This window comes from Streptomyces sp. NPDC015661 (assembly GCF_043077765.1).
In the GTDB taxonomy this organism is placed as follows: domain Bacteria; phylum Actinomycetota; class Actinomycetes; order Streptomycetales; family Streptomycetaceae; genus Streptomyces.
Genome location: NZ_JBIBST010000012.1, coordinates 200878 through 255480 on the forward strand (window position 1 = coordinate 200878; position 54603 = coordinate 255480).

Annotated in this window: 55 protein-coding genes, 1 pseudogene and 1 riboswitch (1 of these 57 only partly in view); of the genes and pseudogenes, 24 read left to right on the plus strand and 32 right to left on the minus strand. The window is 73.4% G+C overall.

Annotated features, from left to right (window positions below; all coding sequences use genetic code 11):
- A pseudogene (locus ACF07V_RS30380) lies at window positions 1-426 on the minus strand (Toxic cation resistance protein); the annotation flags it as partial.
- Window positions 427-683: 257 nt separating this feature from the next.
- On the opposite strand from ACF07V_RS30380, the gene ACF07V_RS30385 reads away from it, so the two are divergent.
- The gene (locus tag ACF07V_RS30385; RefSeq protein WP_392158880.1) at window positions 684-2747 is read left to right on the plus strand and encodes a PhoX family protein; all 2064 of its coding nucleotides are present in this window, start codon (window positions 684-686) and stop codon (window positions 2745-2747) included.
- A gap of 12 nt (window positions 2748-2759) precedes the next feature.
- Here the strand turns inward: ACF07V_RS30385 and ACF07V_RS30390 are convergent, their stop codons facing one another.
- The 7 genes from ACF07V_RS30390 to ACF07V_RS30420 form a co-directional block, all read right to left on the minus strand.
- Window positions 2760-3749: a hypothetical protein gene (locus tag ACF07V_RS30390; RefSeq protein ID WP_392158881.1), complete on the minus strand. Its 990-nt coding sequence runs from the start codon at window positions 3747-3749 to the stop codon at window positions 2760-2762.
- A gap of 55 nt (window positions 3750-3804) precedes the next feature.
- A complete protein-coding gene (locus ACF07V_RS30395) occupies window positions 3805-5280 on the minus strand; it encodes an APC family permease (protein WP_392158882.1) in 1476 nt (491 codons plus the stop codon).
- A gap of 218 nt (window positions 5281-5498) precedes the next feature.
- Window positions 5499-7451, minus strand: a complete 1953-nt coding sequence (locus ACF07V_RS30400; RefSeq protein WP_392158883.1) for an FUSC family protein — start codon at window positions 7449-7451, stop codon at window positions 5499-5501.
- A gap of 223 nt (window positions 7452-7674) precedes the next feature.
- On the minus strand, window positions 7675-7917 hold the full coding sequence (locus ACF07V_RS30405) for a DUF2630 family protein (protein WP_392158884.1): 243 nt from the start codon (window positions 7915-7917) through the stop codon (window positions 7675-7677).
- A gap of 147 nt (window positions 7918-8064) precedes the next feature.
- Window positions 8065-8493 carry a hypothetical protein gene (locus ACF07V_RS30410; RefSeq protein WP_392158885.1) on the minus strand — a complete coding sequence of 143 codons (429 nt, stop codon included), beginning with the start codon at window positions 8491-8493 and terminating at the stop codon, window positions 8065-8067.
- An 11-nt stretch (window positions 8494-8504) separates the two neighbouring features.
- Window positions 8505-8942, minus strand: a complete 438-nt coding sequence (locus tag ACF07V_RS30415; protein ID WP_392158886.1) for a hypothetical protein — start codon at window positions 8940-8942, stop codon at window positions 8505-8507.
- A gap of 37 nt (window positions 8943-8979) precedes the next feature.
- A complete protein-coding gene (locus ACF07V_RS30420; RefSeq protein ID WP_392158887.1) occupies window positions 8980-9753 on the minus strand; it encodes an alpha/beta fold hydrolase in 774 nt (257 codons plus the stop codon).
- Between the two features lie 77 nt (window positions 9754-9830).
- Here ACF07V_RS30420 and ACF07V_RS30425 point away from each other — a divergent pair, with 77 nt between their 5' ends.
- The gene (locus ACF07V_RS30425) at window positions 9831-11162 is read left to right on the plus strand and encodes a PLP-dependent aminotransferase family protein (protein WP_392158888.1); all 1332 of its coding nucleotides are present in this window, start codon (window positions 9831-9833) and stop codon (window positions 11160-11162) included.
- An 87-nt stretch (window positions 11163-11249) separates the two neighbouring features.
- Window positions 11250-11654 (plus strand): hypothetical protein, encoded by a 405-nt coding sequence (locus ACF07V_RS30430; RefSeq protein ID WP_392158889.1) that lies wholly within the window; start codon window positions 11250-11252, stop codon window positions 11652-11654.
- Window positions 11655-11699: 45 nt separating this feature from the next.
- Here ACF07V_RS30430 and ACF07V_RS30435 read toward each other — a convergent pair whose 3' ends face one another.
- From ACF07V_RS30435 to ACF07V_RS30450, 4 genes are read right to left on the minus strand one after another with little or no spacing between them, the layout of a single operon-like run.
- Entirely contained in the window at window positions 11700-12074 is a 375-nt protein-coding gene (locus tag ACF07V_RS30435) for a VOC family protein (protein ID WP_392158890.1), read from the minus strand.
- Between the two features lie 2 nt (window positions 12075-12076).
- Entirely contained in the window at window positions 12077-12514 is a 438-nt protein-coding gene (locus tag ACF07V_RS30440) for a universal stress protein (protein ID WP_392158891.1), read from the minus strand.
- A gap of 51 nt (window positions 12515-12565) precedes the next feature.
- The gene (locus ACF07V_RS30445; RefSeq protein ID WP_392158892.1) at window positions 12566-13189 is read right to left on the minus strand and encodes an FMN reductase; all 624 of its coding nucleotides are present in this window, start codon (window positions 13187-13189) and stop codon (window positions 12566-12568) included.
- Window positions 13190-13194: 5 nt separating this feature from the next.
- Window positions 13195-14277, minus strand: a complete 1083-nt coding sequence (locus ACF07V_RS30450) for an LLM class flavin-dependent oxidoreductase (protein WP_392158893.1) — start codon at window positions 14275-14277, stop codon at window positions 13195-13197.
- Window positions 14278-14458: 181 nt separating this feature from the next.
- Between ACF07V_RS30450 and ACF07V_RS30455 the strand changes: the two genes are divergently transcribed.
- From ACF07V_RS30455 to cobM, 3 genes are read left to right on the plus strand one after another with little or no spacing between them, the layout of a single operon-like run.
- Window positions 14459-14599, plus strand: a complete 141-nt coding sequence (locus tag ACF07V_RS30455; protein WP_392158894.1) for a DUF6126 family protein — start codon at window positions 14459-14461, stop codon at window positions 14597-14599.
- A 48-nt stretch (window positions 14600-14647) separates the two neighbouring features.
- The gene (gene cbiE / locus ACF07V_RS30460) at window positions 14648-15883 is read left to right on the plus strand and encodes a precorrin-6y C5,15-methyltransferase (decarboxylating) subunit CbiE (protein WP_392158895.1); all 1236 of its coding nucleotides are present in this window, start codon (window positions 14648-14650) and stop codon (window positions 15881-15883) included.
- Complete coding sequence (gene cobM / locus ACF07V_RS30465; protein ID WP_392158896.1) at window positions 15880-16629, plus strand: precorrin-4 C(11)-methyltransferase; 750 nt, start codon at window positions 15880-15882, stop codon at window positions 16627-16629. Before cbiE ends, cobM begins: the two co-directional genes overlap by 4 nt.
- A gap of 24 nt (window positions 16630-16653) precedes the next feature.
- Here the strand turns inward: cobM and ACF07V_RS30470 are convergent, their stop codons facing one another.
- A complete protein-coding gene (locus tag ACF07V_RS30470; protein ID WP_099895366.1) occupies window positions 16654-16728 on the minus strand; it encodes a 50S ribosomal protein bL37 in 75 nt (24 codons plus the stop codon).
- 66 nt (window positions 16729-16794) lie between these two features.
- Between ACF07V_RS30470 and ACF07V_RS30475 the strand changes: the two genes are divergently transcribed.
- On the plus strand, window positions 16795-17508 hold the full coding sequence (locus ACF07V_RS30475; protein WP_392158897.1) for a hypothetical protein: 714 nt from the start codon (window positions 16795-16797) through the stop codon (window positions 17506-17508).
- Here the strand turns inward: ACF07V_RS30475 and ACF07V_RS30480 are convergent.
- Together ACF07V_RS30480 and ACF07V_RS30485 are read right to left on the minus strand one after the other, a co-directional pair.
- Window positions 17493-18056 carry a GNAT family N-acetyltransferase gene (locus ACF07V_RS30480; RefSeq protein ID WP_392158898.1) on the minus strand — a complete coding sequence of 188 codons (564 nt, stop codon included), beginning with the start codon at window positions 18054-18056 and terminating at the stop codon, window positions 17493-17495. The two genes, ACF07V_RS30475 and ACF07V_RS30480, sit on opposite strands and share 16 nt — an antisense overlap.
- A 41-nt stretch (window positions 18057-18097) precedes the next feature.
- On the minus strand, window positions 18098-19216 hold the full coding sequence (locus ACF07V_RS30485; protein WP_392158899.1) for a cobalt-precorrin-5B (C(1))-methyltransferase: 1119 nt from the start codon (window positions 19214-19216) through the stop codon (window positions 18098-18100).
- Window positions 19217-19228: 12 nt separating this feature from the next.
- Here ACF07V_RS30485 and ACF07V_RS30490 point away from each other — a divergent pair, with 12 nt between their 5' ends.
- Entirely contained in the window at window positions 19229-19951 is a 723-nt protein-coding gene (locus ACF07V_RS30490) for a cobalt-precorrin-6A reductase (protein WP_392158900.1), read from the plus strand.
- A gap of 7 nt (window positions 19952-19958) precedes the next feature.
- On the opposite strand, the gene ACF07V_RS30495 is transcribed toward ACF07V_RS30490, so the two are convergent.
- From ACF07V_RS30495 to ACF07V_RS30510, 4 genes are all read right to left on the minus strand, one after another.
- Window positions 19959-22370, minus strand: coding sequence for a PA14 domain-containing protein (locus ACF07V_RS30495; protein ID WP_392158901.1), 2412 nt, complete (start codon window positions 22368-22370; stop codon window positions 19959-19961).
- A 120-nt stretch (window positions 22371-22490) separates the two neighbouring features.
- Window positions 22491-23984 carry a precorrin-2 C(20)-methyltransferase gene (locus ACF07V_RS30500; protein WP_392158902.1) on the minus strand — a complete coding sequence of 498 codons (1494 nt, stop codon included), beginning with the start codon at window positions 23982-23984 and terminating at the stop codon, window positions 22491-22493.
- Complete coding sequence (locus ACF07V_RS30505; protein WP_392158903.1) at window positions 23981-24634, minus strand: precorrin-8X methylmutase; 654 nt, start codon at window positions 24632-24634, stop codon at window positions 23981-23983. The genes ACF07V_RS30500 and ACF07V_RS30505 overlap by 4 nt, the downstream gene beginning before the upstream one ends.
- Entirely contained in the window at window positions 24631-25866 is a 1236-nt protein-coding gene (locus ACF07V_RS30510; protein WP_392158904.1) for a cobalamin biosynthesis protein CobG, read from the minus strand. The genes ACF07V_RS30505 and ACF07V_RS30510 overlap by 4 nt, the downstream gene beginning before the upstream one ends.
- 79 nt (window positions 25867-25945) lie before the next feature.
- Window positions 25946-26079: riboswitch (cobalamin riboswitch) on the plus strand.
- Window positions 26080-26119: 40 nt separating this feature from the next.
- On the opposite strand from ACF07V_RS30510, the gene cobN reads away from it, so the two are divergent.
- Window positions 26120-29737, plus strand: a complete 3618-nt coding sequence (gene cobN / locus ACF07V_RS30515; RefSeq protein WP_392158905.1) for a cobaltochelatase subunit CobN — start codon at window positions 26120-26122, stop codon at window positions 29735-29737.
- A gap of 163 nt (window positions 29738-29900) precedes the next feature.
- On the opposite strand, the gene abc-f is transcribed toward cobN, so the two are convergent.
- Window positions 29901-31550, minus strand: coding sequence for a ribosomal protection-like ABC-F family protein (gene abc-f, locus ACF07V_RS30520; RefSeq protein WP_392158906.1), 1650 nt, complete (start codon window positions 31548-31550; stop codon window positions 29901-29903).
- A gap of 149 nt (window positions 31551-31699) precedes the next feature.
- A complete protein-coding gene (locus ACF07V_RS30525; RefSeq protein ID WP_392158907.1) occupies window positions 31700-32047 on the minus strand; it encodes a DoxX family protein in 348 nt (115 codons plus the stop codon).
- A 91-nt stretch (window positions 32048-32138) separates the two neighbouring features.
- On the opposite strand from ACF07V_RS30525, the gene ACF07V_RS30530 reads away from it, so the two are divergent.
- Complete coding sequence (locus ACF07V_RS30530) at window positions 32139-32579, plus strand: MarR family winged helix-turn-helix transcriptional regulator (protein WP_392158908.1); 441 nt, start codon at window positions 32139-32141, stop codon at window positions 32577-32579.
- A 91-nt stretch (window positions 32580-32670) separates the two neighbouring features.
- Window positions 32671-33546, plus strand: a complete 876-nt coding sequence (locus ACF07V_RS30535; RefSeq protein ID WP_392158909.1) for an alpha/beta fold hydrolase — start codon at window positions 32671-32673, stop codon at window positions 33544-33546.
- A gap of 44 nt (window positions 33547-33590) precedes the next feature.
- Here the strand turns inward: ACF07V_RS30535 and ACF07V_RS30540 are convergent, their stop codons facing one another.
- The gene (locus ACF07V_RS30540) at window positions 33591-34580 is read right to left on the minus strand and encodes a S8 family peptidase (RefSeq protein WP_392158910.1); all 990 of its coding nucleotides are present in this window, start codon (window positions 34578-34580) and stop codon (window positions 33591-33593) included.
- A 122-nt stretch (window positions 34581-34702) separates the two neighbouring features.
- On the opposite strand from ACF07V_RS30540, the gene ACF07V_RS30545 reads away from it, so the two are divergent.
- Together ACF07V_RS30545 and ACF07V_RS30550 are read left to right on the plus strand one after the other, a co-directional pair.
- A complete protein-coding gene (locus tag ACF07V_RS30545) occupies window positions 34703-35644 on the plus strand; it encodes a DUF1648 domain-containing protein (protein WP_392158911.1) in 942 nt (313 codons plus the stop codon).
- 2 nt (window positions 35645-35646) lie between these two features.
- On the plus strand, window positions 35647-36003 hold the full coding sequence (locus ACF07V_RS30550) for a GntR family transcriptional regulator (protein WP_392158912.1): 357 nt from the start codon (window positions 35647-35649) through the stop codon (window positions 36001-36003).
- Window positions 36004-36053: 50 nt separating this feature from the next.
- Here ACF07V_RS30550 and ACF07V_RS30555 read toward each other — a convergent pair whose 3' ends face one another.
- Window positions 36054-37013: a D-2-hydroxyacid dehydrogenase family protein gene (locus tag ACF07V_RS30555; protein ID WP_392158913.1), complete on the minus strand. Its 960-nt coding sequence runs from the start codon at window positions 37011-37013 to the stop codon at window positions 36054-36056.
- Window positions 37014-37115: 102 nt separating this feature from the next.
- On the opposite strand from ACF07V_RS30555, the gene ACF07V_RS30560 reads away from it, so the two are divergent.
- Entirely contained in the window at window positions 37116-38429 is a 1314-nt protein-coding gene (locus ACF07V_RS30560) for a hypothetical protein (RefSeq protein WP_392158914.1), read from the plus strand.
- Window positions 38430-38571: 142 nt separating this feature from the next.
- Here ACF07V_RS30560 and ACF07V_RS30565 read toward each other — a convergent pair whose 3' ends face one another.
- The 4 genes from ACF07V_RS30565 to ACF07V_RS30580 all read right to left on the minus strand — a co-directional run bounded on the left by ACF07V_RS30565 (window position 38572) and on the right by ACF07V_RS30580 (window position 42891).
- On the minus strand, window positions 38572-39813 hold the full coding sequence (locus ACF07V_RS30565) for a threonine/serine exporter ThrE family protein (protein WP_392158915.1): 1242 nt from the start codon (window positions 39811-39813) through the stop codon (window positions 38572-38574).
- Entirely contained in the window at window positions 39810-40247 is a 438-nt protein-coding gene (locus tag ACF07V_RS30570; protein ID WP_392158916.1) for a hypothetical protein, read from the minus strand. The genes ACF07V_RS30565 and ACF07V_RS30570 overlap by 4 nt, the downstream gene beginning before the upstream one ends.
- Complete coding sequence (locus ACF07V_RS30575) at window positions 40244-41710, minus strand: APC family permease (RefSeq protein WP_392158917.1); 1467 nt, start codon at window positions 41708-41710, stop codon at window positions 40244-40246. The genes ACF07V_RS30570 and ACF07V_RS30575 overlap by 4 nt, the downstream gene beginning before the upstream one ends.
- 224 nt (window positions 41711-41934) lie before the next feature.
- On the minus strand, window positions 41935-42891 hold the full coding sequence (locus tag ACF07V_RS30580; protein WP_392158918.1) for a GlxA family transcriptional regulator: 957 nt from the start codon (window positions 42889-42891) through the stop codon (window positions 41935-41937).
- A gap of 93 nt (window positions 42892-42984) precedes the next feature.
- Between ACF07V_RS30580 and ACF07V_RS30585 the strand changes: the two genes are divergently transcribed.
- Both ACF07V_RS30585 and ACF07V_RS30590 read left to right on the plus strand, forming a co-directional pair.
- The gene (locus ACF07V_RS30585; protein WP_392158919.1) at window positions 42985-43599 is read left to right on the plus strand and encodes an MBL fold metallo-hydrolase; all 615 of its coding nucleotides are present in this window, start codon (window positions 42985-42987) and stop codon (window positions 43597-43599) included.
- Window positions 43600-43877: 278 nt separating this feature from the next.
- Window positions 43878-44246: a hypothetical protein gene (locus ACF07V_RS30590; RefSeq protein ID WP_392158920.1), complete on the plus strand. Its 369-nt coding sequence runs from the start codon at window positions 43878-43880 to the stop codon at window positions 44244-44246.
- Between the two features lie 12 nt (window positions 44247-44258).
- Here the strand turns inward: ACF07V_RS30590 and ACF07V_RS30595 are convergent, their stop codons facing one another.
- Window positions 44259-45119, minus strand: coding sequence for a class I SAM-dependent methyltransferase (locus ACF07V_RS30595; protein WP_392158921.1), 861 nt, complete (start codon window positions 45117-45119; stop codon window positions 44259-44261).
- A 187-nt stretch (window positions 45120-45306) separates the two neighbouring features.
- Here ACF07V_RS30595 and ACF07V_RS30600 point away from each other — a divergent pair, with 187 nt between their 5' ends.
- The 4 genes from ACF07V_RS30600 to ACF07V_RS30615 all read left to right on the plus strand — a co-directional run bounded on the left by ACF07V_RS30600 (window position 45307) and on the right by ACF07V_RS30615 (window position 47916).
- Complete coding sequence (locus ACF07V_RS30600) at window positions 45307-46701, plus strand: glutamate decarboxylase (protein WP_392158922.1); 1395 nt, start codon at window positions 45307-45309, stop codon at window positions 46699-46701.
- A gap of 72 nt (window positions 46702-46773) precedes the next feature.
- Window positions 46774-47184: a VOC family protein gene (locus tag ACF07V_RS30605; RefSeq protein ID WP_392158923.1), complete on the plus strand. Its 411-nt coding sequence runs from the start codon at window positions 46774-46776 to the stop codon at window positions 47182-47184.
- Window positions 47185-47448, plus strand: a complete 264-nt coding sequence (locus ACF07V_RS30610) for a hypothetical protein (protein ID WP_392158924.1) — start codon at window positions 47185-47187, stop codon at window positions 47446-47448.
- Window positions 47449-47478: 30 nt separating this feature from the next.
- Entirely contained in the window at window positions 47479-47916 is a 438-nt protein-coding gene (locus ACF07V_RS30615; RefSeq protein ID WP_392158925.1) for a hypothetical protein, read from the plus strand.
- A gap of 18 nt (window positions 47917-47934) precedes the next feature.
- Here ACF07V_RS30615 and ACF07V_RS30620 read toward each other — a convergent pair whose 3' ends face one another.
- Entirely contained in the window at window positions 47935-48726 is a 792-nt protein-coding gene (locus ACF07V_RS30620; RefSeq protein WP_392158941.1) for a PLAT/LH2 domain-containing protein, read from the minus strand.
- Window positions 48727-49097: 371 nt separating this feature from the next.
- Here ACF07V_RS30620 and ACF07V_RS30625 point away from each other — a divergent pair, with 371 nt between their 5' ends.
- The gene (locus tag ACF07V_RS30625; RefSeq protein WP_392158926.1) at window positions 49098-49898 is read left to right on the plus strand and encodes a maleylpyruvate isomerase family mycothiol-dependent enzyme; all 801 of its coding nucleotides are present in this window, start codon (window positions 49098-49100) and stop codon (window positions 49896-49898) included.
- Window positions 49899-49921: 23 nt separating this feature from the next.
- Here ACF07V_RS30625 and ACF07V_RS30630 read toward each other — a convergent pair whose 3' ends face one another.
- Complete coding sequence (locus ACF07V_RS30630) at window positions 49922-50329, minus strand: type II toxin-antitoxin system PemK/MazF family toxin (protein WP_392158927.1); 408 nt, start codon at window positions 50327-50329, stop codon at window positions 49922-49924.
- 150 nt (window positions 50330-50479) lie between these two features.
- Here ACF07V_RS30630 and ACF07V_RS30635 point away from each other — a divergent pair, with 150 nt between their 5' ends.
- From ACF07V_RS30635 to ACF07V_RS30645, 3 genes are all read left to right on the plus strand, one after another.
- The gene (locus tag ACF07V_RS30635; RefSeq protein WP_392158928.1) at window positions 50480-50911 is read left to right on the plus strand and encodes a PucR family transcriptional regulator; all 432 of its coding nucleotides are present in this window, start codon (window positions 50480-50482) and stop codon (window positions 50909-50911) included.
- A 317-nt stretch (window positions 50912-51228) separates the two neighbouring features.
- On the plus strand, window positions 51229-52527 hold the full coding sequence (locus ACF07V_RS30640) for an NAD(P)/FAD-dependent oxidoreductase (RefSeq protein ID WP_392158929.1): 1299 nt from the start codon (window positions 51229-51231) through the stop codon (window positions 52525-52527).
- A gap of 173 nt (window positions 52528-52700) precedes the next feature.
- Window positions 52701-53474 carry a GNAT family N-acetyltransferase gene (locus ACF07V_RS30645; protein WP_392158930.1) on the plus strand — a complete coding sequence of 258 codons (774 nt, stop codon included), beginning with the start codon at window positions 52701-52703 and terminating at the stop codon, window positions 53472-53474.
- Window positions 53475-53552: 78 nt separating this feature from the next.
- Here the strand turns inward: ACF07V_RS30645 and ACF07V_RS30650 are convergent, their stop codons facing one another.
- Together ACF07V_RS30650 and ACF07V_RS30655 are read right to left on the minus strand one after the other, a co-directional pair.
- Complete coding sequence (locus ACF07V_RS30650; protein WP_392158931.1) at window positions 53553-53834, minus strand: hypothetical protein; 282 nt, start codon at window positions 53832-53834, stop codon at window positions 53553-53555.
- A gap of 288 nt (window positions 53835-54122) precedes the next feature.
- On the minus strand, window positions 54123-54603 hold the 3' portion of the coding sequence (locus ACF07V_RS30655; protein WP_392158932.1) for a LysE/ArgO family amino acid transporter. It continues 143 nt past the right edge of the window; only the last 481 of its 624 coding nucleotides appear in the window; its start codon lies beyond the right edge, outside the window — the gene reads right to left on this strand; it ends in the stop codon at window positions 54123-54125.

The following is a 54603-nucleotide window of genomic DNA, read 5'->3' on the forward strand; positions in this document are numbered from 1 at the left end:
CGTGGCCTCGGCCTGCGGCTCGTCCGCGGCGTCCGCCTCCGGCTTCGCCGGCTCGGCGGCCGTTTCGGCGGTGGGCTCCGCCGTCTCCTGCTCCTCCGGAGCGGCTTCGGGCGCGTCCGTGTCCACCGCGACGGCGGCCTCCGCCGCAACCGGCTCCGGCTCCGCCGCGACGGCGGGCGGTTCGGTGGCCGGAGCCGCACCCTCCGCCGGCTCCCCCGCGCCCGCGTCCGCGTCCGCCGTCCTCGCCTTCGGGATCTGCGGGTTGTCGAACGCCGCCGCCACCAGGTCGTCCGCCGCGCGGCGCGCCGCCGCTTCCGGGGTCGCGGGGGCCTCCGGGGTCTCACGCGTCTGGGGCGGGACGGAGGTTGCCGGGGATTCCTCACGGTCCCGGCCGAAGACCTTGCGCAGCATGCTCCGAATACCCATGAGCGAACCCTTTCGCATGAGTGGGGTGCAGTGTGAATGTCCGTACTGGGCGTTTCGGGACGTTCATCCCTGGCCAGGGCGGACACGTAAGGTTAGCGGCCACCCCCTCCCCCTCCGGTGACCCGGTCGCCCCCGGATGCCGTGCATTCATTCGGCGTTCACTCCGCTGCCGTCCCCGTGCAGATCTACGCACATAGCGTCGCCGCCGAAGTGATCCGACACCATGTCGGCGCAGTCGTGCGCCGGAGGAGGACGAAGTGCGCAAACTGCTGCCGCTGCTGAGCACGAACCCCCACGGAGGCGGCCGTTCCGCTCTCACCTGCCGGTTCCGCTGTGGTGACGCCTGCTTCCACGAGGTGCCCAACACCAGCGACAACGAGTACGTCGGCGACGTCATAGCCGGCGCCCTCTCCCGCCGTTCCGCCCTCCGCGCCGCCGCCGTCGTGACCGTCGCCTCCGCCGTCGGCGGGGCCGTCACCCTCGGGAACGCCCCCGCGGCCGAGGCGAGCCCGCTGAGCCCGCAGGGCGCGCAGTCCACCGACGGCGCCCGCGGCCTGCGCTTCGCGCCCGTCGCGCCCAACACCGACGACCGGGTCACCGTCCCCGCCGGGTACGAGCAGAACGTGGTCATCCGCTGGGGCGAGCCCATCCTCCGCGGCGCGCCCGCCTTCGACTCCGAGAACCAGACCGCCGCCGCCCAGGCCGGTCAGTTCGGCTACAACAACGACTTCCTCTCCCTCCTGCCGCTGCGCCACGAGCCGCACCGCCAGGTCCTCGTCGCCAACCACGAGTACACCGACGAGGTGCTGATGTTCCGGGGGTACGACCCCGAGAACCCGACCCGCGAGCAGGTCGAGATCGCCTGGGCCGCGCACGGCCTCGGTGTCGTCGTGGTCCAGGAGGAGCACCGCACCGGCAAGCTGACGGCCGTCACCCGGCACCGGCTCAACCGCCGTCTGACCGCCACCAGCGAGTTCGAGCTCACCGGGCCGGTCGCCGGCAGCGACCTCGTCAGGACGTCCGCCGACCCGGACGGCCGCACCGTCCTCGGCACGCTCAACAACTGCTCCGGCGGCACCACCCCCTGGGGCACCACGCTCCACGGCGAGGAGAACTTCAACCAGTACTTCGCCAACGGCTCCTCCGCCACGGACAAGCGGTACGGCATCGGCACCGGCGCCACCGAGCGCAAGTGGGAGCGGTTCGACAAGCGCTTCGACCTCAAGCAGGAGCCGAACGAGTCGCACCGCTTCGGCTGGGTCGTCGAGCTCGACCCGTACGACCCCGAGTCCACCCCCCGCAAGCGCACCGCCCTCGGCCGCTTCAAGCACGAGGCCGCGCAGCCCCGGCTCACCGAGGACGGCCGTCCGGTCGTCTACATGGGTGACGACGAGCGGTTCGACTACCTCTACAAGTTCGTCTCCTCGAAGCGGATGAAGAAGGGCAGCTCCCGCGCCGCCCACGAGCACAACCTCACCCTCCTCGACGAGGGCACCCTCTACGTCGCCAGGTTCACCGGCGACTCGCCCGCCGCGGAGATCGACGGCACCGGCAAGCTCCCGAACGACGGCGAGTTCGACGGCTCCGGCGTCTGGATCCCGCTGGCCACGGCCGGTCCCGACGGTGCCGTCTCGCACGTGCCCGGCATGACCGCCGAGGAGGTGTACGTCTTCTCCCGCCTCGCCGGTGACAAGGTCGGCGCCACCAAGATGGACCGTCCCGAGGACGTCGAGCCCTCGCCGCGCAGCGGCCGCGTCTACGTCGCGCTCACCAACAACTCCAAGCGCGGCACCACGGGCAACGCCCCCGCCGACGAGGCCAACCCGCGCAACGTCAACAAGCACGGCCACGTCCTGGAGCTCTCCGAGCACTGGGACGACCCGTCCTCCGACGGCTTCGCCTGGCGGCTGTTCCTCGTCGCGGGCGACCCCACGGACCCGGCCACCTACTTCGCCGGCTTCCCCAAGGAGAAGGTCTCCCCGATCTCCTGCCCCGACAACGTCGCCTTCGACCCGCACGGCAACCTGTGGATCTCCACGGACGGCAACCAGCTCGGCTCGCACGACGGCCTGTTCGGCGTCGCGACGCGCGGCGAGCGGCGCGGCGAGCTCAAGCAGTTCCTGACCGTGCCGACCGGCGCCGAGACCTGCGGCCCGCTCGTCCAGGACCGCCGCGTCCTGGTCGCCGTGCAGCACCCGGGCGAGATCGACGGCGCCTCCGTCGAGAAGCCCGCCTCCGTCTGGCCCGACGGGCCCGGCAAGATCGTCCGCCCGGCCGTCGTCTCCGTGTGGCGCACGGACGGGCGCGACATCGGCGTCTGAGGCCTGAGCTGATCAGCTCACGTCGAGGCCGTCCCTGAAGCGGACGAACTGCTCCTCGGGATCCCCGGTGTACGCCCACGGCACCCATGCCGCGCGCGTCCCGAGCATCCCGAGGAGCTCTCGCGCTATCTCCACCTGTCCCGCGTAACAGGCCGCGTGTGCCAGGAAGTTGAGGTCGGCGACCTCCTCCGGTGCCACTGGTTGCCCCGGTTCGCGCCCGCCGATCCAGCGCGCGTGCGTGCGGCGCAGCTCCGTCACCGCCAGCTCGTGCTTCCAGTGCTGGTCGAAGCCGCGGACCGGGCCCCGGCCCAGCGCCCCGTCCGCGATGTACCGGTACTCCTCGACCCGGGCCACCTGGACCAGCACCGGCAGCGGGGAGCCGGGCGGTGCCACGCCCGCCGCGTCACGGGCGAAGTCGTACATGCTGCCGTGCGTGCCGTGCCACCGCGCCGACCAGTAGCGCAGCACCTGGATGTGGCCCTCGGTGTTGTACGGGTCCCGGCGCCGCAACTCGTCGAACCAGTGCCGCAGTTCGCGGCGCGGCACCCCGCCCTCGTAGAGGCGTGCCACCGACAGCAGGGACACCCACGGCATCGGGTCGGCCGGTGCGGCCTCGGCGGCGCCCCGGCAGGCGTCGACGGCGGCGTCGATCCGGCCCCGTTCCATGGTGGCGCCCCGCCCGGCGGCGATGGCCGCGTCGAAGACCCGTACCACCTCGGTCGCCGCCCGCAGCACGGCCGCGTCGGGGTTGCCCGGTTCGGCGGCCCGCCAGGTCTCGACGGTGGAGCTGCCGGCGGCGGCGTGCGACAGCAGCCGCAGCCGGTGCGTGCGGCGGGCCCAGTCCGTACCGGTCGCGGCGAGCAGGTCCCGTACGCCCTGCCAGCGGCCGATGACGATGTCGTGGCGCGCCTCGGTCAGCGCCCGGTCCCCGAAGTCCGGGTCGAAGTCGGGTACGAAGCGCTCCGGGCGCCCCGCGCGCGCGTTGCGGCGGCGTACGGCCATCGTGGGCCTCCTTCGGGTTCGGCTGCCGTCAGAATCGCTGCACCCGCGGGTGCGGTCAGAAGTCCGTCGCGTAGCTCTTGTCTCGGGTTCCGGTACGGGGGCGCGTGGCCGGGGCCGAGCCCTCCGCCGCCTCCAGGGCGCGGACGGCGTCCAGGCGGGCCGGGCTGTAGTAGTCGCTGCCCTTGCGCCAGTACACGAGCAGCGGGACGACGCCGAGGAACAGTCCGCCGAGGCCGATCGTGACGGCGGTCGTGGAGAGGACGCTGATCGACTCGACGAAGGCCCACAGCATGAACGCCGAGCCGAGCAGCGGCCACAGGCCGCCGAGGAGCAGGTTCCGTACGGAGCGGAACAGGACCGACTTGTACGCGACGACGGCGGCGATGCCCGCGAGGCCGTAGTAGAAGGCGATCTGGAGGCCGATCGCGGCGACGGCGTCGCTGAGGATGCGCTGGACGGATCCGGCGGCCGCGGCCGCGCAGAACATCAGGAGGGCGGCGCCGCCGACGGTGGCGATCGCGACCCACGGGGTGTTCCAGCGGCGGTGGACGAGGCCGAGGGAGGCGGGCAGGGTCCGGTCGCGGCCCATCGCGAAGAGGGAGCGGGTGACCTGGAGGAGGGTGGTCTCCAGGGTGGCGACGGTCGACAGGAGGACGGCGACGACGAGCAGTTTGCCGCCGACGCCGGGCCAGATCTCCTGGCCGAGGACGGCGAGCACGTTGGGTCCGGCGGCGCGGATCTCCTCGGCGCTCAGCAGGACGTTGACGGCGACGGTGAAGGCCTCGAAGAGGAGGAAGACGAAGCCGACGCCGACGAGCGCGGCGAGTCCGGCGGTGCGGCGGCTGTTCCGGGTCTCCTCGCTGAGGTTGCTGGTGACGTCCCAGCCCCAGTAGTAGAACGCGGCGATCAGCGCCCCGGCGGCGAAGGTGCCGGCCCCGTCGAAGTGGTCGAGGGCGAACCAGGACCAGTCGAAGGCGGTGGCCCGGCCCCGGTGCGCGACGGCGGCGAGCACGAAGACGAGCAGGATCAGCATCTCCAGGCCGGACATCACGAGCTGCGCCCGTACGGTGAGCCGGGCGCCGCCGAGGACGACGAGCAGCATCATCAGGAACCAGCCGGCGCCGACGGCCGCCGCGAGCGGGGTGTTCTCGGCGAGGTCCGGGTCGAACAGGGAGAGCGTGAGGGATCCGGCGGGCAGCGAACCCGCCACCATGAACACGGTGGCGGCGAAGACGAGCGCCCAGCCGGAGAGGAAGCCGAGGAAGGGGTGGAGGGTGCGGCCCACCCAGGAGTAGCCGGCGCCGGCGTTGACGTCGATGCGGCCGAGGCGGGCGTACGCGAGGACGATGCCGAGCATCGGTATCGCGCAGTACAGCAGGGAGGCGGGTCCGGCGAGGCCGACCGCGCCGAAGAGCACGGCGGTGGTCGCGGCCAGCGAATAGGCGGGGGCGCTGCCGGCGACCGCCATCACGATCGTGTCGAAGGTGCCGAGGACGTTGGGCTGGAGCCCTCTGTTCGTGGTGGTGCGCATGGGCGGGTCCTCGGGGGCGCGGGAGCTGAGGCAGGACGTGGCAGGGCGGTGGCAGGGCGAAGTGGCCGGTCCGCCGGGCCGGTTGCCGACGGCGGCGGGCGCGGATCACGGTGAATCGAGCGCATCGTAGTCGCCCGAGTGGCTTCCGGTAACGGCGGTGGGGAGGGTTCCGTTCCGTGACCGCCGGTAAGTCCTGCCGTACGCCCCCGGAGGGAGGTTTATCGCAGGTCGGGACCGGCGATGGCGCGGGCCGCGCCGACCTCCTGGCGGAGGGGTGCGAGGACTCCGTTCTCGTCGCCGGGGAGCTCCGTGCGGACCTCCACGAGGGTGTCGGTGCCGCGCAGTCCGTCCGCGAGCTCCCGCAACTCCCGCTCCACGGCGGCGACCTCCGCCGGGTCGGGTGCGGGGGCGCCGTGGTTGACCCGGATCCGGGCGGCGGTCGTCGCGTCCACGATCCGCTCCACGGCCACGACGAGCGGCCACCAGGCGGCGGCGCGGGTGCCGGTGGGAGGCGGTTCGGTCAGGGCCCGCTGGAACTCGGAGCGGACGGTGGACAGATCGCGGTAGAGCTTCCGCCGGGCCCGCAGCCGGCCGCCCTGGTCGGTGTCGCCGGCGAAGGCCCGCGCCACGTACGCGGCGGTGTCGGCGACCGCGTCCGCGAGCCGGTCCCCGATCCGGGCGTGCCAGGACTCCGGCCAGAGCAGATAGCCGGCGACCAGTGCGATCCCGCAGCCGATGAGCGAGTCGTACAGGCGCGGCATGACGAGGTCGAAGCCCTGGTGGTTGAGGACGTCGGAGAGGAGCAGGATGACCGGGGTGATGGCCGCGGTCTGGAAGACGTACCCCTTCGCGGAGGAGGCGGGGATCAGCGCCGCGAGCACGATCATGACCGGCACGTCCCACCAGCCGCGCGGCACCTCGGAGAGCACGAGCGCGGCGAGGACGAGTCCGGCGGCGGTGCCGGCGGCGCGGAGCACGGCCCGGGAGAACACCGAGCCGAAGTCGGGCTTCATGACGAAGGTGACGGTGAGCGCGACCCAGTACGAGCGGGGCACCGGGATCAGGGAGACGAAGGCCTGCGCGATGCCGATGCAGAGCGCGAGCCGCAGGCCGTACCGCCAGGACGCCTCGGAGAGCAGGACGGCGCGGACGGCCCGGCGGGCGCGGACCCGGAGCGCGGCGGGGCGCCCGAGGCGGTCGTCGACGTTGTACGGGTCGGGGTCGGCCTGGTGGACGACGGCCGCCGCGTGCCGCAGGGCGTGGTCCACGGCCTTCTCGGCGGGCCGCTCGGGGGTCGGCAGATCGAGTACGGGCGCCCCGGTGCGGCCCTCCTCCACGGAGTCGGCGAGCTCCCGCACCGCCGCCGGGATCGCGGGGGACAGCGGCCCGAAGAGCTGGGCCCGCAGCTGGGCGGCGGGGGCGGCCTCGACGAGCGGGATGAGGACGTTGAGCTGGGCGAGGATCCGCACCTGGGCGGGGGCGCGGCCGTGCTGGCGGGCGCGGCGGGCGAGGAGCAGGTCGTAGGACTGGTTGAGGGAGGCGGTGACGGCCTGCCGTTTCTCGTCGTACGAGCCGGTGCCGGTGGCCTCGTACAGCTCGGCGACGGCGCGGTAGGTGGCGGCGACGGCCTCCCGCTCGGGCGCGGCGCGGCGCATGGGCCAGCCGAGGAGGGTGAGGGCGAGGACCTCGACCCCGCCGAGGGTGAGGAGGAGCGGCGCCTTCCACCAGGGGTCGGGCATGGGGAGGCCGGCGCCGACGACGGCGTTGAGGAGCAGGAGGAGGCCGGAGACGGAGGCGACGGCGCCGATCGAGGAGATCATCCCGGAGATCAGGGCGACGAGGGTGAGGACGGCGACGGCGACCCATCCCTCGCCGAAGACGAGGGTCCCGAGGGTCACCCCGAGGGCGCCGAACAGCTGCGGCACGGCGATGTTGTAGACCCGCATGCGGTAGGCGTCCGCGGTGTCGCCGATGACGCCGGAGAGGGCGCCCATGGAGACGAGCGCGCCGTACGCGGCATGGTCCGTCGCGAGGCCGACGGCGAGCGGCGCCGACAGCGCGACGGAGGCGCGGACGGCGGCGGCCCAGGGGATGGGGGTGGGCGCGGGCCGGAGACCTGCGGTCAGCCAGGGGGGCGGGGTGATCCGTACGGGCCCTGCGGGACGTGCCATGCGACCAACGTACGACCCGTTGCGGGCCTACGTTCCGCTGGGCCGGGCCCACCCGCCCCCGTTGTGGGCGCTGGTCCCGCCGGGGCGGTGCCCACACGGGCGGTGGGTGGGGTGCGGGGCGGTTGCCCACACGGGGGGTGGGTGGGGTGCGGGGCGGTCGCCCGCACGGCGGGGTGCGGGACGCATGGCCGCGCGGGGGCGGGCGGGTTGCCCGCGCGCCGCGTCAGTTGCGGTAGGACTCGACCTCTGCCGCCGGGCGGAGGGCCGCCTCGTCCGGGTCCTCGCCGAACTCGGCCTTCGCCCGCCGCTGCCGCAGCAGGTCCCAGCACTGGTCGAGCCGTACCTCCAGGTCGGCGAGGCGGGCGCGTTCCCCGGGGGCGAGGCCGCCGGTGCCCGCGCGCTCCCGAAGGGCGCGTTCCTCCTCGACGAGGGCGCCGATGTCGTCCAGGATCTCCTCGTTTTCCATGCCTTCCAGCGTGGCGGATCAGCGCCCGCCCCGCAGGTCGAGACCGGCGAGGACGGCTGAGGTCGTCGCCGGGCAGCCCCGCGGCCCCTCCGGTCCGGGCGGTGGGGCTGCGCCCGGGCCGGAGGGGCCGCGGTGGGTTCGGGCGCCTCAGTGGCGCAGGGCCTGCGCGATCTCCGCCTTGGTCGCGCCGGAGAGCGTCCGGTTGCTGCGTGCCGTGCCGGTCTTGGACGTGCCGGCTTCGACGCCGTCGATGTTCAGGACGACGGCGTCGAGCAGATTGCCGTCTCCGTCACGGAAGTTGACCATGATCGTGTAGTCGGCCGTCTTGTCCTTGGGGTTGGTCGCGGTGATCTCCGCGACCGTGCGGTCCCCGTCGGTGCTCGTCGGTCCTGCCTTGACGTCGCCGCCGGCGTTCACGCCGTCCTTGACCTCGTTCATCTTCTCCTGGGCGGCCGAGGCGACGGCCGCGGTGGCGGAGGAGACGATCTCGCCGGCCTTGTCCGAGGCGGCGTCGCAGCCGGTCAGGGGGATGAGGAGGGCGGCGGTGGCGAGTGCGGCTCCGGTGGTGCGTCGCATCTGCCCGCCCCTCAGAACGTCTCGCCGCGGCCGTACGCGTCGTCCGTGGCGAGTGCCCAGATCACGAAGATCGAGACGGCCATGGAGAAGAGCGCCCACCACGGCTGGTAGGGCAGGAAGAGGAACTGGAAGAGGATGTTGAGGGAGGCCAGGGAGATACCGGCGATCCGGCCCCACTCGGCGCCCTTGAGGATCCCGAAGCCGGCGATGGCGACGATGATGCCGAGGATCAGGTGGATCCAGCCCCAGGTGGTGAGGTTGAACTTGAAGACGTAGTCGCCGACGCGGGTGTAGATGTCGTCCTCGGCGATGCCTGCGATGCCCTGGAAGATGTCCATGAAGCCGGTGACCAGCATGAGGACGCCGGCGAAGAGGGTGCCGCCGGCGGCCCAGGCGCCGGAGGTGCTCTGCTGGGTGCCCGACGGGCGGGGTGCGGTGTTCTGGCTCATGGCCCCATCGTGGGAGCGTTCGTACGATTCCGAACTTTCAACTGGGCCGAACGAGTGAGCGGAGGAAGGTGTCGAGGGCCGCGTCGAACTCCTCGGGCCGCTCCAGGTTCGGCAGGTGCGCGGCCCGTTCGATCACGGTGAGCGTGGAGTGGGGGAGCAGGGCGTGCATCTCCTCCGCGTCCGCCACCGGGGTGTACGTGTCGTCCCGGCCGACGACGACGAGCGCGGGGACCGCGACCGTGGTGAGCGTCTCGCGGTAGTCGGGGCGTTCGGCGCGGCCGCGCAGGGCGGCGGCCGCGGCGGCCGGGTCGGTGGCGCACATCATGCGGTGGACGTGCGGTGCGGCGTGCGTGTTGTACGGGGCGACCATCCGGTCCAGCACCTCGTCGGCGTATCCGCGCATGCCCTCCCGCAGGAGCCGGTCGGCCATGGCGTTCCGGGCCTTCTTGCCGTCCTCGGTCTCGGCGGCGGGGAAGGTGTCGGCGAGGACGAGGCCCCGGACCCGCTCGGGGTGGCGGCGGACGAGTTCCATGGCGATCTGGCCGCCCATGGAGAGTCCGGCGACGACGCACTCCTCGATGCGGAGTTCGTCGAGGAGCGCGGTGAGGTCCTCGGCGAAGTCGCCGAGTCCGGTGGCACCGGTGGTCGGGCCGAGCGGGGTGGCGCCGTAACCCCGCAGGTCGGGGGCGACGACGCGGTGGGTGCGGGAGAAGCGGTCGATCTGCGGCTGCCACATCGTGTGGTCGAAGGGGTGGCCGTGGACGAGGAGGAGAGCGGGGCCGGTGCCCCGGTCCTCGTGGAAGGTGGGCATGACGGCAGGCTAGGCAGCCGCAACTCCTCGGTGCAATAAGATCTTTGCTCTCGGTGCAATGAGGGAGGGGGCCCGCTGTGGACGAGTACCGCAGGATCGCGGACCGCGTCGAGGCGGCCGTACGGGACGGGCGGCTGCGCCCCGGCGACCGGCTGCCGCCGCAGCGGGTCTTCGCCCGCCGCCACGGGATCGCGAACTCGACGGCGATCCGCGTGTACGGGGAGCTGGCCCGCCGCGGCCTGGTCGTCGGCGAGGTCGGCCGCGGCACCTTCGTCCGGGCCGCGCCCCCGCTGCCCGGGCCCGCGCTCGCCGAGGCGACCGGCGCCGCGCCCGTCGACCTCCAGCTCAACTACCCGGCGGCCGAAGGCCAGTCGGAGCTGATGGCCCGCGCGCTCGCGGCGCTCGCCCGGCCCGACGTGCTCGCCGAGGCGGTGTCCCGGCCGGCCGCCGCGAGCGGTACGGCCGGAGCCCGGGAGGCGGCCGTGACCGTGCTCGCCCGGCCCGGCTGGGCCCCGGACCCCGACGGCGTCCTCTTCGCCGGGAACGGCCGCCAGGCCATCGCCGCCGCGCTCTCCGCCCTCGTACCGCCCGGCGGCCGCCTCGGCGTCGAAGCACTCACGTACCCCCTGGTCAAAGCGGTCGCGGAACGCCTCGGGATCCGGCTGGTGCCGCTCGCCCTGGACGGAGAAGGGGTACGGCCGGAGGCCCTGGAGGCCGCCCACCGGGCCGCTCCCCTCTCCGCGGTCTACCTCCAGCCCACCCTCCACAACCCGCTCTCCACGACCACCGGGGAAGGGCGGCGGGCCGTACTCGCCGAACTGCTCCGGCGCCTGGACCTGACGGCCGTCGAGGACACCACCTGGGCCTTCCTCCTCCCCGGCGCGCCCGCGCCGCTCGCCGCCCACGCCCCCGAGCGGGTCCTCCTCGTCGACAGCCTCTCCAAGCGGCTCGCCCCCGGACTGACCGTCGGCTACCTCGTGGTGCCCTCGCGGCTCCGTACGGCCGTCGCCGACGCCCTCCGCTCCGGCGCCTGGACGGCCGGCGGGCTCGCGCTCGCCGCCGCCACACGCTGGACCGGTGACGGGACGGTCGCCGAGGCGGTGGCGCTCAAGCGGGCGGACACCGAGGCGCGGCACGCCCTGGTGCGGCGCCGCCTCGCGGGCGGGACCCTCCGCACCTCCCCGCACGCCTACTACTGCTGGTGGGAGCTGCCCGCGCCCTGGCGCGCGGAGACCTTCACGGCGGCGGCCGCCGCACGCGCGGGCGTGGCCGTCACCCCCGGCAGCGCCTTCGCGGTCGGCCGCGCCGCCGCGCCCGACGCCGTCCGGCTCGGCCTCGCGTCACCGCCGGTCGCGGTCCTGGACGAGGCCCTGGTCCGGCTGGCCGAGGTGGCCGCCGAAGGTCCGTGATCCACTTGCGGGGCGCGGGGCGCGGGTGTGCCCTGGAGGGTGCGGGAACCCGGAACCAGGGGGGTCGGACACGAAGGAGCTCCTGCCATGGCCGCACACGCAGCGGTGCCCGTCCGGCGCTCATTCAGCACGCACGGCTGGGCCCTCCCGGCGACGACCGGCATCCTGTACGGCCTGTACGCGCCGGTGATCGTCCGAGACGGAGGCGCGCTCAGCTGGGGACAGTTCTGGCTGGGCCTGATCTCCGCCGTCGTCGTCGCCGTCGGGATGTACGCCCTCCGGCGCTACGGCCACCACCTGGCCCGCGAACTGCGGGGCGCCGCCTGGGGCGCCTACGCCGGCATCGCGATCGGCTTCCTGTTCAGCCTCTCGGGCGCGAGCATCTACTCGTCGGTGCTGCTGGGGCTGATCGTGGGGGCGATCGCGGGCGGCTCGGCGTTCTACCTCTTCTACACGCACGAGGACGCGACGGGTCACCCGGCGCCGTACTGACGCCGTCGTATCGGTCGGGGCCCCGAGCGGGGCCCCGGCCTTTGCCTACGCCGCCCCCCGAGGCGTCGTCTGCTGCACCGCCCACCGGTTGCCGTCCGGGTCCTGGAAGTGGACGAAGGAGCCCCACGGCTGGTCGGAGATGTCGCTCACCTCGATCCCCCGCGCCGTCAGGTCCGCGTGGGCCTCCTCGATGTCGGTGACGACGACCTGCATGTTGTCCAGCGAGCCGGGGGCCATCGCGGTGATGCCCTTGCCCAGGGCGATCGAGCAGGCGGAGCCGGGCGGGGTGAGCTGGACGAAGCGGATGTCCTCGCTGACCGTGACGTCGTGGTCGGCGTGGAAGCCGACCTGTTCGTAGAAGGCCTTGGCCCGGTCGATGTCGGTGACGGGGACGCCGATCAGCTCCAGTTTGATGTCCATGGTCAGGACCGCACCTCGCCCCGTACGACCACGACCGGGCACGGCGCGTGCTGGGTGACGTGGGAGGAGACCGAGCCGAGGGCGGCCGCCTTGAACCCGCTGTAGCCGCGGTCGCCGACGACGAGGAGGCTCGCGCCGGCCGCCGCGTCGATGAGGGCCTGAGTGGCGTTGGCGCCGACCACCGTACGGGTGACGGCGGCGGCCTCCTCGGGTGTGAGGGTGGCGTCCACCGCTTGGTCGAGGATCCGCTGGGAGAGCTCCTCGGGGTCGTACTGGAGCGGAACGCCCGGCATCACCGACGCCCAGACCGCCGGGTAGTCCCAGCTGATCACCGCCTGGAGCGGGTCCCCGGTGAGGGCGGCCTGTGCGGCCGCCCACTTCAGCGCCTTCAGGGAAGGCTCCGATCCGTCCACGCCCACCACGATCCTGCCGCCGGCCATCGCCGACCTCCGTTTCGTCGCTGCCAGTGGGGGCCAACGTAACAAAAGCGGTCAGTCCAGGCGCAGATCCGCCAATTGCTTCTCGAACGGGATGATCTCCTCCTCGTCGGTCCGCCGGGCCGGCCGCGCCGCGACGGTGTCCGCGAACTCGTTGCCCGCCCGGGTGATCCGCGCCGGCAGCCCCTCCGTGTACTCGTCGCCGCCCGAGCCCCAGTCCTCCGAGGCCGCGTAGACGGCGGTGGGGGAGACGGAGGCGCGGAGGTAGGCGAAGAGGGGGCGCAGGGCGTGGTCCAGGACCAGGGAGTGGCGGGCCGTGCCGCCGGTCGCGCCGATGAGGACCGGGGTGCCGCTCAGCGCGGTCGGGTCGATCAGGTCGAAGAAGGACTTGAACAGGCCGCTGTACGAGGCGGTGAAGACCGGGGTCACCGCGATGACGCCGTCCGCGGACGTGACCGTGTCGATCGCCTCCTGGAGCGCGCCCGACGGGAAGCCCGTCACGAAGTTCTTCGCGATGTCGACGGCCAGGTCGCGCAGTTCGACGACCTGGACGTCGACGGCGTACTCCTGCTCGGCCAGCCGGTACCGGGCCGCCTGGAGCAGCCGGTCGGCGAGCAGCCGGGTGGAGGAGGGGGAGCTCAGTCCGGCCGACACGGCGACCAGCTTCAACGTCTGCATGGGTTTCAGACCTCCTCGGTGGTGCGGGTGACGGCGGGGTGGAGCGGGGCGGTCTCCGGTACGCCGGCGGGCCGCAGGTTCGCGAACTCCTTGCGCAGCACCGGGACGACCTCCTCGCCGAGGATGTCGAGCTGCTCCAGGACCGTCTTGAGGGGCAGTCCGGCGTGGTCGACGAGGAACAGCTGGCGCTGGTAGTCGCCGACGTACTCGCGGAAGGACAGGGTGCGTTCGATGACCTCCTGCGGGGAGCCGACGGTCAGCGGGGTCTCGCGGCTGAACTCCTCCAGGCTGGGACCGTGGCCGTAGACCGGGGCGTTGTCGAAGTACGGGCGGAACTCCCGTACCGCGTCCTGCGAGTTCTTCCGCAGGAAGACCTGGCCGCCGAGGCCGACGATGGCCTGCTCGGGGGTGCCGTGGCCGTAGTGCGCGTACCGCTGCCGGTAGAGGCGGACCATCTTCTCGGTGTGCTGCTTGGGCCAGAAGATGTGGTTCGCGAAGAAGCCGTCGCCGTAGTAGGCGGCCTGTTCGGCGATCTCGGGGGAGCGGATGGAGCCGTGCCAGACGAACGGGGGGACGCCGTCGAGGGGGCGCGGGGTGGACGTGAAGCCCTGGAGGGCGCTGCGGAACTTGCCCTCCCAGTCGACGACGTCCTCCCTCCACAGCTTGTGGAGGAGCGCGTAGTTCTCGATGGCGAGCGGGATGCCCTGGCGGATGTCCTGGCCGAACCACGGGTAGACCGGGCCGGTGTTGCCGCGGCCCATCATCAGGTCCACGCGGCCGTCGGCGAGGTGCTGGAGGGTCGCGTAGTCCTCGGCGATCTTCACCGGGTCGTTGGTGGTGATGAGGGTGGTCGAGGTGGAGAGGATCAGGTTCTCCGTGCGGGCGGCTATGTGCCCCAGGAGGGTCGTCGGGGAGGACGGGACGAACGGCGGGTTGTGGTGCTCGCCGGTCGCGAAGACGTCGAGCCCGACCTCCTCGGCCTTGAGCGCGATCGCGACGGTGTTCTTGATGCGCTCGTGCTCGCTGGGGGTGCGGCCGGTGGTGGGGTCGGTCGTCACGTCGCCGACGGTGAAGATCCCGAACTGCATCGTGCTCACCTCTCGCGGTGTCTGCCTTGCGGCCTGTTGGTTGAATCTTAAACCATCACGTCCAACGGTGCGACCCCCTCCCCTATTCCGGCCCGCGCCCGGCACCCCCCTTCCGACCCGCGCCCGGCACCCCCCTTCCGGCCCGCGCCCGGCCCGCCCGGACGCCCGTACCCTGGACCCCATGACCGAGAAGGCGCACGACAACGAACGCTGGAAAGAGCGGGGCGTGATGCTCCGCGTCTTCGTGTACGTCTTCGCCACACACGCCTTCGCCGGCTTCGTCTGGCTGCTCTTCTACGTCGGGCAGAACGCCCAGAAGTGAGGGCCGCCACGTGCCGCCCACCTGCGACCCTCACGTAGAGTCCCCGACGTGAACGCTGCGATATCGGTGGTGTCGGTCGTCGGGATCGGCGCGGACGGCTGGGACGGGCTCCCCGAGAGCTCCCGCCGGGTCCTGCGCGCCGCCGAGGTCCTCATCGGCGCCCCCCGCCAGCTGGACCTCCTCCCCGCCGCCGACTGCCCCGGCGAGCGGATCACCTGGCCCTCCCCCCTCCGCCCCGCCGTCCCCGGACTGCTCGCCGCCCACGAGGGCCGCGCGACCGCCGTCCTCGCCAGCGGAGACCCGAGCTTCCACGGCATCGCCCGCACCCTCACCGAGGCGGGGGGCGCCCGGGACCTGGACATCCACCCGCACCCGTCCTCCGTCTCGTACGCCTGCGCCCGCCTCGGCTGGCCGCTGGAGGCCACCGAGACGGTCTCGCTCGTCGCCCGGCCCCTCGCCGCGCTCTCCGGCGCCCTCCACGACGGCCGCCGCCTGCTCGTCCTCAGCGAAGGCGCCGGCACGGCCGCACGCGTCGCGGAGCTGCTGCGCACGACCGGCTGGGGCGGCACCCGGATCCGTGTCCTCGAACAGCTCGGCGGCCCCGCCGAGCGGCTCCTCGACGGAACCGCCGCCGACTGGCCCCACGAGCGGACCGACGCCCTCAACGTCCTCGCCCTCGACTGCGTGCGCGACCCGGACGCCCTGCGGCTCGGCGCCGTGCCCGGACTCCCCGACGAGGCGTACGAGCACGACGGCCAGCTCACCAAGCGGTACGTGCGCGCGGCCACCCTCGCCGCCCTCGCCCCGGCCCCCGGCGAACTCCTCTGGGACGTCGGCGGCGGCTCCGGCTCCATCGGCGTCGAATGGATGCGGACCCACCGCTCCTGCCGGGCGATCGCGGTCGAGAGGTCCCCGGAACGGGCCGCCCGCATCGCCCGCAACGCCGACACGCTGGGCGTCCCGGGCCTCAGGGTCGTCACGGCCGCCGCACCGGCGGGCCTGGCGGGCCTGGAGACCCCCGACGCGATCTTCATCGGCGGCGGCCTCACCGCCCCCGGTCTGCTCGACACCTGCTGGGAGGCCCTGCCGCCCGGCGGCCGGCTCGTCGCGAACACCGTGACGCTGGAATCCGAGGCGCTGCTCGCCGACCGCTACCGCCGGCACGGCGGCGAACTGGTCCGGCTCGCCGTCTCCACCGCCGTGCCCGTGGGCGGCTTCACCGGCTGGCGCCAGGCCATGCCCGTCACGCAGTGGTCCGTAACGAAGGGTTCTACCGACTCATGACCGTCTACTTCATCGGCGCGGGGCCCGGCGCGGCCGACCTCATCACCCTGCGCGGCGCGCGGACCCTCGCTACGTGCGGGGTCTGCCTGTACGCGGGCTCGCTCGTCCCCACGGAGCTCCTCGCGGAGTGCCCGCCGGACGCGAAGCTCGTCGACACGGCGAAGCTGGACCTCGACCAGATCGTCGCGGAGATCACCGCCGCGCACGAGGCCGGCCAGGACGTGGCCCGGCTGCACTCCGGCGACCCCTCGGTCTTCAGCGCGGTCGCGGAGCAGATGCGCCGCCTGGACGCGGCCGGGATTCCGTACGAGGTCGTGCCGGGCGTCCCGGCGTTCGCGGCGGCCGCGGCGGCGCTGAAGCGGGAGCTGACGGTCCCGACCGTCGGCCAGACGGTCATCCTCACCCGCATCGCCCAGCAGGCCACCCCGATGCCGGAGGGCGAGGACCTCGCGACCCTCGGCCGCAGCGGCGCCCTGCTCGTCCTGCACCTGGGCGCCCGCTACATCGACCGGATCGTCTCCGAGCTGGTCCCCCACTACGGTGCCGACTGCCCGACGGCCGTCGTCGCGATGGCCAGCCGGCCGGACGAGGTGATCCTGCGCGGCACCCTCGACGACATCGCGGAGCAGGTGCGGACGGCGGGCATCACGAAGACGGCGGTGATCATCGTCGGCCGTACGCTCGCGGCCTCGGAGTTCCGCGACAGCCACCTGTACGACCCGGCGAGGGACCGCCACACCTGCTGACGGTCCCGACCCCGGCCCGACGCCTCAGGCGTTGGGCCGCTTGCCGTGGTTCGCCTTCTTCTTCTTGCGGGCCCGCTTCTTGTTGCCGCGCTTCGCCATGGGACGGACTCCCTCTCGCTCGGGGGGCTGGTGCTCGTAAGCCTAGGTTCGTGACCAGGGGGCCGCATGTCGGCTGTCGGTGCCGTGCTGTCTCATGGACACGTGACTGTTGACGACGTGGCCCGGGCGCTGCCGGGCATCGAGGAACTGCGCGACCACTCCCGGGGGCTCGCGATGCTGGACGCCGTGCTGAGCCCGGAGTGGGAGGGCCGGTACTACTCCTTCGACGCGCACTGGTCGGAGACGGAGCAGCTGGCGTCGATGCGCGACGGCTCCGGGAGCGAGTACACGATCGTCCTGTCGCCGGCCGGGGCGTACGCGCGCGTCTTCGACCACGAGTCGCCGATCAGCCCGTACGGGCCGCTCGCGGACGGGCAGACCTGGCCCGGGGTGCTCGACGGGGTCCCGGAGGCCTTCCGGGAGTACCTGACGGAGCCGGCGTTCACGGACGAGGACGGGGTGCACGTGACCACCGCCTGCCTGTGGCGCGAGGCCACGGACACGGCCTGGCGGACCGGGCCGGTCGCCTTCCCGGACCTGGACGGCCACGAGGACCCGGACGGCTCCGGTCGCCTCCTCCACCTGCTCATGGACCGCTCGGCGGAGGCGTACGCCGCATGGGCGTCCGACTACTACGAGCAGCCGGTCGACATCGAGGCCGTACGCCACGTCCTGGCCCTGCGCCCGCTGACGCCGGAGCTGGTGGCGGCCCTCAACCCGGAGGCGCCCCTCGCCGACCTGGCCGAGGACATCGCGGAGATCGGCTACCCGACGGCCTGACGGGCCCCGGCCCACTCCGGGGCGAGCACCGACATCACCGTCGCGTCCACCCGCTCCCCCTCCCACAGCAGTGCGCCCCGCAGCACGCCCTCCGCGCGGAAGCCGGCCTTCTCGTACGCGCGGCGGGCGCGGGGGTTGAAGGCGTACACCTCCAGCCAGATCCGGTACAGGCCGAGCGTCTCGAAGCCGTGGCCGACGATCAGCCGGGTCGCCTCCGTGCCGAGGCCCCGGCCGACGGCGTCCGGGACGAAGGCGATCCGGAAGGCGCAGCTCTCGTTGGAGGGGTCCCACTCGTTGAGGACGGCCTCGCCGACGACCCGCCCGGTCGCCCGCTCGACCACGGCCAGGTCGAGCCGGTCGCCCTGCGCGGCCCGCGAGCCGTACCACTTCAGCAGCGTCGCCTCGTCGAAGCGTGTGTGGCTCCCGGTCAGCCGGGTGACTTCGGGGTCCTCGAACAGGGGCAGCAGCGCGGGCACGTCCGCCTCGGTGACGGGACGGAGCACCACCAGGTCACCGGTGAGGGTGGGCTTGTACGAGAAGTCGGTCATCCCCGGATTCTCGATGCGCGGTCGCCGCGCTGTCGTGCGGTTTACGGCCCCGCCACCGACGAACGTCCCACGACCGTCCCCGCGCGGTCGATGCAGATCACGTCCACTGCGACCGGCGCGCCGCGCAGGACGGCCAGGGCCTCGTCGCGGGCCCGGGCGGCGACCAGGTCGCCCAGGGGGACGGCGGCGGCCTCGCAGAGGCGGAGGGCGGCGAGGCCGGTGTTGGCCTCGGCGATCTCGGCGGTCAGGGACTCCGACGCGCCGCCCGTGCGGGCCAGGTCCGCGAGGAAGGCCTTGTCGACCTGGGAGCGGGCCGAGTGCAGGTCCAGGTGGCCCGCGGCCAGTTTGGAGAGCTTGGCGAAGCCGCCGCAGATCGTGAGCCGGTCGACGGGGTGGCGGCGGATGTACTTGAGGACGGCGCCCGCGAAGTCGCCCATGTCGAGGAGGGCGATCTCGGGGAGGTCGTAGATCTCCGTGACCGTGCGCTCCGACGTCGAGCCCGTGCAGCCCGCCACGTGGGTGAGGCCGCCCGCGCGGGCCACGTCGACGCCCCGGCGGATCGAGTCGATCCAGGCGGAGCAGGAGTACGGGACGACGACGCCGGTCGTGCCGAGGATCGACAGGCCGCCGAGGATGCCGATGCGGGGGTTCCAGGTGGAGCGGGCGATCTCGGCGCCGTTGTCGACGGAGACGGTGATCTCGACGTCGCCGCTTCCTCCGTGCCGGGCGGCGACCTCCGCCACGTGCTCGCGCATCAGCTGCCGGGGGACGGGGTTGATGGCGGGTTCGCCGACATCCAGGGGGAGGCCCGGGAGGGTCACCGTGCCGACGCCCTCGCCCGCGCGGAAGACGACGCCGGAGCCGGCCGGCAGGAGCCGTACCGTCGAGCGGATCACGGCCCCGTGCGTGACGTCGGGGTCGTCGCCCGCGTCCTTGACGACGGCGGCCATGGCGGAGCCGCCCGACAGGGACTCGGCGGTCAGCGCGAAGGACGGCGTCTGGCCCTTCGGCAGGGTGATCGTCACCGGGTCGGGGAAGTCGCCGGTGAGCAGGGCGGTGTACGCGGCGGTGGTGGCCGCCGTCGCGCAGGCACCGGTCGTCCAGCCCGGGCGCAGGCCGGTGTGCTTGAGTTGGGCCTCACGCCCGCCGCCTGTACTCACGAAGAGGCTCCTGTGCACGTACTCATTCTCGGCGGGACCACCGAAGCCCGCGCCCTCGCCGGACTGCTGCACGGCCGGGTCCGGGTCACCAGCTCCCTCGCGGGGCGGGTGGCGAGCCCGCGGCTGCCGGCCGGGGAGGTCCGGATCGGCGGCTTCGGCGGGCCGGAGGGGCTCGCCGCGTGGCTGCGGGAGCACGCCGTGGACGCGGTCATCGACGCCACCCATCCCTTCGCCGAGCGGATCAGCTTCAACGCGGCCGGGGCGGCCGCCACCGCCCATGTTCCCCTGCTGGCCCTGCGCCGCCCCGGCTGGGGCCCGGTCGAGGGCGACGACTGGCGCTCGGTGAGGTCCCTGGAGGAGGCGGCGCGGGCCCTGGACGGCCTCGGCGACCGGGTCTTCCTGACGACGGGCCGCATGGGCCTCGCGGCCTTCGCCGACTGCCCGCAGTGGTTCCTGGTCCGCTCGGTGGACGCCCCGGACGCCCCGATGCCGGCCCGCACCGAGCTCCTCCTCGACCGGGGGCCGTTCACCCTGGACGGAGAGCGGGAGCTCCTCGCCCGGCACCGGATCGACGTCGTGGTGACGAAGGACAGCGGCGGCGCGGCGACGTCCCCGAAACTGACCGCGGCCCGCGAGGCGGGCCTCCCGGTCGTGGTCGTCCGCCGCCCCCCGGTCCCGGAGGGGGTACGGACGGCGGCGACCCCGGAGGAGGCCGCCGCCTGGGTGCTGCGGTAGAGGTCCGTCAGAGCCAGGAGGCCCAGATTCCGTACGCCTGTTCCCGGACGGAGACGTCGGCGCCCGAGGGGTCGGTGAAGACCACCCGGTAGTAGTAGAGGCCCCGCAGGTCCTCGTGCACCGACGTGTCGTAGTAGGTGCCCGGTGCACTGCTCACGGCGCCGGTGGTGAGGATGGTGTAGGTGCTTGTGGCCGGGTCCCAGCGCTCCACGCGGTACTGGGTGGCGGTCCCGCAGGGGACGGCGGATCCGTCGGAGCACCACCGGTCGATGCCGGGGTAGTTGGACTCACCGATCTCGGTGCTCGTCCAGCCCGGCGGCCGGGTGTCCGGCAGGGTGACGGTGATCTCCGCCGGGTGGAGGCCCTCCAGCTGGGGGTCCGGGTCGTAGGCGTCCATGGCGGCGACCCGGTAGGCGTGCTCACGGCCGTCGGGGATCGTCGGGCAGAGGATCTCGGTCTTGGTCATGGAGCTGCCCCACCAGCAGTTCCTCTTCCAGGACGTCTCACCGGTGGCGGGGTCGGTGGTGCTCTGCCACACCGCGTAGCCCTGGACGTCGTCGTCGGCGGGCGGGGTCCAGGTGAGGTGGACGCCGAGCGGGATCCGTTCGGCGGCCAGGTTCAGGACGGGGGCCGGGCGCTCGGTGTCCGGGGTGGTCGCCGTGGCGGCGGGTCCCGGCTGCGACGCGTGTCCGTACCGGTCGATCGTCACGACCCGGTACTCGTAGGTCGTCTCGGACTTGCCCTGGACGTCCCGGCAGCGGCCGTCGATCATCTTCCGGCCGGCGTACGCGGGAACGGTGTCGTCGGCCCACGTCCAGCTCACCTCGGGGTCCGTGAGCGGCTGGTCGTCCGAGGTGAAGGGCTTGCATCCGGCGACGACGCCGGTCTCGCCGGTCGCGGTGTCGGTGCGGATGATCCGGTAGGTGGGAAGGGGGGCCTGGTCGACGGTCCACGGGTCGGCGCCGAGCCACCAGATGTACACACCGCCGTCCGTCCTGGTCGCCGTCGTACGGAACGGCGGGATGGACTCGGCCCGTTCGGCCATCGACAGCGTGATCTCCACCGGGGCGGCGGCGTTGCCCTTCGCGTCGAGGGCCCGCACCGCGTACCGGTAGCTGTCGGCGACCGCGACCGACTGGCGCGGCACGACGTCGGTCGCCGTCGTGGTGTCTCCCGTGGGCAGGGCGTTCAGCTGGCCGCCGGTCGCCGGGTCGTACTGGAAGACCTGGTAGGAGGCGGCCCCGGCCACGGGGGCCCACGTCAGGTGGGGGACGCCCGACCGGTGGTCGACGCGGGCGCCGGTGACGGGCGCCGGGGGCGTCAGATCCGAGGTCGTGACGGTGGTGGCGGGCGAGTACGCGGACCAGTTCCCGGCGGCGTCGCGGGCCCGGCCCCGGTAGGTGACCTTGCTGCCGTCGGCGGGCTGGCCGGTGTCGCAGAAGGCGCCCTTGGCGCCGGAGTGGACCGTGGTCCAGGCGCCGGTCAGCGGGTTCTGGCGCTGGGCCTCGTACCAGGCGATGTCGGCCCCGTTCGCCGCGGTGGTGACGAGTTCGGGGGCCGCGTAGGGCAGGTTGTCCGGGCAGGCGTCCAGCATGACGGAGGGGGCGAGGGGCGGCGTCTTGTCGACCGAGGTGACGGGGAGGTCGGCGGAGCCCGGGGACTCGTTGCCGGCCTTGTCGACGGCCCGGATCTCGTAGAGGAAGCTCTGCCCGGTGGCGGGCGGGTGGTTCACGAAGGACGTGCCGGTGATCAGGGTCGTCGTGCTGCTTCGCGCCCAGGTGGTGGAGGTGTTCGGCCGCCGGTAGACGCGGTAACCGCCGAGGTCCATCTCCTTGTTGGGGGCCCAGCGCAGGGTGACCTGGTTGAGGGCCTTGTCGTACGCGACGGTGACGCCGGTCGGCGCGAGCGGGCGCACCTTGTCCACGGTCGCCGAAGTGCGGGGCGCATAGCCGAACTTGACGTTCGCGGCGCCCGTCCAGGCCGCGTAGTACACCGTGATGGTGTGGCGTCCGGACGGGATCGTGAGGTCGACCGTCTTCTTCTGGGTGGTGGAGACGTTCCTCCACAGGTCGATCCTGCGCACGCCGTCGACGTTGACGCGGATGCCGTCCTGGGCCTCGGCCGTGAGGGTGAAGGGGCCGCCGGAGCCGAAGTCGCGGGTCACCGACCAGCGGACGGAGAAGTTGTCCACGGGCAGGGTGACGCCGGCCGGGTCGCCGTAGCCGTAGTTCTCGGCGATCGCACTGTCGCAGGTGGTCAGCTTGGGCGTGCCGGTGAAGGTGGGGTTGGGGAAGTACTCCGCCTTCCACGCGGGCGCCGCGCAACTGACGGCCGCGGTGGCCGGGGTGGCGGTCAGGAGACCGCCGGAGGCGGCGAGCGCGGCCGTGACGGCCAGGGCGCTCAGCCGGGTACGCGTCATCACAGGGAGAGGGCCCTTTCCGGACCTACGTGAAGCAGGTGCAACAGGTGAACACCTGTGTGACTCACGAGGTGGGGGCAAGGTTGTCCCGCCCCCACCTCGGATCTCATGCATCGGATCTCAGCCGTACCGCCGCGGCGTCCACGTGATCGTGCGGCCGTCGCCCCGTTCGACCGCGCGTGTCTGCGAGGAGCCGATCAGGAGGAGGGTGCGCATGTCGACCTCGGAGGGGTCCAGGGTCTTCAGGGTCAGCACCCGGACGGACTGCTCGGGGCCGCCGACGTCGCGTGCGACGACCACCGGGGTCTCCGGGGCGCGGAGTTCGAGGAGGAGGTCGCGGGCGGCGGCCACCTGGTGGGTGCGGGACTTGGAGCCCGGGTTGTAGAGGGCGATGACGAGGTCGGCGCCGGCCGCCGCGCGGAGGCGGGCCTCGATGACGTCCCAGGGCTTGAGGCGGTCGGAGAGGGAGATGGTGGCGTAGTCGTGGCCCAGCGGGGCGCCGGCCGCGGCTGCCGCCGCGTTGGCGGCGGTGACCCCCGGGAGGACCCGTACGGGAACGTCCGCGTACTCCGGTTCGCAGGCCACCTCCAGGACCGCCGTCGCCATGGCGAAGACGCCCGGGTCGCCGCCGGAGACGACCGCGACCTTCCGGCCGCGCCGGGCCAGGTCGAGGGCGAACTCGGCGCGCTCGGACTCGACCTTGTTGTCGGAGCCGTGCCGGATCTGGCCGGGGCGGAGGACGGGGACCCGGTCGAGGTACGTCGTGTAGCCGACGAGGACGTCGGCGTTGACGAGCGCGCCGCGCGACTCGGGGGTGAGCCAGGGTGCCCCGGCCGGGCCGGTGCCGACGACGGTGACCTCGCCCGTCTCCCGTACGGGAGGCTCCTGGTCGACACGGGAGGGGAGGACCGCGACGGAGAAGTACGGGACCGAGGAGGGGTCCACGTCCGTCAGCTGCTCCGTGCGCTCGCCCTGCATGAACGCCCGCTCCACATACCGGGCGTCGTCCAGCCGGCCCGCCCGCTCAAGCGCCCGCTTCACCGTCGGGAACGTGCGGCCGAGCTTCATCACGACCGCCGAGTCGGTGCCCGCGAGGCGGGCCGTCAGCTCGTCCTCCGGCAGGGTGCCGGGGATGATCGTGAGGACTTCCTCCGCCTCGCACAGCGGCTCGCCGAGCCGGGCGGCGGCGGCGCTGACGGAGGTCACGCCGGGGATGACGGTCGTGTCGTAGCGGTCGGCGAGCCGCTTGTGCATGTGCTGGTACGAGCCGTAGAACAGCGGGTCGCCCTCGGCGAGGACGGCGACGGTGCGGCCGGCGTCGAGGTGGGCGGCGAGCCGGGCCGAGGCCTCCTCGTAGAAGTCGTTCAGGGCGCCCCGGTAGCCGCCCGGGTGGTCCGTGGTCTCCACCGTGAGCGGGTACATCAGCCGCTCCTCGATGTGGTCCTCGCGGATGTGCTCGGCGGCGATGGAACGCGCTATCGAGCGGCCGTGGCGGGCCGAGTGGTAGGCGATCACGTCGGCGGAGGCGATGGCCTTCACGGCGGCGACCGTCATCAGGTTCGGGTCGCCGGGGCCGAGGCCGACCCCGTACAGCTTTCCGGTCACGGTGGTCATGCCTGGATCTCCGCTTCGTGGGCGAGGGCGTTGATCGCGGCGGCCGTCATCGCGCTGCCGCCGCGCCGGCCCCGTACGACCAGGTAGTCGAGGCCGAGGGTGTTCTCGGCCAGCGCGTCCTTGGACTCGGCGGCGCCGATGAAGCCGACCGGGATGCCGAGGACGGCGGCGGGCTTCCCCGCGCCCTTCGCGACCATCTCCAGGAGGTGGAAGAGGGCGGTCGGCGCGTTGCCGATGGCGACGACGGAGCCTTCGAGGCGGTCCCGCCACAGTTCGAGGGCGGCGGCCGAGCGGGTGGTGCCGAGCTCGGCGGCGAGGCCGGGGACGGCCGGGTCGGAGAGGGCGCAGAGCACCTCGTTGTCGGCGGGCAGCCGCTTGCGGGTGACGCCGCTGGCGACCATCTGGGCGTCGCAGAGGATGGGGGCGCCGGCCCGGAGGGCGGCGCGGGCGTTCGCGACGACCTGCGGCGAGTGGGCGATGTCCTGCACGAGGTCGGTCATGCCGCAGGCGTGGATCATCCGGACCGCCACCTGGGCGACGTCGGCGGGCAGGCCCGCGAGGTCCGCCTCGGCGCGGATGGTGGCAAAGGACCGGCGGTAGATCTCCGTCCCGTCCTTCTCGTAGTCGAACATCCTGGTGCTCTCGCTCATCTCGTGTGGGGCAGGCTGCGGGCCGCCGCGACTGCTGCGGTCAGGGAGGTGCGGGGGGTGGGGACGTCGTCCACCAGGTAGGTGTCGTCGCCGGTGGCGAGGACCTCGATCCAGGCGCCGTGCGGGTGCCCGCAGCGGCGCGCGCACCCGGAGAAGTGCACGGGCAGCGGCCCCGGGGGCGCGGCCAGCGCGTCCGTCCGGACGTCGGCGAGGGACTTGCCGCAGCCGGGGCGTCCGGTGCAGGCGGTGACGCCGGCGCCGGGGGCGTCGGGGCGGGTGATCAGCCCGTACGACGCGAGGGCGGGGAGTCGCGCGGGGTCCGCGGTGGCGACCGCGCCCCGCCACGGCGTGAGCCGCAGTTCGTCGGCACCCTCGGCCAGGGCCCGCAGCTGGGCGGCGGTGAGCCGGCCGAGCGGGGCGAGGACGTGCAGGGCGCGGTCGCCGAGCGGCCCGGGCGCGGGCGGCGGGGACACCGGAAGCGGCGGTACGGGTACGGGCTCCGCCGCGATCCCGGCCCGCGCGAGGGCCCCGGCCCAGTCGGGCACGTGCTCCTCGGGCAGCTCGTGCGGCCGCCAGGCCCCGTTCCCGGCGGCCTCGGCGGCGTCGAGGAAAGCGAGGGCGGCGGTGAGGGCGGCCCGGACGGCGTCGGCGGCGGCGAGCCGGAAGACCCGGGAGCCGAGCCACAACAGGACGGACCCGTCCGGTCCTGCGATCAAGCTCACATCGCCGCCGAGTCCGGCGACGTCCCCGCGCCCGTCGTCCAGGACGAACAGGAACCGTCCCGAAAGGGACGCCGCCCGGGGTTCGGCGCACAGGGCGCCGTCCAGCGCCCGGGCCCACAACTGCACGTCCGCGGAGCCGAGTCCGTCGAGTCCCGCCCCGGGCGAGGCCAGGATGTTGCGGACGCGCTCGTGGGTGGGGGAGGGCAGCAGGCCCGCCCCGGCCAGGAGGGCCGCGAGCTCCGCCCCGCAGTCCTCGGCGAGGCCGCGCAGCTCGGCGTTGCCGCGCGAGGTGATGCTGATCCGTCCGTCGCCGAGGGTCTCGGCGGCGCGGGCCAGCACCTCGGCCTGACGGGCCGTCAGTCGCCCTGCGGGCAGGCGCAGTCGGGCCAGGCGTCCGTCGTCGGCGGGGTGCAGGCGCAGCGCCCCGGGGCAGGCGTCGCCACGGTCCCGTATGCGAACTTCGCCCGGCTCGGGCGTCGGGGGTGGGGTGGGCGGCATGGCGGCGAGCATACCCACGGGGAACCGGCCGGCCACCGAGTGTGATCCGGTCGACCCCGCCGCTCCCTGGGGCCCGCCTACGCCACGATCTAGGATGCAGATCGGCATGGGGTCCCAGGACCCCGGGGAGGAAGCCCGGTGAGAATCCGGCGCGGTCCCGCCACTGTGAGCCCGTACCCGTGAGGGGACGGGTGAGTCAGGAACTCCCGCCGTCCATACGACCACCCGGGGCGCGGACAACCCCGAGGAAGGGCCTGAGCTCGCCATGCTCCTGCTGCTGTCGCACTCCGACACCGACCTGCTCAGCGCCCGCGCGGCCAACGCCGCCCAGGCCGAGGGAGCGGTCGCGTACCGCTTCGCCAACCCCTCCCGTCTCCCCCTCGCCGACCTCCCGGCCCTGCTCGACGGCGTCGACCTGGTCGTCGTCCGGCTCCTCGGCGGGCTCCGTTCCTGGCAGGAGGGGCTCGACACGGTCCTCGCCGCCGGAAAGCCGGTCGTCGTGCTCAGCGGCGAACAGGCCCCCGACGCCCAGCTGATGGAGGCCTCCACCGTCCCCGTCGGCGTCGCCACCGAGGCGCACGCCTATCTGGCGCACGGCGGTCCGACCAACCTGGAGCAGCTGGCCCGCTTCCTCTCCGACACCGTCCTGCTCACCGGCAACGGCTTCGAGGCCCCGGCGGCCGCCCCCACCTGGGGCCCGCTGGACCGGGTCGCGAAGGACACCGACGGGCCGACCGTCGCCGTGCTCTACTACCGCGCCCACCACATGAGCGGGAACACCGCCTTCGTCGACGCCCTGTGCGGCGCGATCGAGGACGCCGGCGCGCGGGCCCTCCCGCTGTACGTGGCGTCCCTGCGCGCCCCCGAGGCGGAGCTCGTCGAGACGCTGCGGGGAGCCGACGCGATCGTCACGACCGTCCTCGCCGCCGGTGGTACGAAGCCCGCCGAGGCGCAGGCCGGCGGCGACGAGGAGGCCTGGGACGCGGGCGCGCTCGCCGCGCTCGACGTGCCGATCCTCCAGGCCCTGTGCCTGACCGGCTCGCGCGCGAACTGGGAGGAGAACGACGAGGGCCTCTCCCCCCTCGACGCCGCCAGCCAGGTCGCCGTGCCCGAGTTCGACGGCCGGCTCATCACCGTCCCGTTCTCCTTCAAGGAGATCGACGCCGACGGTCTGCCCGCGTACGTCGCCGACGCCGAGCGCGCGGCCCGCGTCGCCGGGATCGCCGTCCGGCACGCCCGGCTCCGCCACATCCCGAACGCCGAGAAGCGGCTGGCGCTCGTCCTCTCCGCGTACCCGACGAAGCACTCCCGCATCGGCAACGCCGTCGGTCTGGACACCCCGGCCTCCGCCGTCTCCCTGCTCCGCCGCCTGATCGCCGAGGGCTACGACTTCGGGCCCGAGGCCGAGCTCCCCGGCCTGGTCTCCGGCGACGGCGACGAGCTGATCTACGCCCTCATCGAGGCCGGCGGCCACGACCAGGACTGGCTGACCGAGGAACAGCTCGCGAAGAACCCGGTCCGCATCCCGGCCGCCGACTACAAGCGCTGGTACGCGACCCTGCCCGCCGAGCTCCGCGAGCAGGTCGAGGAGCACTGGGGCCCGGCGCCCGGCGAGATGTTCCTCGACCGCTCCCGCAACCCGGAGGGCGACATCGTCCTCGCCGCACTGCGGCGCGGGAACCTCCTCGTCCTCATCCAGCCGCCGCGCGGCTTCGGCGAGAACCCGATCGCGATCTACCACGACCCCGATCTCCCGCCGTCCCACCACTACCTGGCCGCCTACCGCTGGATCGCCGCCCGCGCCGAGGACGGCGGTTTCGGCGCCGACGCCATGGTCCACCTGGGCAAGCACGGCAACCTGGAGTGGCTGCCCGGCAAGAACGCCGGCCTCTCCGCCGCCTGCGGCCCCGACGCGGCCCTCGGCGACCTGCCGCTGATCTACCCGTTCCTCGTCAACGACCCGGGCGAGGGCACCCAGGCCAAGCGCCGCGTCCACGCGACCCTCGTCGACCACCTGGTCCCGCCGATGGCCCGCGCCGACTCGTACGGCGACATCGCGCGCCTGGAGCAGCTGCTCGACGAGTACGCGCAGATCTCCTCCATGGACCCGGCGAAGCTGCCCGCGATCCGCGCCCAGATCTGGACCCTCATCCAGGCCGCCAAGCTCGACCACGACCTCGGCCTGGAGGAACGCCCCGAGGACGACGGCTTCGACGACTTCCTGCTGCACGTCGACGGCTGGCTGTGCGAGGTCAAGGACGCCCAGATCCGCGACGGCCTGCACGTCCTGGGCGGCGCACCGGAGGGCGAGGCCCGGGTCAACCTGGTCCTCTCCATCCTGCGCGCCCGCCAGATCTGGGGCGGTACGCAGGCACTGCCGGGCCTGCGCGAGGCGCTGGGCCTGGACGAGTCGGCCGCGACCCGCACCACCGCCGACGAGGCGGAGGCGAAGGCCCGCGAGCTGGTCGAGGCGATGGAGGCCGCGGACTGGTCCGTGGACGCGATCGACACGGTCGCCGCCGCGTACGGACCCGAGGTCCGCGAGGTGCTGTCCTTCGCCGCTCTCCAGGTCGTGCCGAGGCTCGCCGCCACCACCGACGAGCTCGCCCACGCCGTGCACGCCCTGAACGGCGGCTTCGTCCCGGCCGGCCCGTCCGGCTCCCCGCTGCGCGGCCTCGTCAACGTCCTGCCGACCGGCCGGAACTTCTACTCCGTCGACCCGAAGGCCGTGCCGTCCCGGCTGGCCTGGGAGACGGGCCAGGCGCTCGCCGACTCGCTGCTCACGCGCTACCGCGACGACAACGGCGAGTGGCCCACCTCCGTCGGCCTCTCCCTCTGGGGTACGAGCGCGATGCGCACCGCCGGCGACGACGTCGCCGAGGCGCTCGCCCTGCTCGGCGTCCGCCCGCTGTGGGACGAGGCCTCGCGCCGCGTGAACGGCCTGGAGCCGATCCCGCTCGCCGAGCTCGGCCGCCCCCGCGTCGACGTGACGCTGCGCATCTCGGGCTTCTTCCGCGACGCGTTCCCGCACGTCATCGGGCTCCTCGACGACGCCGTGCGGCTCGTCGCGGGCCTGGAGGGCGAGTCCGCCGAGGACAACTACGTACGGGCGCACGCGCAGGCCGACCTCGCCGAGCACGGCGACGAGCGGCGCGCCACCACCCGTATCTTCGGCTCCCGGCCGGGAACGTACGGCGCGGGCATCCTCCAGCTGATCGACTCGCGCGACTGGCGCACCGATGCCGACCTCGCCGAGGTCTACACCGTCTGGGGCGGTTACGCCTACGGCCGGGGCCTCGAAGGCCGGCCGGCGCGCGCCGAGATGGAGACCGCGTACAAGCGGATCGCCGTCGCCGCGAAGAACACGGACACCCGCGAGCACGACATCGCCGACTCCGACGACTACTTCCAGTACCACGGCGGCATGGTCGCGACCGTCCGCGCGCTCACGGGCACGGCCCCCGAGGCGTACATCGGCGACTCGACCCGCCCGGAGACCGTGCGCACCCGCACGCTGGTGGAGGAGACCAGCCGGGTCTTCCGCGCCCGTGTCGTGAACCCGCGCTGGATCGAGGCGATGCGCCGCCACGGCTACAAGGGCGCGTTCGAGCTGGCGGCGACCGTCGACTACCTCTTCGGGTACGACGCGACGACGGGGGTCGTCGCCGACTGGATGTACGACAAGCTCACGCAGGAGTACGTCCTCGACGAGACGAACCAGGCCTTCCTCAAGGAGGCCAACCCCTGGGCCCTGCACGGCATCGCGGAACGCCTCCTGGAGGCGGAGTCGCGGGGCATGTGGGAGAAGCCGGACCCGGAGACGCTGGCCGCGCTGCGGCAGGTGTTCCTGGAAACGGAGGGCGACCTGGAGGGCGACGACTAGCCCCGGCCTCAAGCCACCCGCCGTGTGGGCCTGCGCCCCGCCCGTGGGGGCAATTGTCCCGCAGGGCGGGACGGGTGGGCACACGGGACGGCGCGCTCAGCGGCGGCTCCGCGTTCCGGGCCTGGACCCGCACCACTGGGGCGCCGTACCTGCGGGTGCGGGTTCAGGCGCGGAAGCCTCTGGCGCCGGCAGGGCGCGGGTCCGTTGTGCCCGCCCGTTCCGCCCCGGCGGAACGCATGCCCACAACGGCGAGGTGGCGGCCCTGGAAGGTCTGTTTCAGGCGGCGGTCGTGGGTGACCACGATCAGCGTGCCCCGGTACGACGCCAGCGCCGCCTCGATCTCCTCCACCAGGCCAGGGGCCAGGTGGTTCGTCGGCTCGTCGAGGAGCAGCAGATCCACCGGCGCCGACACCAGTCGGGCCAGTTCCAGCTTGCGGCGCTGGCCCGTCGAAAGCAGGCGGACCGGGGTCGTCAGATCCCGGGCCGCGAAGAGCCCGAGGGCGAGCAGTTCGTCCTCGCGGCCTTCTCCGAAGGCCTCGCCCACCGTACGGGGGTCGAGGGGTGGGGCCGTGTCCTGGCGGAGCAGCCCGACCCGGCCGGGCACGGTCACCGTGCCCGCGTCCGGGTCGAGTTCGCCCGCCAGGACCCGGAGAAGGGTGGTTTTTCCCGCGCCGTTGGGCCCGGTGAGCAGGAGGCGTTCGCCCGGGTCGAGGTGGAGGGCGTCGAGGTGGAGCCGGCCGTCGACCCGTACGCCGGTCAGGTCGACGGGCGTGCCTTCGCCCGCCAGGTCCGTACGGAACCGGAGCGGTTCCGGCGGTGCGGGGACGGGGTGGGTGGTGAGCCGGGCGAGCTTCTCGCGGGCGGAGCGGATGCGGCTCATCGCGCCGTGCGCCCGTGACCGGGCCCGGAAGGCGCCCGCGCCGCTGAACGCGGCCGGGGCCTTGCGGGGGATCGCGGAGAAGCGGTCGATGTTCGTGTCGGCGAGGGCCCGGTGGCGGGCGAGTTCGGCCTTCCACTCCTCGTACTTCCGCTGCCTGCGGGCCCGTTCGGCGGCGCGGCCCGTGAGGTAGCCGGTGTAGCCGTCGCCGTACCGCCGCACGGTGTGGCGGTCCTCGTCGGCCTCCAGGACGGCGGTGGTGACGCGGTCGAGGAAGAGCCGGTCGTGGGAGACGGTCACGACGGTGCCCCGGTGGGCGCGCAGCCGTTCCTCCAGCCAGGTGACGGCCTCGTCGTCGAGGTCGTTGGTCGGTTCGTCGAGCAGCAGGAGTTCGGGTTCGGCGGCGAGGACGGCGGCGAGGGCGAGCCGTGAGCGCTGTCCGCCGGAGAGGGTCCCGAGCGGCCGGTCGCGGTCGAGCGGGCCGGGCTCGCCGAGCCGCCGCAGGGTGGTCTCGACGCGCCGGTCGGCCCCGGCGCCGCCCCGGGCCTCGTACGCGGCGAGCAGCTCGGCGTATCCGGCGAGGTCGCCGGTGGCGGCGAGCTCCGTCTCGGCGGTACGGATGGCTCGTTCCAGCTCCCGGATCTCCGTGAGCGCGTGGTCGACGGCGTCGCCGACGGTCGCGGCCGCGGGGAGGTCGAGGGTCTGGGCGAGGTGGCCGAGGCCGCCGGGGGCGTCGACGGTCACGGTGCCGTTGTCGGGGGTCTCCAGGCCGGCGAGGAGCCGGAGGAGGGTGGATTTCCCGGAGCCGTTGTCGCCGACGACGCCGAGGCGTTCGCCGGGGCGGACGGTGAGGGAGACCCGGTCGAGCACGGTCCGGTTGTGCACGTACCGGTCGTCGTAGCGCTTGGTGACGTCGATGAATCGGGCACGGAACAAGGGCGACCTCCTGACCTCGGGGACAAGGACCGAGTGGCCGCAGCCACTCACCGAACAGAAACGAGACGTCTCGTCTCGTTTCGTCGAAGGTATGCCATTGTCGAGCCCTTCGCAAGACGTTCCGTCTCGCGCGCTCGGAGCGGTGGGGCTCAGGCCGAGGCGACGCGCAGGAGCAGGGCGGCCACGGGCAGCACCGTGAGGACCACGGCCGGCGCCATCGCGTAGTCCTTGGCGCGCAGGTGCCAGATCACGGCCCCGGCGAAGTAGAGGATCACGCCGACGGCCGCCGCCCCGCCGAGCGCCGGCACGACGAGGCCCGCGAGCAGTCCGACCGCGCCCGCCGCCTTCGCCGTCGCGAGCCAGGGCAGCCAGGTTTCCGGCACGTCCAGCTTGGTCATGTTGCCGACGATCTGCGGGTTCCGGGTGAAGGTCAGGAAGGCGGAGGCGGAGAGCGCGAAGGCGAGCAGCGCGGCGACGACGGCATAGCCGATGAACATGGTGGGGCTCCAATGGTCCGGGTGATTCAATCGTTGAACGCTATCAACGATTGTCCGCGCTCCACAATGGAGCCGCTGTTACGGTGGGTGCATGGCAGCTCTCCCGTCCGACCGCCTCGGCTTTCTCCTCTCCTTCCGTGGCGAGCTCACCGGTGCGCGCATCCGCGCCGCCCTGGGCGTCGCCGGACTGCACCCGAGGAACGCGATGACGCTGATGCAGCTCGCGCCCGGGGCGATGAGCCAGCGGGACCTGGCCGCCGCGATGGAGGTCGACCCCAGCCAACTGGTCGCGATCCTGAACGAGTTGGAGGCCGACGGGCTGGCCGAGCGGCGGCGCGATCCGGCCGACCGGCGCCGTCACATCGTGGAGATCACCCCGGCCGGCGCGGCGGCCCTGGGGCGGGTCGACGCGGCCGTGGGCGAGGCGGAGCGCGAGCTCTTCGGCGACCTGACCGAGGCCGAACAGGCGGTGCTGCGCGGCCTGTTGGACCGGGTCGTGGTGGACCCGGCCGACCACGAGTGCGGAGCGTAGGAACTTCTCGGACACGGAGGTCCCGGGACCGATGAGTTCCGGTGGGGCCGGGGGTCTACCCCCTGAAAGGCCCACCACCGAGGAGATCACCATGGCCGAGACCGACACCCGGATCCTGGACACCACCGGCGCGACCCTGCGCTACGACGTGCGTCCCGGCACCGGGACCGACGAGCGTCCCCTGCTGCTGATCGGTTCCCCCATGGACGCGAGCGGCTTCACCACGCTCGCCTCCCACTTCGCCGACCGGACCGTCGTGACGTACGACCCGCGCGGGGTGGCCCGCAGCGAGCGCACCGACGGCGCTGCCGAGACGCTGCCCGAGGAGCACGCCGACGACCTGGCCCGGCTGATCGAGACGCTCGGCGCCGGGCCCGTCGACGTCTTCGCGAGCAGCGGCGGCGCGGTCAACGCCCTCGCGCTGGTGGCCCGCCGCGGCGACCTGGTGCACACCCTCGTCGCGCACGAGCCGCCGACGGCCCAGGTCGTCCCGGACCGGGAGGCGGCCCTCGGGGTCTGCGCGGACGTCCACGCGACCTATCTGCGGGAGGGCTGGGGTCCCGCGATGGCCAAGTTCCTCGCGCTGACGAGCCGGCAGGGCGAGTTCCCGGCGGACTGGGCGGAGGAGCCCGCCCCCGACCCGGCCGCGTTCGGCCTGCCGGCCGAGGACGACGGTTCGCGCGGCGACCCGCTGCTCGGGCAGAACATGCGCGGCTGCACCTCCTACCGTCCCGACTTCACCGCCCTGCGCGCCGCGCCGACCCGGATCGTCGTCGCCGCGGGCAAGGAGTCCGAGGGCACGTTCGCCGCGCGGGCGGCGGTCGGTGTCGCCGAGGGGCTCGGCATCCCGGTCACCGTGTTCCCGAGCCACCACGGCGGCTTCCTGGGCGGCGAGTTCGGGCAGCACGGCGCACCGGCGGAGTTCGCCGAGGCGCTGCGGGCGGCGCTCACGGACGACCGGGGCTGACGAGCGGCGCTGGAGGGCGCTGCGGAGACCCCGCACAACACCGCCTAGTTCTTCGCGGCGGCGGCCTTCGACGCGGCGGCCTGCACGGCGGCCGCCGCGTCGACGTTTCCGAGGCCCAGCTTGAGGGCCTGGCCCGGGTTGGCGGCCGTGTCGCGGATCGTCTGCATGATCGAGGCCGCGTCCAGGCCCTCCTGGTGCAGGAGCGCGGCCACGGCGGCGACGTACGGCGAGGCCATCGAGGTGCCGGACAGCTTCCCGTACTTCGAGGTGTTCGTCAGGGTCTCCTTCGTCGTGTACGTCGGGAGGGTCGAGAGGATGTCGACGCCCGGGGCCGACACGGCGTTCTGCGCGCCGAAGTTGGTGAAGGAGGCGGGGTTCCCGTGCGCGTCGGCGGCGTTGACCACGAGGACCGGGGTGTCGACCCGGTACGGCTGGAGGGCGGTGGAGTCGTTGCCCGCGGCGGCGACGACGACCGCTCCCTTGCCGTTGGCGTGTGTGATGGCCTGGTTGAGGATGCCGCCCTTGAGGAGGCGGGCCATCAGGCCGGACTCGCCGAGGGAGAGGTTGATGACGTCGGCGCCGTGGTCGGCGGCCCAGACGATGCCCTTGGTGATGTTCGCGTCGCTGCCGCTGCCGTCCGCGCCGAGGACCCGGACCGGCATGATCTCGGCGCCGGGCGCGCCGCCCGCGACCCCGATGCCGTTGTCGGTGTGGGCGGCGGCGATGCCGGAGACGTGGGTGCCGTGGCCGTTGAGGTCCTTGGGCTCGGCGTCGTTGTCGACGAAGTCGTAGCCGTCGACGAGCCGGCCCTTGAGGTCGGGGTGGTCGAGGTCGACGCCGGTGTCGACGACCGCGATGACGGTGTCCTCGCCCTTGGAGGTCTGCCAGGCGTCCGACAGCTTCATCGAGTCCAGGCCCCACTGCTCACCGCGCAGCGGGTCCGGCTCGCTGTCGTCGCCGCAGCCGGTGACGAGCCCGGCGGTGAGGGCGGCGAACGCGGTGAAGGCGGCGAGGGTGGTGGGCCGGCGGCGCATGAAGATCTCCCCATTCGTCTGCGTTTGGACCAGTGAACAACCCGTTCGGGGAGCCCGCATCTCGAAGATCGTCCGACCAAAAGCTCCATTGTTCTAGTAGAGTGCGAACAAGGGAGGTTTTCATGAACCGTGCCACGCCTCGTCTCCGCGCGCTCGCCGCGCTGCCCTTCGTCCTCGCGCTCGCCGCCCACCTGCTGGTGCTCGCCCTCGGGTACGACCGGCTCCCCGACCCCATGGCCACCCACTTCGGCGCCGCGGGCGAAGCCGACGGCTTCACCGGCCGCACCGCGTTCACCGCCGTCGGCTCGGCCCTGCTCCTCGGCCTCGGTGCCGGCTGGACGCTCCTCGTCCGCCGCAACGCGCTGTGGGGAGCCTGGGCGACGGCCGGCTTCACCGGCGCGCTCCTCGTCCTTCTCGTACGGGACAACCTGGACGCCGCCGACGCGGCCGGGGTCGCCTCGCCCCTCGCCAACCTCACCGTCGCGGCGGCCGTCGCGGCCCTCTTCGCGGCCGTGGGACGGGCCCTGACCCGGCTCGTCCCCGAGGTGGAGGCCGAAGCCGGTACGACGGAGGGCCCGCGCCTCCCGCTCGGCGCGAGCGAGGTCGCCGGCTGGACCCGCGCCACCGCCTCCCGGCCGCTCACCGCCCTCGCGGTGCTCGCCCTCGCCGCCACGCCGGCCGTCCTGCTCCTCGCGCCCTGGCCGGCCGCGCTGCTCGGCCTCCTCGGTGTGGTCGTCGGCGTGCCGGGTCTCGCCCTGGCGCGGGTCAGGGTCACGGTCGACCGGCGCGGTCTCACGGTCCGGCCGTCCCTCGCCCCCCGGCCCCGGATCCGGGTGCCGCTCGCGGAGGTCGCGGGAGCCGACGTCCGGGACGTCGACGCCCTCACCGACTTCGGCGGCTGGGGCTACCGCGTCAGGGCGCACCGGACGGGCGTGGTGCTGCGGTCCGGCGAGGCCCTCGTCGTACGGCGGCCGGGCGGCCGCGAGTTCGCCGTCACCGTGCCGGACGCGCGGACCGCCGCGGCCCTCCTCAACACCCTGGCCGAACGGCATGGGAAGGTCTGACCGTGCTCTTCCGTGTCGACCCGGCCTCCGCCGTCCCCCTCGGCGACCAGATCGCCGCCTGCGTCCGCGGGGCCCTCGCCGACGGTTCCGCCGCCCCCGGCGAACGCCTCCCGGCCGCCCGGGAACTCGCCGACTCGCTCGGCGTCAACGTCCACACCGTCCTCCGCGGCTACCAGCGGCTCCGCGAGGAGGGCCTCATCGAACTCCGGCGCGGCCGCGGCGCCCTGATCGTCCCCGGCGCCACGGCCCCCGACCGGGCGCGCCTGATCGCCCGCCTCAGGGAGGCGGCGGCAGAGGCCCGCGAACTGGGCCTGACGGAAACGGAGTTCCTGGACCTGGCCCGTACGAGCCTGGGGTAGCGCCCGGGGTCCGTCCGACGTGAAGTGTCGGACGGGCCCCGGGCAGTCGCTCAGCCCAGCTCCCGGACCGGCGCCCCCGCCAGGAACGCCTCGATGTCCTCCACCGCCTCGCCGAAGTACCGCCCGTAGTTGCCCTCCGTCACATAGCCCAGGTGGGGGAGGGCCAGGACGTTCGGCAGCGTCCGCAGGGGGTCGTCCGCGGGCAGCGGCTCCGTCTCGTACACGTCGAGGCCCGCCCCCGCGATCCACCCCTCGCGCAGCGCCCGCACCAGTGCCGCGCCGTCGACGAGACCGGCCCGGGAGGTGTTGACGAGGTACGCGGCAGGGCGCATCGCCCGCAGTTCGGGCTCCCCGATCAGGCCCCGGGTGCGGTCGGAGAGCACCAGGTGCAGCGAGACGAAGTCGCTGCCCGCGAGCAGGTCCCGCCGGTCCTTCGCGAGCCGTACGCCGTGCTCCGCGGCCCGCTCCTCCGTCAGGTTCGGGCTCCACGCGGTCACGTCCATGCCGAAGGCCAGGCCGATCCGGGCCACCCGGGCGCCGATCTTGCCGAGGCCGACGAGGCCGAGGGTCCGGCCCGCCAGGTCGGCGCCGACCGTCGACTGCCACGGCCCGCCCTCCCGTACGGCCCGCGCCTCCGCCGTTACGTGGCGGGCCAGGCCCAGGAGGAGGGCCCAGGTCAGTTCGGTGGGCGGTGCGGGGCTGCTGGCCGTGCCGCAGACGGTGATGCCGCGCTCCCGGCACGCGGCGAGGTCGATCGAGGCGTTGCGCATGCCGGAGGTGATCAGCAGCCGGAGCCGGGGGAGCCGGGCGAGGAGCTCCGTGTCGACCGGGGTCCGCTCCCGCATCACCACGAGGACCTCGCAGTCCTCGACGGCGGCGACGAGCGCGTCCCGGTCCGTCAGGTGCTCGCGCAGCACGCGGACGTCCACGCGGTCCGCGAGCGGGCTCCAGTCGGCGGAGGCGAGGGCGGCCCCCTGGTAGTCGTCGAGTACGGCGCAGCGCAGCTTCATGACCGCATGATCGCGTACACCCCAGTGCGCTGCCCAGAGCGACAGAACCACCACCCTCTCGCAGAATTGCCCTGAATTGTCCCGTGATGAGGAGTGGGTGTCATGAGCGAAGCGGCCGGTGGCAGTGGTGACGAACTCGCCGTACTCCGGGCCCGGGTGGCCGCCCTCGAAGCGGAGAAGGCGGCCGCCCCGCCGCGCCACCACCGCGTCCGCTCCTTCTTCGCCGCCCTGCTGATCGTCATCGGCTGCGTCCTCGTCCCGCTCGGCATCGTCGCCACCTGGACCTCCGACCTCGTCGGCGACACCGACCGGTACGTGCAGACGGTCAAGCCGCTCGCCTCGGACCCGGACATCCAGGCGGCCGTAGCGACCCGGGTGACGAACGCCGTCATGGAGCACATCGACCTGGCCTCCCTCCTGGAGGGCGTCGCCCCCGACCAGCGGCCCCTGGCGGCCAAGGCCCTGGGCAAGCTGGGCGGCTCCCTGGAGAGCGCGGTCGGCAGCTTCGTCCACGAGCGGGCCCAGGACGTCGTCGCCTCCCCGGCGTTCGAGACGATCTGGACCGACGCCAACCGGGCGATCCACACCTCCCTCGACCGCGCCCTCACCGGCAACGACGAGGGGGCCGTGAAGATCGAGACGGACACGGTCACCATCGACCTGGCGCCCGTGATCGACCGCGTGAAGGAACGGCTCGTCGCGTCCGGGATGGACGTCGCGGCCAAGATCCCCGAGATCCACACCAACTTCACGGTGGTCAAGTCCGAGGACATCGGCAAGGTGAAGACCGGCTTCGCCCTGCTCCAGGCGATGGGCGTGTGGCTGCCGGTGATCGCGATCCTGCTCGTCGTCGGCGGAGTGCTGCTCGCCGTGCACCGCCGCCGCACCCTGGTGGCCGCGGCCCTCGGCGTCGCCTTCGCCGCGATCGTCCTCGGAGTGGCCCTCACCGTCTTCCGCACGGTCTACCTGAACGCCCTGCCCGCCAACGTCTCCCCGGGCGCGGCGAGCTCCGTCTACGACACCCTGATCCGCTTCCTCCGCACCTCGGTGCGGTCCTACGCGGTCCTCGGCATCCTGATCGCCCTCGCCGCCTGGCTCTCCGGCCCGAGCCGCCCCGCCGTCCTCGTCCGGGGCCTGTGGCACTCCGGCATCACCGCCACCCGTGCCACCGCCGACCACGCGGGCATGCGCCTCGGCCCGGTGGGCCCCTTCGTCCGGCGCTACCGCACCTGGATCACCTGGATCCTCGTCGCCGCGGCGGCCGCCGGCGTCATCTTCTGGTCCCACCCCACCGCCTGGGTCATCGTCGGCCTCACGCTCGCCCTGGTCTTCGCGCTCGCGGTGGTGGCCTTCCTGGCGGAGGAACCCGCCGAGGCGAAGACACCCCAGGCGACAGGAGGCGCGGCCCAGGCCTGACCGCCCGCGCCGGCACGGGCGGGGCTGTGAGGCCTGAGCCGTACCGGCGCGGTACGGGCGGGGCTGTGAGGCCTGAGCCGTACCGGCGCGGTACGGGCGGGGCCGTGAGGCCTGAACCCCCGCCGCAGTACGAGCGGGGCCGTCAGGCCTGATGGCCCCGCCGCGGGACGAGCGCCACGCCCGCCAGGAGCCCGACCGCGATCGTCGTGACGATCGTGACGAAGTCCATGAGGTCGCGGAAGCCGTGCAGGACGTGGCCGCCCGCGAGGGAGGTGAGCGCCCGCAGGCCGAGGGAGCCGGCGGTCAGGGTGAAGAAGCCGCCCAGGAAGAGGACGAGCCGCGGCGGCCGGCCGGCCGGCCGGGACAGCAGGTCGGCGACCGCGGCGAGGACCATGGCGGCGACGAAGGTACCGGCGACCTCCCCGATCAGCGCCGTGCCCGCCGCCTGGACGCCGAGCGCCAGGTAGACCAGGCCCGTCACCCAGCCGGCGGCCCGCCACGGCACCGAGAAGGCGAGGATCAGGCCCAGCGTGAACACCGCCCAGCTCCCGACCATCACCCACCGGGACAGGTCGGCGTCCTGCGCGGTGTCGAAGAGCGCGCTCGTCGGCGTGCCCGTGACGGCCACGCCGATCAGCACCCCCACGTACAGCTGGAGCAGCAGCACGAAGGCGTAGACGAGGCGGACGGCGCCGGTCGACAGGAAGCCGCCGACGAGTTCGGCGGCGGCCGCGCTGAGCAGGTCGCCGGGCACGAAGAAGAACAGTGCCGGAAGCATGATCAGTACGGGGCCGCCGTGGCTGTGGCCCGGCTGGAGCAGGCCCAGCGTCACCAGGGAGACCAGGACGGCGGCGAGCAGCGGCAGCACGCGCGCGAGGCGCGGCCGCCGGTCCGCGAGGACGGTGGCCGTCGCGACCAGGGTCGCGAGGAGCGCGGTGGTGCCGATCTCGTACCAGGTCGGCTGGACGGCGGGCGCGAACCCCACGGAGAACAGCACGATGCCGACGCCCCGCGCCCAGCGCGGCACGCCGCCCGGCAGGTTCTCGACCTGCCGCAGGCCGGCCGCCGCCTCGTCCAGGGGCGGCCGGGTGTCCCGTACGCGCTCGACGAACTCCTTGAGGGCGACGGCCCGGTCGAGCCGGGCGACGTCGGGGAAGACGGTGACGGTCGAGGTGAGGGTGCGGCCCCCGGCGGTCACGGAGAGGACGGCGCCGTCCGCGACGAGCACCGTCTCGGCGCGCCCGCCGTAGGTCCGGGCGATGCCGCGGACGACCCGGTCGACGCCCTCCGCGCCTTCTCCGCTGAACGTCAGCATGAACCGGGTCAGTTCGCGGAGGAAGTCGTGGAGGGCGTCGGGGTCGTGCGTGGGGGCGCCGCGCCTCACCGGCGGACGGTGTCGTCGGTCTTGAGCTCCTTCACCGTGTCGTCGAAGTCGTCGACCTTGTCCGGGCAGTAGACCTGGAGGACGATCCGCTCGACCTGGACGGCCTTGGTGTCGGCGATGACCGGCCGCATGCCGGGGCCCGTGGCGCCGTTGGCCTGCTGGATCTTCCACAGCGCCGTGTTGAGGGCGCTGCCCGGGTCCTCGCAGACCGGGCCGCCGTCGGTGCCGAGCAGCTGCTGCACGGTGTCGGTGTCGGGGGAGGGGTATCCGGCCTTCACCAGCTCCGCCTGGAGCTGCTCGGCCTTGGCGAGCGTCTCGTTGCTCCTCTTCACGCTCGCGTAGCGGATGACTCCGGTGACGGCGAGGCCGACGAGGAGCACGATCGCGCCCCAGTAGATCCACTTGTGCTCGGAGGCGAAGCGCGTGGGACTCATGCCCGGTCTCCCTCGCTCGGGGTGCCGGCGGCGGCGCTGCGCCAGTTCGGCTTGCGGAACCTCAGGAAGAGCCACGGGATCAGGAAGCCGAGGACGAGCAGGCCGCAGCCGATGAAGAGGACGTACGACCAGACGCTCCCGCCGCCGAACTGGGAGGGCGGTACGAATCCGATGCCGAGCGCCGCGAGCGAGGCGAGCAGGCCCACCGTGCACACCAGGCCCAGGGCGGGCACCCGGTAGCCGCGGGGATGGTCGGGCTGTGTCTTCCGCAGGCGCATCGCGGCGGCGAACATCAGCAGGTACACGATGAGGTACACCTGCGTGGTGATCGTGGAGAAGATCCAGTACACGCTCGACACGTTCGGGATGAGCGCGTACATCAGGGCGATGACCGAGGTCACGACGCCCTGGGTGACCAGGATGTTCTGCTGGATGCCGAACTTGTTGAGCTTCTGCAGGAACGGCGGCAGGTAGCCCTCCTGGCGGGAGATCTCCAGGAGGCCCTTGGACGGCCCGGCGAGCCAGGTCAGCATGCCGGCCAGCGAGGCGGAGATCAGCATGACGGCGGCGATCGGGGTCATCCAGCCGACGTCGAAGTACGAGAAGAAGGCGTCGAAGGCCTGCATCACACCGGCGGTGAGACTGAGCTGATCGGCCGGCACGACCCAGCTGATGGCCAGGGCGGGCAGGATGAAGATCAGCAGGACGAGGCCCATCGCCAGGAACATCGACTTCGGGTACTCCTTCGCCGGGTCCTTCAGCGAGGAGACGTGGACCGCGTTCATCTCCATGCCGGAGTACGACAGGAAGTTGTTGACGATCAGCACGAGGCTGGCGAGTCCGGTCCACTCCGGCAGCAGGTGACTGGCGTCCATCGGGGCGGCGGACGGGTTGCCCTGGCCGAGGAAGACCATGCCGAGGACGACGAGGATCGTGCCCGGTACGAGCGTGCCGATGATGAGGCCCCAACTGGACAGGCCGGCCAGGGCCTTGGTGCCGCGCGAGGAGACCCAGACGCCGGTCCAGTACAGGACCATGATGACGATCGCCGTGTAGACGCCGTTCGACGCGAGGGCCGGGTCGATGACGTACGCGATGGTCGAGGCCACGAAGGCCAGCAGGCTCGGATAGTAGAAGATCGTCATCGCGAACTGGCACCAGACCGCGAGGAAACCGAGCGGCTTCGAAAGCCCCTCGGCGACCCAGCGGTAGACGCCGCCGTTCCAGCCGGAGGCCAGCTCCGCGGAGACCAGGGCGGTCGGCAACAGGAACACGATCGCCGGGACGAGGTAGAGGAACACGCAGGCCAGACCGTAGATGGCCATCGTGGGCGCGGCCCGCAGGCTCGCGACCGACGCGGTCGTCATCAGGGCGAGCGTCACCCAGGTCATGGTGCTGGGCGCGGCGGCCTGCGCCGCGGCTCGCGGTCTGGGGACTTCGGCCGGGGTGTCGATGCTGCTCAAGGGGGCCCTCCCGTGCGTAGGACGTCGGTTCAGCCTTGAACGGCCCGGTGGGCCCGGCAAGCGGGATCGGCCGTACGGGGGACGGCCCGGGGACGGCCTCCTCGGGCCGTCAGGGCGTACGCGGGGCGGGGGCGCGCGGGTCAGGGCGTACGCGGGTAGGGGCCGCCCGTGCGTCAGGGCCGCCCGTGCGTCAGGGCCGCACGCGGGTAGGGGCCGCCCGTGCGTCAGGGCGTACGGCTGAAGGCGCGGCGGTACGCGCGCGGGGGCACCCCACGGCGGCGGACGAACTGGGCGCGGAGCACCGCCGCGCTGCCGAAGCCGACCGCGCGGGCGATCTCCTCGACCGGGAGCTCCGTCGTCTCCAGGAGCTCCTCGGCGCGGCCGAGGCGCAGCCCGAGCAGCCAGGCGTGCGGGGTCGTGCCGGTCGAGGCCGCGAAACGGCGGGCGAAGGAACGCCGGCTCATCAGGGCCCTGCGGGCCAGCTCGGCGACGGGCAACGGCTCGTGGAGGTTCTCCCGGGCCCAGGCGAGGACGTCGCCGAGCCGCTCGTCCCGGCTGTCCTCGGGCACCGGCGTCGCCAGGTACTGGGCCTGGCCGCCGTCGCGGTGGGACGGCAGCACCAGGTCCCGGGCGATGGCGTTGGCCGTGGTCGCGCCGTACTCCCGCCGCAGCAGGTGCAGGCACAGGTCGAAGCCGGCGGCGGCGCCCGCGCCGGTGACGACCGTGCCCTCGTCGACGTAGAGGGCGTCGGGTTCGACGGTGACCTCCGGGTGCCGTTCCGCCAGGAGCCCGGCGAACCGCCAGTGGGTGGTGGCCCGCCGCCCGTCGAGCAGCCCCGCCGCGGCGAGCGCGAAGGCCCCGACGCAGTGGGCCGCGACCAGCGCCCCGCGCGCGTGCGCGGCGGTCAGGGCCTCGCGCACGGCCGGCCCCGGAGGCGTACGGAACTCCGCCCACGGCAGGGCGATCACCAGATCGGCGCCGGCCAGCCGGTCCAGGCCGTGGTCGACCACCAGCGGGAGCCCGACATCGGTACGGACCCGGCCGGGCCGGTCGGTGCAGAGCGCGAAGTCGAAGGCGGGCAGGCCCTGTCCGCGCGCGTCGAAGACCTCGGAGACGATCCCGGCGCCGAGCATGCCGACACCCGGCGGGGCGTAGGCGGCGACGGTCAGGAACGGCGGCATGCGGGGAGTGTGCCACAAGGGGTGGCACGATTCCCGCGATCAGTGGCAGCACGGCCACTCGTGAAGGGCCGTGCCCCACAGAAGACTTGGGGCATGACGACGACGAAGGACATCCACGGCGACGCCCCCCTCACCCGCACCGCCGCCCACACGATCCTGACCACCGGCTACACCCTCTCCACCGGACCCGGGGTCGCCGCCACCGTCTCGTACGTCCGCGACGGCGACCGGCACGTGATCGTCGACCCCGGGATGGTGGCCGGCCGCGACCGGATCCTGGGGCCGCTCGCCGAGCTGGGGCTCGGCCCCGACGACATCACCGACGTCGTGCTGAGCCACCACCACCCCGACAACACCATGAACGTCGGCCTCTTCGGCCGGGCCCGCGTCCACGACCACAAGGCGGTCTACGAGAACGACCAGTGGACCGACCGCGACGCCGAAGGGTACGAACTCGCCCCGTCCCTACGGCTGATCCGCACCCCCGGGCACAGCGCCGAGGACATCACCCTCCTCGCGGGCACCGCCGAGGGCGTCGTCGCCTTCGTGGGCGACCTCTGGTGGCGGCCGAACGGCCCCGTCGCGGACCCGGTCGCCCCGGACCAGGCGCTGCTGCGCTCCTCGCGCCTCCGCGTGCTCGCCGCGGCCGACATCATCGTCCCGGGCCACGGCCCCGCCTTCCCCGCGGACGACACCGCGCCGCGCTGAGGGCCCGCCTCACGCCGACTCCGGTGATGAGAAGGTGCCTGGCAGCCCGGTCGGCCGTGGTGCGGCCGTGGCTGCTTCCCGTGCGCACATCGGACCGCGTGGCAGTCCCCCGGCAACGGGAGACCTCTGCTCACCGAACCGCCGCAAGGCGGCCCCGAGCGATCCCGGATGAGACACGCTCTGTGCGTGACCACGCCGGAAAGCCCGGACGCCGCCCCGGCTGCGACCCGCAGCTCACTCTCTGGTGAATCGCGGAACAAGTCTTAGAATCGGCTTCCATGTCGATCCCTGACGAGCTGCTCGTCGACGTCGCCGCCACCGTGGAATCCGGGCGGAGCAACCAGATGTCCCTCACCGTGGTCGCGGGGGGAGTGGTCATCACCGGGCGGCTCGCACCGGAAGCCCTGTGGAGACAGCGCGTGTCGGAGGTCCTCACGGACTCGGCCCGGCTCGGCGAGTTCTCCGGCGTCTTCTCCCACGCACCGGAGGAGACGAAGACCGTGGAGCCCCCCACCCACCTCCACTTCCACCTCGCCCGCATCCTCCAGGGGACGGTGGGCATGCCCGAGACCGGCGGGATGTACCGCGTCGCGATCGCGGACGTCAGCGCCTGGACCATCGGGGACTTCAGCTATTCGGACAGCTGACGGCCCCGCCCGTCACCTGACGCCGGAGACCACGAGGAACGGCGGGTGTCCGGCCTCCGCCGGATCGCTCCCCAGCTGTGCCGACCGGTGGGTGAGGACCGGCTCGTGGACGTCCAGGTCCGTGAACCCGGCCTTGCCGAGCACGTCGAGGTATGTCTGGCACGGCCAGTGGTGGTCGACCAGCTCCAGCGGCGCGCCGCCGCCGGGCAGCTCCCGGCGCGACCGCCGCCGCTCGCCCTTGGTGTAGACGCGGCCGGGCTCGCCGCTGCGGAACGTGGAGAACCGGATGCCCGCGGTGCGCGGGTTGGCGTCCAGGACGGCGAACCGGCCGCCGTGGCGCAGTACCCGGTGCGCCTCGGCGGCGATGTCGTGCAGGACGGCGAAGTCTCCCGCGGTGGTGAAGACGAAGCAGGCCATCGCGGCGTCCACGGAGCCGTCGGCGAGGAAGCCGAGACCGCCGTCGTCGCTCTGCCGGTAGTCGATCCGCGGGTGCGGGCGCCTGGTGCGGGCGATCTCCAGCATGCGGGGCGCGATGTCGACGGCCACCACGCGCGCGTCGGAGGCCTCGACGACGCGGGTGGCGACCTTGCCGGTTCCGCAGCCGTAGTCCAGGACCGTACGGACGGCGGAGGAGCCGATGCCGAGGGCGTGGAAGACGGCCGGGTAGCCGATGAGGCGCTCGGGGAGGTCGTCGTAGGACTCGAAGGCGTCGGCGGAGGCGTCGGCGGGGATGTTGGCGGAGGAGTCGGCGGGGATGTTGGCGGAGGAGTCGGCGGAGGTGTCGGCGGGGATGTCGGCGGGGAAGTCGGCGGAAGTGTCGGCGGAGGTGTCGGCGTCCCGCTGGTCGAGGCGGTCGATGGCGTGAGGGGTCATGGGGTGGGGGCCTTCCGGTGATGATCCACTTCGTCCGGAACGTACTGGTCGGGGAAGCCGCAGGACAGGGCCTCGGCAGCCCCCTCACCCGGGTGGGTCAACGGGTGCGGCCGCTGCCGGGCGACCCGCCCGGACCCATGGGTTGATGAGAGGACTGTCGACGAGTCCGCTGATCGAAGGGGAAACTGTGGCGCTCCATGAGATGAAGGCCCCGAAGAGTGCCGATGCGGCAACCGACGTGTTCGCCTCCGCCCTGAGCGAGCGCGTCCTGCCGAAGCACCGGATGCCCGAGGAGCCGAACCTCCCCGCCGTCGTCTACGCGATGCTCCACAACGAGCTGCTCCTCGACGGCAACTCCGCGCAGAACCTGGCGACCTTCTGCACGACGTGGACGGACGACGAGGTCCGCCGGCTGATGGACGAGTGCCTCGACAAGAACATGATCGACAAGGACGAGTACCCGCAGACCGCCGAGATCGAGTCGCGGTGCGTGAACATCCTGGCCGACCTGTGGAACGCCCCCGGCAGCGCGACCGGCGAGGGCACCGCGATCGGCTGCTCCACCACCGGCTCCAGCGAGGCCGCCATGCTCGGCGGACTCGCCCTCAAGTGGCGGTGGCGGAAGCGGCGCCAGGCCGAGGGCAAGGCGACCGACCGGCCGAACATCGTCACCGGGCCCGTGCAGATCTGCTGGGACAAGTTCGCCCGCTACTTCGACGTCGAGCTGCGCCAGGTCCCGGTGGAGCCGGGCGCCACCGGCCTGCGCCCGCACCAGCTGAAGGAGTACGTCGACGAGAACACGATCGGTGTCGTCGCGATCCTCGGCGTCACCTACACCTGCGACTACGAGCCGGTCGCCGAGCTCGCCGCCGAACTCGACCGGATCCAGCAGGAGTCGGGGCTCGACATCCCGATCCACGTCGACGCGGCGAGCGGAGGTTTCATCGCGCCGTTCCTGCACCGTGACCTCGTCTGGGACTTCCGGCTGCCGAGGGTGTCCTCCATCAACGCCTCCGGCCACAAGTTCGGCCTCGCGCCCCTCGGCGTGGGCTGGGCGGTCTGGCGCACCGCCGAGCACCTGCCCGAGGACCTCGTCTTCCGGGTGAGCTACCTGGGCGGCGACATGCCGACCTTCGCCCTGAACTTCTCCCGCCCCGGCGGCGAGATCGTCGCGCAGTACTACAACTTCCTGCGCCTGGGGCGGGCCGGCTACCGGCGCGTCCAGGAGGCCTGCGCGCTGACCGCCCAGTACCTCGCCGACAAGATCGAGGCGATGGGCCCGTTCACGCTGCTCTACAACGGGCAGGGCGGGCTGCCGGCCGTCTCGTACACGCTCACCGACCCGGCGGGCGCGGGCTTCAGCCTGTACGACCTCTCCGACCAGCTCCGGATGCGCGGCTGGCAGGTGCCGTCCTACCCGCTGCCCCCCGACCGCGAGGAGACCGTCATCCAGCGCGTCATGATCCGTCACGGCATCGGCCGCGACGAGATGGACCTCCTCGTCCAGGACATGCGCCACTCCCTGGAACGCCTGGCGAAGGGCGTGCCGTCGGACGCCGAGCGCGCCGGCTTCCACCACTGAGAAAGGTCCTCTCCCGACACCGGTCAGGATTCGAGAAGCGCGGACCCGGGGCCCCCAACTAGCGTGAAGGGCATGGACATCACGATTCACACCAGCGCCCTTCCGCACGACGACCCGGACGCCTCCCTCGCCTTCTACCGGGACGCCCTCGGCTTCGAGGTCCGCAGCGACGTCGGCCAGGGCAGGATGCGGTGGATCACGGTCGGCCCGGCGGGCCAGCCGGACACCTCCATCCTGCTCGCGCCGCCGGCCGTCGACCCCGGCATCACCGAGGACGAGCGCCGCACCATCGCCGAGATGATGGCCAAGGGCACGTACGGCTGGATCCTCCTGGCCACCAAGGACCTCGACGCCACCTTCGCGAAGGTCCGGGCGACGGACGCCGAGGTGGTCCAGGAGCCCACGGAGCAGCCGTACGGCATCCGGGACTGCGCCTTCCGGGACCCGGCGGGCAACCTCATCCGCATCCAGGAAGTCCGCTAGATGTGCCGCCCGGGGTGGGCGGAGGCGCGCGTCACGGATCTGCGCCTGCGTGACTTCACCCGCCTGCGCCGCGTCCGCGACCGCATCGACCGCGAGTACGCGCGCCCGCTGGACGTCCTGGAGCTGGCCCGCGACGCGGACCTGCCGCCCGCCCTCCTGACCCGCCAGTTCCGGCTGGCGTACGGAAGCGCGCCGTACGACTACCTCCTGAGCCGCCGCGCCGAGCGCGCGAGGACGCTGCGGCTGCACGGCGCCGGGTCCTGAACCACCGAACTTCGACGAGGGGAACCCATCATGACCGCGAACGACAAGTCCTACGACGGCTTCACGGAGGACGAGCGGGCCGCGATGAAGGAGCACGCCAAGGAGATGAAGGCGACGAAGCGGCGCGGCGCGAAGGCGGACGTCGAGCCCGAGGTGCTCGCGAAGATCGCCGAGATGGACGAGGCGGACCGCGTCCTCGCCGAGCGCGTCCACGCCCTCGTCAAGGAGAACGCCCCGAACCTCACCGCCAAGCTCTGGTACGGCATGCCCGCCTACGCCCGGGACGGCAAGGTCGTCTGCTTCTTCCAGAGCGCCCAGAAGTTCAAGTCCCGTTACGCCACCCTCGGCTTCAGCGACCAGGCCGCCCTCGACGAGGACACCATGTGGCCCACCTCGTACGCCCTGACGTCCCTGACCCCGGCGACGGAGAAGCGCATCGCGTCCCTCCTCGCGCAGGCGGCGGGCTGACGGCCGGGGAGCCGGCCGTCAGGTCACCGGCCACGCCGGGCTGTAGTGGCCGTAGTGCGGAATGTCCTCGCCCCCGGTCTCGCTCGCGGGCGGGGGGCCGTCCGTGATCCAGTAGCGGGCGGAGTCGCTGTCGGCGCCCCACATGCCCACGGAGCCGTCGGGTCCGGTGATGCCGACGAGGGAGTAGGGCGCCCAGTCGTCGCCGTCCCCCTTCCACAGCTGGAACGTGGCCGGCGAGCCGAAGTCCCGGGGGACGTCGATGGTGTACGTGCCGGTGCCCCCGGCCTCGAAGTCGTCGTGGCCGGCCGTGTCGAGGACGGTCCACGGCGAGGTCCGTCCCTCGGTGTCCGTCAGGCGTCCCTGTATCTCGCTGTCCGTGCCGGCCCCGGACACGGGCGAGGTCTTGATGGTGATCGCGTACTTCCGGATGCCCGCGGCCGAGGCGGCGGCGGTTTCCGGGCGCGGGGTCGTCGTCGGGGCCGGTGCGCCGAGGGGGCGTGCGTCCGGGCCCTCGCGGGAGGAGAGCAGAGCGCCGGCGGCCAGACCGGCACCCGCGCAGACGATCACCACGGCGCCCGTCAGCAGCACCCCGGCGGGCGGCCGCCGGCGCCGGGGCGGGGTGGGGGAGGGGGTGTCGATCCGGGGCAGGGGCCTGGTCGACGGCGCCGCCTCGGACGGGGGAGGAGCGGGCAGCGGCATCGGGACGGCCGCCGCCGGGCGCGGAAGGACCTCGGTCCGATCGGCGTCGACGGCCTCGGGTCCGTGCTCCGGGGGCACCTGCCCCGTACCGGCCCAGCCCTGGTACTCCACCGTCAAACCCCCGCACCGCCCTCTCGCGTCGAAACGCCGGGGAGCGTAGCCGACCCCGCCGCCGCCGCGATCGCGGTGACCGCCCTTCGGACGCCCGAAGGGTCAGGGGGCGAAGGGCCGCCGTGGCCGGACGGGGCGACGGTCCGGGTCGCCGCGGGGGTCCCGTCGGCATCCGTGGTCCGTGCACGCGCGGCGCGGGGAGCGGGAACGGGCCCGCCGGCGCGGCATCCGGACGATCTTTTGCGGCGGTCCGCAACCGGGACCGCCCGGCGCGCGTGTCGATCATCTGAGAAGTGCGAAGCGAGAAGCCGTTGTCCGCCACGGCCGTCACGGGGTTCGGCCCCTCGGTCGCGAGGATCAGGAGCCGTTCCATGCCGGATGAGATCCCGGATCAGATCATCCTTCGTCCCGTCACCGCCGACGATCTCGGCCGGTACGAGCGGGAGTTCGGCGGGCCGGAGGGCGGGGGCGACCGCCAGCGGTCCGGATTCCGGGTGCTCGAAGCGTTCGAGCGGGAATGCGGGGCCCTCGGTGACGCGGTGGCCGGGCTGTCCGAGGCCGAGTGGAACCTGCCGACGCGCTGCACTCCCTGGACCGTACGCGACCTGCTCGGGCACGTCTGCGTGGTGATCGACTGGCTTCCGGCCATGCTGGACGCGCCCGCACCCGACGAGGCGGAGATCTCCGCGACGGAGTACTACCGCCCGGACGACCGCTTCTCGCCCCGGACCAACGGCAAGCGGATCGCCCTGGCCCAGGAGCGTGCGGCGGGCTCGGCCGACGGCGCCGGCGGCGCCGGCTTCGCCGGAGACTTCGCCGCGACCTGGCGGCGGGCCGCCCGGTCGTGCCGGGCCCAGGCGGGCGGTCGAACCGTGCGGACACGCCATGGCGACGCCATGCTCCTGTCGGAGTTCCTTCTCACCCGCGTCGTGGAAGTCGCCGTCCACGGCCTCGATCTGGCCGACGCGCTCGGCCGCGAGGCCTGGCTCACCCCGGCGGCCGGTGACGTCGTGACGGAGCTGCTCCTGGGTGCGGAGCAGACCACGGCTGTCGACGAGCTGGGGTGGAGCCGCCCCCGCTTTCTGCGCAAGGCCACCGGCCGGGAGCCGCTGGACGAGGCGGAGGCCGCGCAGATCGAGCGACTCGGCATCCGCCGGCTCGCCCTGGGCTGACCGGTCGGGACGGGAGGTGCCCGCTAGGCGCCGAGTCCTCCGCGACGGAGCGCGTCCCTGATCCCGTGGAGCGCGGCGGTGGTCGTCGGGGTCCCCTCCCTGCGCTGTCCGGCGGCACGGACGGCTTCTTCGACCTCGCCGAGCTTCGCGGAGGACAGCACGCCCGCCCGCTCGGTCAGGTCGTCCCGGGTCACGGTGGTCAGCCAGGTGCAGGGGGTGAAGCCGGGCTGCGGGAACGCGAACCGCAGCACGCCGTCGAAGGGCAGCCCTTCCGGGGGGCCGACGGCCACCTCGACGCCGAGGCCGCCGATGTCGACGCCCGCCGGCGCGACCACCTGCATCGCCCGGAACCCGGACGGTTCCTCGTCCGACAGCAGCACGTACGGGCGTCGCTCGTCGGAGTCGACCCACCAGACCTCACCGCGGTGCATGTGTCCTCCTTCGCCGGGGGCCGGGTGCGGCCGCCGGCGATCCCGCCGAGGCCGCGGGTCAGCGTAGACCGTGCCCCTCCCGAGGGTCCCTGACAGCCCTCGGGAGGGGTGCTCGAAGGGGCTTCAGGCGGGTCAGTTCCAGAAGCCGGTGTGGATCTCGCGGGCCGCGGCGCCCCCGCCGCCGACGCCGCCGGACTCGCCCGCGCCCTGGAGGAGTCCCGCCACGCCGCCCGCCTCGCGGCCCTCCGCCCCGCCCGCCTGGCCCTGGTCACGGCACGCGCGCTCGACTCACACCTGCTGCTCCTCGCCGGCGTCCCCGCCGACATCCGCGCCTCCTACCGGCGACGCCTCCTCGGCCCCCTCCAGGAGTACGACGTCGAGCACGGCGCCGACATGGTCCGCACCCTGACCGTCTTCCTGGAACACAACGGCGCCCGGCGCACCGCCGCGGCCGCCCTCCACATCCATGTCAGCACCCTCCACTACCGCGTCGGCCGCATCCAGCAGCTGACCGGCCGCGACCTCTCCACCGCCCGCGACCGGGTCGACCTCTACCTGGCCTGCGCGATCGACGAGGGCTGAGCGGGGACGCGTGACGCCCGGCGGGCGGGTTCCGGGCGCGGCCATTGAAGTGATCTTGCCGGCGCCTCGCTGCCGGGCAGGGGTGCCGGCAGCCCCCTTGTCATGCCTGAGCAGGAACGTTCTGTTCTTCGCCGGTCGCCTCGTCGGCACTCCCGCCAAGGAAGCGGAACCACTCCCTCCGAGCCGCTAGCGTCCCGGTCGAACGCCGGATCCGCGTACGGGTGCACCTTTTCGTCCTCCGGCGTCCGATCGTTGCTTTCCCTCCGGAGACCGACGCTCCTGTCAGTACCTGAACTCGCCTGCGAAGGAGGCACAGAATGCGTGCCGACGTAGTGGTCGTCGGAGCCGGGATGTTCGGCTCGGCCGCCGCCAAGTACCTCGCCCGGGCCGGCGCGGACGTCCTGGTGATCGGCCCGGAGTCGCCCGGCCGTGACGCGGCGGCGCCGCTGGCGGCGTACGGTGCCCACTCCGACGAGGCCCGGATCGTGCGGCGTCTCGGCTGGGACCGGCTCTGGGGCACTCTGGACGCCCGCTCGGCCGACCGCCTGCCCGCACTGGAAGCCGAGTCGGGCATCGACTTCTTCACCGAGTGCGGAGCCCTGGCGCTGATGGGCAAGGGCGTCCGGGACCGCACACGGGAGATGCTCCGGCTGTGCGACGCCGCCGACGTCGCGGTGGAGGAGGTCTCGGAAGCGGCTCTGCGGCGGGAGTTCCCCGATCTCGGACTTCCCCCGGTCGTGGGAGGGACGGACGGCCTCCTGGAACGCCGCAGCGCCGGGTACCTCAATCCGCGGCGCATGGTGCGGGCCCAACTGGCCCTGGCCGCAAGGGCGGGCGCGCGGCTGGTGCGCGGAGCGGTGACGGCGGTGCGCGAGGCCGGCCCGTCCGGGGCGTGGATCCTCCATGCGGAGTCGGACGGCACGGAGTTCACGGTCGAGGCGGAGAAGGTCCTGGTCGCGTCCGGGGCCCTCGTCAACCGCACCGGTGCGCTGCCGGCCGGTCGAGAGCTCGACGTCCAGGCGTACACCGAACCCAACCTGCTCCTCGAAGTCGACGAGGGGCAGCTGGAACGGCTGCGGAGCCTTCCCACGGTCGTGGTCGTCGACCCCGAGGACGCGGGCAACGACAACCTCTCGGCGTACCTCCTGCCGCCGGTCCGCTACCCCGACGGCACGTGGTACCTGCGGATCGGCCGCGGAATGCAGCCCCTCGTACGGGAACTGCGCACCGCCGCGGAGTCGCTGTCCTGGTGCTCGGCGCAGACCGTCACACGGGAACAGGCCCTGTTCCTCAGGAACATGACGCGCACACTGGTCCCCTCGCTGGAACCGGTCTCCGTCCGCTCGGCCTGCTGCGTGGTCGACAAGACACCCACCCGCTCCCCGTACATCGGCGCGCTCGACGGGGACGAGGGCCTGAGCGTCGTCGTCGGCGGGAACGGTCACGGCGCACGCGGCTCCGACGAGATCGGCCGGCTCGCCGCGACGGTCGTCCTGGGCGAGGCGTGGGACTTCCCCCTTCCCCCGGAGCTCTTCGCCCCCCGAAGGGAACCCCGGACGACAGGCCCCGGATCCGGCCGACCCGACTACCTCACACCGCCGTTCGGGCTCTGCTGAGGGGGATCGCCCGCGGCAGGGCGAGGGTGCGTCGTTCGCGTTCGGGGCCCCATCCCCGGGTGCGGCCGCGGCCTCCACCTCTGCGCCGCTCCGGGGCCGGCCTCCAGGTGGCCCAGTCGGCCGGTGTCGAATTGGCCTGTGTGGGAAGGCAGTTGCGCACTAGCGTAGGCACCATGACAACAAGATCCACTTCGGCCGGACAGCCCCTGTCCGTGACCTTGGCCGAGGCGCCGATGCGTCAGGCACGCAACTCCGCCGCTCTTTGGATCGCGACCGGACTGTCCCGGGGGCACGAGGTCGTCCGACGCCGCGGATTCGTCGCGGTCGACGGCGACGAGCGTGCCGGCACGCGGATCCTGATCCAGGAGCCCGACCTCGACCCGGACGAGCTGGCCGAGCTGAGCGAGCTGGCGCGCCGAGCCGCGGGCCCGGTGAACGCCGAGGATCCGTTCAGCTCGACCGACCTGAGCCACCTGGGCATGCGCAGCTGGCAGATGCCGGTCATGCTGCGCCGGCCCGGGCCCGTCGGCGAACCGGCGCTCGACGTGATCAGGGTGCGGCGGCCCGAGGACCTCCAGGCGGCCGAGCGGATCTCGATCGAGGGCTTCGAGCTGGACGGATTCACGCCCTACCGGCCCGGCGAGCTGTTCCCGACGGCGTTCATCGAGCAGCCGGGCGTGGACGTGTTCGTCGCCTCGATCGACGGGGTGCCCGCGGGAGCGGGCGTCACGGTCGTGGACGGCGGCATCGGCAGCCACTACTGGGTCGGCACGTCGTCGGCGTTCCGGTCGCGTGGGGTGGGGCGGGCCGTCATGCTCGGCTCCCTCGCCCACCTGGCGGACCTGCCGGTCACCCTCACCGCCTCGAAACTGGGCAGGCCGCTGTACGAGTCGCTGGGCTACACCGTCGCGGCGCCCGCGACCTGGTGGGGGCCTCCGCTCCCGTGACACCGCCGCCGTGAGACCGGCGGGCCCGCCACACCCCGCAGGGCCGGACGCGTCGGCCCTGCGCGGATCCGGGCTTCGTCAGCGATCCGCCACGCGCACGATCTCCTTGACGATCGTTCCGACACCGGACACGAAGTGGAAAATGGATCCGGTGGCCAGGATCAGGGCGCCGAACAGGATCCAGCCACCAGGACCGCTGTCCACCTGGAGGTCCGAACCGCTCGTCCCGGGGTTCCCGACGGGCGCCCGCACCATGTCCCTGGCGACATGGGCGGCGCCGACCGCTGCATGGGCGGCTCCGGCAAGGGCCATGCCGAGGGCACCGATGGCGAACCATTCCGCTCGTCCGATCTCGTCCATCGTTCTCGCCTCCTCGCCGGTGAGGTGACCTCACCGTCACCCCTGATCCTCGAATCGATGCGAACGGGCCGCCAGGGGCCGGAAGGGGCAGAGCGGAGGGCCGATGGGCCCATCCCGCCTGCGCTCCGGCCGGGACGACGCCGAAGGCGCACACCGCCCGCCTCCCCACGAGGGGCGCGGCGCCGGTTCCGTCGCCTGCCGCATCCGCTCCCGTGGTACGGCGTCGCCGTGGGGGCCTGAAGCTGCGGCGCCTGGCCCCGCACCGGGCGCGCCCGTGCCGGAAGCGGTCTACGCCCCCGCGACCAGCATCGCGCCCATCGCCAGCATGGTCGTGGCGACCAGGCCGTCCAGTACCCGCCAGGCCCTGGGACGGGACAGTACGCCGGACAGCAGGCGGGCGCCGAAGCCCAGCGCGAAGAACCAGCCCAGGCTGGCCAGCGCCGCGCCCGCGCCGAAGGCCCAGCGCAGATCGCCGCGGTCGGAGGCGAGCGAGCCCACCAGGAGGACGGTGTCCAGGTACACGTGCGGGTTCAGCCACGTCATGGCCAGGCAGGTCAGGACCGCCCGCCGGGCGGATCCCGCGTCCGCGCCGCCGGCCGTGAGCGAGGCCGCCGGGTCCGGCCGCAGCACCCGCCGGGCGGCGAGGAATCCGTAGCAGAGCAGGAACGCCCCGCCCGCGAGACCGACCGCGGTCAGCGCCGCCGGCCAGGCCGTGACCACCGCGCCCACCCCGGCGACGCCGAGCGCGATCAGCACCGCGTCGGAGACG

Bases quoted from the DNA above. Each gene is read 5' to 3' on its own strand.
- ACF07V_RS30560 (WP_392158914.1), top strand. From the start codon at position 37,116: ATGAGCGAAGCGGCCGGTGGCAGTGGTGACGAACTCGCCGTACTCCGG.
- ACF07V_RS30430 (WP_392158889.1), top strand. From the start codon at position 11,250: ATGGCCGCACACGCAGCGGTGCCCGTCCGGCGCTCATTCAGCACGCAC.
- ACF07V_RS30650 (WP_392158931.1), bottom strand. From the start codon at position 53,834: ATGGACGAGATCGGACGAGCGGAATGGTTCGCCATCGGTGCCCTCGGC.
- ACF07V_RS30555 (WP_392158913.1), bottom strand. From the start codon at position 37,013: ATGAAGCTGCGCTGCGCCGTACTCGACGACTACCAGGGGGCCGCCCTC.
- ACF07V_RS30615 (WP_392158925.1), top strand. From the start codon at position 47,479: ATGACCGCGAACGACAAGTCCTACGACGGCTTCACGGAGGACGAGCGG.
- ACF07V_RS30645 (WP_392158930.1), top strand. From the start codon at position 52,701: ATGACAACAAGATCCACTTCGGCCGGACAGCCCCTGTCCGTGACCTTG.
- ACF07V_RS30435 (WP_392158890.1), bottom strand. From the start codon at position 12,074: ATGGACATCAAACTGGAGCTGATCGGCGTCCCCGTCACCGACATCGAC.
- ACF07V_RS30585 (WP_392158919.1), top strand. From the start codon at position 42,985: ATGACGACGACGAAGGACATCCACGGCGACGCCCCCCTCACCCGCACC.
- ACF07V_RS30450 (WP_392158893.1), bottom strand. From the start codon at position 14,277: ATGCAGTTCGGGATCTTCACCGTCGGCGACGTGACGACCGACCCCACC.
- ACF07V_RS30510 (WP_392158904.1), bottom strand. From the start codon at position 25,866: ATGCTCGCCGCCATGCCGCCCACCCCACCCCCGACGCCCGAGCCGGGC.
- ACF07V_RS30595 (WP_392158921.1), bottom strand. From the start codon at position 45,119: ATGACCCCTCACGCCATCGACCGCCTCGACCAGCGGGACGCCGACACC.
- ACF07V_RS30480 (WP_392158898.1), bottom strand. From the start codon at position 18,056: ATGACCGACTTCTCGTACAAGCCCACCCTCACCGGTGACCTGGTGGTG.
- ACF07V_RS30525 (WP_392158907.1), bottom strand. From the start codon at position 32,047: ATGTTCATCGGCTATGCCGTCGTCGCCGCGCTGCTCGCCTTCGCGCTC.
- ACF07V_RS30495 (WP_392158901.1), bottom strand. From the start codon at position 22,370: ATGACGCGTACCCGGCTGAGCGCCCTGGCCGTCACGGCCGCGCTCGCC.
- ACF07V_RS30535 (WP_392158909.1), top strand. From the start codon at position 32,671: ATGGCCGAGACCGACACCCGGATCCTGGACACCACCGGCGCGACCCTG.
- ACF07V_RS30440 (WP_392158891.1), bottom strand. From the start codon at position 12,514: ATGGCCGGCGGCAGGATCGTGGTGGGCGTGGACGGATCGGAGCCTTCC.
- cobN (WP_392158905.1), top strand. From the start codon at position 26,120: ATGCTCCTGCTGCTGTCGCACTCCGACACCGACCTGCTCAGCGCCCGC.
- ACF07V_RS30420 (WP_392158887.1), bottom strand. From the start codon at position 9,753: ATGCCCACCTTCCACGAGGACCGGGGCACCGGCCCCGCTCTCCTCCTC.
- ACF07V_RS30590 (WP_392158920.1), top strand. From the start codon at position 43,878: ATGTCGATCCCTGACGAGCTGCTCGTCGACGTCGCCGCCACCGTGGAA.
- ACF07V_RS30475 (WP_392158897.1), top strand. From the start codon at position 16,795: ATGTCGGCTGTCGGTGCCGTGCTGTCTCATGGACACGTGACTGTTGAC.
- ACF07V_RS30455 (WP_392158894.1), top strand. From the start codon at position 14,459: ATGACCGAGAAGGCGCACGACAACGAACGCTGGAAAGAGCGGGGCGTG.
- ACF07V_RS30545 (WP_392158911.1), top strand. From the start codon at position 34,703: ATGAACCGTGCCACGCCTCGTCTCCGCGCGCTCGCCGCGCTGCCCTTC.
- ACF07V_RS30640 (WP_392158929.1), top strand. From the start codon at position 51,229: ATGCGTGCCGACGTAGTGGTCGTCGGAGCCGGGATGTTCGGCTCGGCC.
- ACF07V_RS30530 (WP_392158908.1), top strand. From the start codon at position 32,139: ATGGCAGCTCTCCCGTCCGACCGCCTCGGCTTTCTCCTCTCCTTCCGT.
- ACF07V_RS30570 (WP_392158916.1), bottom strand. From the start codon at position 40,247: ATGAGTCCCACGCGCTTCGCCTCCGAGCACAAGTGGATCTACTGGGGC.
- ACF07V_RS30630 (WP_392158927.1), bottom strand. From the start codon at position 50,329: ATGCACCGCGGTGAGGTCTGGTGGGTCGACTCCGACGAGCGACGCCCG.
- cobM (WP_392158896.1), top strand. From the start codon at position 15,880: ATGACCGTCTACTTCATCGGCGCGGGGCCCGGCGCGGCCGACCTCATC.
- ACF07V_RS30415 (WP_392158886.1), bottom strand. From the start codon at position 8,942: ATGAGCCAGAACACCGCACCCCGCCCGTCGGGCACCCAGCAGAGCACC.
- ACF07V_RS30625 (WP_392158926.1), top strand. From the start codon at position 49,098: ATGCCGGATGAGATCCCGGATCAGATCATCCTTCGTCCCGTCACCGCC.
- ACF07V_RS30405 (WP_392158884.1), bottom strand. From the start codon at position 7,917: ATGGAAAACGAGGAGATCCTGGACGACATCGGCGCCCTCGTCGAGGAG.
- ACF07V_RS30395 (WP_392158882.1), bottom strand. From the start codon at position 5,280: ATGCGCACCACCACGAACAGAGGGCTCCAGCCCAACGTCCTCGGCACC.
- ACF07V_RS30605 (WP_392158923.1), top strand. From the start codon at position 46,774: ATGGACATCACGATTCACACCAGCGCCCTTCCGCACGACGACCCGGAC.
- ACF07V_RS30610 (WP_392158924.1), top strand. From the start codon at position 47,185: ATGTGCCGCCCGGGGTGGGCGGAGGCGCGCGTCACGGATCTGCGCCTG.
- ACF07V_RS30505 (WP_392158903.1), bottom strand. From the start codon at position 24,634: ATGAGCGAGAGCACCAGGATGTTCGACTACGAGAAGGACGGGACGGAG.
- ACF07V_RS30500 (WP_392158902.1), bottom strand. From the start codon at position 23,984: ATGACCACCGTGACCGGAAAGCTGTACGGGGTCGGCCTCGGCCCCGGC.
- ACF07V_RS30390 (WP_392158881.1), bottom strand. From the start codon at position 3,749: ATGGCCGTACGCCGCCGCAACGCGCGCGCGGGGCGCCCGGAGCGCTTC.
- ACF07V_RS30400 (WP_392158883.1), bottom strand. From the start codon at position 7,451: ATGGCACGTCCCGCAGGGCCCGTACGGATCACCCCGCCCCCCTGGCTG.
- ACF07V_RS30410 (WP_392158885.1), bottom strand. From the start codon at position 8,493: ATGCGACGCACCACCGGAGCCGCACTCGCCACCGCCGCCCTCCTCATC.
- ACF07V_RS30540 (WP_392158910.1), bottom strand. From the start codon at position 34,580: ATGCGCCGCCGGCCCACCACCCTCGCCGCCTTCACCGCGTTCGCCGCC.
- ACF07V_RS30580 (WP_392158918.1), bottom strand. From the start codon at position 42,891: ATGCCGCCGTTCCTGACCGTCGCCGCCTACGCCCCGCCGGGTGTCGGC.
- ACF07V_RS30445 (WP_392158892.1), bottom strand. From the start codon at position 13,189: ATGCAGACGTTGAAGCTGGTCGCCGTGTCGGCCGGACTGAGCTCCCCC.